The organism is Comamonas sp. A23 (assembly GCF_004522605.1).
Taxonomy (GTDB): domain Bacteria; phylum Pseudomonadota; class Gammaproteobacteria; order Burkholderiales; family Burkholderiaceae_C; genus Comamonas; species Comamonas thiooxydans.
This window is the reverse complement of sequence record NZ_RSDT01000010.1, coordinates 114,372-169,607: the sequence shown is the minus strand read 5'-3', so window position 1 is coordinate 169,607 and position 55,236 is coordinate 114,372. Positions and strand designations below refer to the sequence as shown.

General features: G+C 63.4%; 55 protein-coding genes (2 of these 55 running past the window's edge). 16 read left to right on the top strand and 39 right to left on the bottom strand.

Annotation, left to right across the window (positions count from 1 at the left end; all coding sequences use genetic code 11):
* The 12 genes from EIC84_RS20365 to EIC84_RS20305 all read right to left on the bottom strand — a co-directional run.
* A protein-coding gene (locus EIC84_RS20365) for a VOC family protein (protein ID WP_004340338.1) crosses the window boundary here: on the bottom strand, window positions 1–941 show its 5' portion. It extends 22 nt beyond the left edge of the window; the window shows 941 of its 963 coding nt (coding positions 1–941); its start codon is at window positions 939–941; its stop codon lies beyond the left edge, outside the window.
* A 9-nt stretch (window positions 942–950) separates the two neighbouring features.
* Window positions 951–2,426, bottom strand: a complete 1,476-nt coding sequence (locus EIC84_RS20360; protein ID WP_004340336.1) for an aldehyde dehydrogenase — start codon at window positions 2,424–2,426, stop codon at window positions 951–953.
* 11 nt (window positions 2,427–2,437) lie between these two features.
* On the bottom strand, window positions 2,438–4,132 hold the full coding sequence (locus EIC84_RS20355) for a thiamine pyrophosphate-binding protein (RefSeq protein ID WP_004340335.1): 1,695 nt from the start codon (window positions 4,130–4,132) through the stop codon (window positions 2,438–2,440).
* Window positions 4,125–4,925 carry an SDR family oxidoreductase gene (locus EIC84_RS20350; RefSeq protein ID WP_004340333.1) on the bottom strand — a complete coding sequence of 267 codons (801 nt, stop codon included), beginning with the start codon at window positions 4,923–4,925 and terminating at the stop codon, window positions 4,125–4,127. The genes EIC84_RS20355 and EIC84_RS20350 overlap by 8 nt, the downstream gene beginning before the upstream one ends.
* Window positions 4,918–5,793 (bottom strand): IclR family transcriptional regulator, encoded by an 876-nt coding sequence (locus tag EIC84_RS20345; protein WP_004340331.1) that lies wholly within the window; start codon window positions 5,791–5,793, stop codon window positions 4,918–4,920. The genes EIC84_RS20350 and EIC84_RS20345 overlap by 8 nt, the downstream gene beginning before the upstream one ends.
* Before the next feature lie 140 nt (window positions 5,794–5,933).
* On the bottom strand, window positions 5,934–6,710 hold the full coding sequence (locus EIC84_RS20335; RefSeq protein ID WP_004340329.1) for an SDR family oxidoreductase: 777 nt from the start codon (window positions 6,708–6,710) through the stop codon (window positions 5,934–5,936).
* Window positions 6,711–7,025: 315 nt separating this feature from the next.
* Window positions 7,026–7,784, bottom strand: coding sequence for a 5'-methylthioadenosine/adenosylhomocysteine nucleosidase (locus EIC84_RS20330; protein ID WP_004340328.1), 759 nt, complete (start codon window positions 7,782–7,784; stop codon window positions 7,026–7,028).
* Between the two features lie 119 nt (window positions 7,785–7,903).
* Entirely contained in the window at window positions 7,904–8,902 is a 999-nt protein-coding gene (locus EIC84_RS20325) for a tripartite tricarboxylate transporter substrate binding protein (protein ID WP_004340325.1), read from the bottom strand.
* 206 nt (window positions 8,903–9,108) lie between these two features.
* Entirely contained in the window at window positions 9,109–9,909 is an 801-nt protein-coding gene (locus tag EIC84_RS20320; protein WP_004340323.1) for an aspartate dehydrogenase, read from the bottom strand.
* Between the two features lie 42 nt (window positions 9,910–9,951).
* Window positions 9,952–10,758 carry an IclR family transcriptional regulator gene (locus EIC84_RS20315; RefSeq protein WP_004340321.1) on the bottom strand — a complete coding sequence of 269 codons (807 nt, stop codon included), beginning with the start codon at window positions 10,756–10,758 and terminating at the stop codon, window positions 9,952–9,954.
* 5 nt (window positions 10,759–10,763) lie between these two features.
* Entirely contained in the window at window positions 10,764–11,642 is an 879-nt protein-coding gene (locus EIC84_RS20310) for an alpha/beta fold hydrolase (protein WP_004340319.1), read from the bottom strand.
* An 8-nt stretch (window positions 11,643–11,650) separates the two neighbouring features.
* Window positions 11,651–12,184: a cupin domain-containing protein gene (locus EIC84_RS20305; RefSeq protein WP_003072476.1), complete on the bottom strand. Its 534-nt coding sequence runs from the start codon at window positions 12,182–12,184 to the stop codon at window positions 11,651–11,653.
* A gap of 21 nt (window positions 12,185–12,205) precedes the next feature.
* Between EIC84_RS20305 and EIC84_RS20300 the strand changes: the two genes are divergently transcribed.
* Window positions 12,206–12,424, top strand: coding sequence for a hypothetical protein (locus EIC84_RS20300; protein ID WP_131361298.1), 219 nt, complete (start codon window positions 12,206–12,208; stop codon window positions 12,422–12,424).
* 19 nt (window positions 12,425–12,443) lie between these two features.
* On the opposite strand, the gene EIC84_RS20295 is transcribed toward EIC84_RS20300, so the two are convergent.
* From EIC84_RS20295 to EIC84_RS20280, 4 genes are all read right to left on the bottom strand, one after another.
* Window positions 12,444–14,120 (bottom strand): long-chain-fatty-acid--CoA ligase, encoded by a 1,677-nt coding sequence (locus EIC84_RS20295; protein ID WP_004340316.1) that lies wholly within the window; start codon window positions 14,118–14,120, stop codon window positions 12,444–12,446.
* 213 nt (window positions 14,121–14,333) lie between these two features.
* Window positions 14,334–15,398 carry a class II fructose-bisphosphate aldolase gene (fba, locus tag EIC84_RS20290; protein ID WP_004340312.1) on the bottom strand — a complete coding sequence of 355 codons (1,065 nt, stop codon included), beginning with the start codon at window positions 15,396–15,398 and terminating at the stop codon, window positions 14,334–14,336.
* Window positions 15,399–15,528: 130 nt separating this feature from the next.
* The gene (locus EIC84_RS20285) at window positions 15,529–16,878 is read right to left on the bottom strand and encodes a two-component sensor histidine kinase (protein WP_004340309.1); all 1,350 of its coding nucleotides are present in this window, start codon (window positions 16,876–16,878) and stop codon (window positions 15,529–15,531) included.
* A 5-nt stretch (window positions 16,879–16,883) separates the two neighbouring features.
* Window positions 16,884–17,579, bottom strand: coding sequence for a response regulator transcription factor (locus tag EIC84_RS20280; protein ID WP_004340295.1), 696 nt, complete (start codon window positions 17,577–17,579; stop codon window positions 16,884–16,886).
* 155 nt (window positions 17,580–17,734) lie between these two features.
* Between EIC84_RS20280 and EIC84_RS20275 the strand changes: the two genes are divergently transcribed.
* From EIC84_RS20275 to EIC84_RS20265, 3 genes are read left to right on the top strand one after another with little or no spacing between them, the layout of a single operon-like run.
* Window positions 17,735–18,325 carry a phosphatase PAP2 family protein gene (locus EIC84_RS20275; protein WP_004340293.1) on the top strand — a complete coding sequence of 197 codons (591 nt, stop codon included), beginning with the start codon at window positions 17,735–17,737 and terminating at the stop codon, window positions 18,323–18,325.
* Window positions 18,326–18,372: 47 nt separating this feature from the next.
* Complete coding sequence (locus EIC84_RS20270) at window positions 18,373–19,128, top strand: phosphatase PAP2 family protein (RefSeq protein ID WP_004340291.1); 756 nt, start codon at window positions 18,373–18,375, stop codon at window positions 19,126–19,128.
* 26 nt (window positions 19,129–19,154) lie between these two features.
* Window positions 19,155–19,730, top strand: a complete 576-nt coding sequence (locus EIC84_RS20265; RefSeq protein ID WP_004340289.1) for a phosphatase PAP2 family protein — start codon at window positions 19,155–19,157, stop codon at window positions 19,728–19,730.
* Window positions 19,731–19,888: 158 nt separating this feature from the next.
* Here EIC84_RS20265 and pyk read toward each other — a convergent pair whose 3' ends face one another.
* The 6 genes from pyk to EIC84_RS20235 form a co-directional block, all read right to left on the bottom strand.
* Window positions 19,889–21,325 carry a pyruvate kinase gene (gene pyk / locus EIC84_RS20260; protein WP_004340286.1) on the bottom strand — a complete coding sequence of 479 codons (1,437 nt, stop codon included), beginning with the start codon at window positions 21,323–21,325 and terminating at the stop codon, window positions 19,889–19,891.
* 310 nt (window positions 21,326–21,635) lie between these two features.
* On the bottom strand, window positions 21,636–22,415 hold the full coding sequence (locus tag EIC84_RS20255; RefSeq protein ID WP_004340283.1) for a CPBP family intramembrane metalloprotease: 780 nt from the start codon (window positions 22,413–22,415) through the stop codon (window positions 21,636–21,638).
* Window positions 22,416–22,437: 22 nt separating this feature from the next.
* A complete protein-coding gene (locus EIC84_RS20250) occupies window positions 22,438–23,847 on the bottom strand; it encodes an aminopeptidase P N-terminal domain-containing protein (protein WP_004340280.1) in 1,410 nt (469 codons plus the stop codon).
* Between the two features lie 31 nt (window positions 23,848–23,878).
* Window positions 23,879–24,706, bottom strand: coding sequence for a sulfite exporter TauE/SafE family protein (locus EIC84_RS20245; RefSeq protein WP_004340277.1), 828 nt, complete (start codon window positions 24,704–24,706; stop codon window positions 23,879–23,881).
* A 172-nt stretch (window positions 24,707–24,878) separates the two neighbouring features.
* Window positions 24,879–25,907, bottom strand: coding sequence for a hypothetical protein (locus EIC84_RS20240; protein WP_004340272.1), 1,029 nt, complete (start codon window positions 25,905–25,907; stop codon window positions 24,879–24,881).
* A 3-nt stretch (window positions 25,908–25,910) separates the two neighbouring features.
* On the bottom strand, window positions 25,911–26,678 hold the full coding sequence (locus tag EIC84_RS20235; protein ID WP_004340268.1) for a nucleotidyltransferase family protein: 768 nt from the start codon (window positions 26,676–26,678) through the stop codon (window positions 25,911–25,913).
* A gap of 153 nt (window positions 26,679–26,831) precedes the next feature.
* On the opposite strand from EIC84_RS20235, the gene tkt reads away from it, so the two are divergent.
* The 3 genes from tkt to EIC84_RS20220 all read left to right on the top strand — a co-directional run bounded on the left by tkt (window position 26,832) and on the right by EIC84_RS20220 (window position 31,744).
* On the top strand, window positions 26,832–28,892 hold the full coding sequence (gene tkt, locus EIC84_RS20230) for a transketolase (RefSeq protein ID WP_004340265.1): 2,061 nt from the start codon (window positions 26,832–26,834) through the stop codon (window positions 28,890–28,892).
* A gap of 141 nt (window positions 28,893–29,033) precedes the next feature.
* Window positions 29,034–30,032 carry a type I glyceraldehyde-3-phosphate dehydrogenase gene (gene gap, locus EIC84_RS20225; RefSeq protein WP_003060372.1) on the top strand — a complete coding sequence of 333 codons (999 nt, stop codon included), beginning with the start codon at window positions 29,034–29,036 and terminating at the stop codon, window positions 30,030–30,032.
* 209 nt (window positions 30,033–30,241) lie between these two features.
* The gene (locus EIC84_RS20220) at window positions 30,242–31,744 is read left to right on the top strand and encodes a rhomboid family intramembrane serine protease (RefSeq protein ID WP_004340262.1); all 1,503 of its coding nucleotides are present in this window, start codon (window positions 30,242–30,244) and stop codon (window positions 31,742–31,744) included.
* A gap of 17 nt (window positions 31,745–31,761) precedes the next feature.
* On the opposite strand, the gene EIC84_RS20215 is transcribed toward EIC84_RS20220, so the two are convergent.
* Window positions 31,762–32,724, bottom strand: coding sequence for a hypothetical protein (locus EIC84_RS20215; RefSeq protein ID WP_240701979.1), 963 nt, complete (start codon window positions 32,722–32,724; stop codon window positions 31,762–31,764).
* Window positions 32,725–33,385: 661 nt separating this feature from the next.
* Between EIC84_RS20215 and EIC84_RS20210 the strand changes: the two genes are divergently transcribed.
* Window positions 33,386–33,802 carry an OsmC family protein gene (locus EIC84_RS20210; RefSeq protein ID WP_003072435.1) on the top strand — a complete coding sequence of 139 codons (417 nt, stop codon included), beginning with the start codon at window positions 33,386–33,388 and terminating at the stop codon, window positions 33,800–33,802.
* A 134-nt stretch (window positions 33,803–33,936) separates the two neighbouring features.
* Here EIC84_RS20210 and EIC84_RS20205 read toward each other — a convergent pair whose 3' ends face one another.
* Window positions 33,937–34,218 carry a hypothetical protein gene (locus EIC84_RS20205; RefSeq protein WP_003072434.1) on the bottom strand — a complete coding sequence of 94 codons (282 nt, stop codon included), beginning with the start codon at window positions 34,216–34,218 and terminating at the stop codon, window positions 33,937–33,939.
* Between the two features lie 233 nt (window positions 34,219–34,451).
* On the opposite strand from EIC84_RS20205, the gene EIC84_RS20200 reads away from it, so the two are divergent.
* Entirely contained in the window at window positions 34,452–35,384 is a 933-nt protein-coding gene (locus EIC84_RS20200) for a pirin family protein (RefSeq protein ID WP_034361245.1), read from the top strand.
* Window positions 35,385–35,671: 287 nt separating this feature from the next.
* The gene (locus tag EIC84_RS20195; RefSeq protein WP_003061583.1) at window positions 35,672–37,072 is read left to right on the top strand and encodes an aspartate ammonia-lyase; all 1,401 of its coding nucleotides are present in this window, start codon (window positions 35,672–35,674) and stop codon (window positions 37,070–37,072) included.
* A gap of 124 nt (window positions 37,073–37,196) precedes the next feature.
* Here EIC84_RS20195 and EIC84_RS20190 read toward each other — a convergent pair whose 3' ends face one another.
* The 5 genes from EIC84_RS20190 to EIC84_RS20170 form a co-directional block, all read right to left on the bottom strand.
* Window positions 37,197–37,574, bottom strand: coding sequence for an HPF/RaiA family ribosome-associated protein (locus tag EIC84_RS20190; RefSeq protein ID WP_003060358.1), 378 nt, complete (start codon window positions 37,572–37,574; stop codon window positions 37,197–37,199).
* 279 nt (window positions 37,575–37,853) lie between these two features.
* On the bottom strand, window positions 37,854–38,297 hold the full coding sequence (locus EIC84_RS20185) for a biopolymer transporter ExbD (RefSeq protein WP_003061580.1): 444 nt from the start codon (window positions 38,295–38,297) through the stop codon (window positions 37,854–37,856).
* An 11-nt stretch (window positions 38,298–38,308) separates the two neighbouring features.
* A complete protein-coding gene (locus EIC84_RS20180) occupies window positions 38,309–38,968 on the bottom strand; it encodes a MotA/TolQ/ExbB proton channel family protein (protein WP_034361243.1) in 660 nt (219 codons plus the stop codon).
* 60 nt (window positions 38,969–39,028) lie between these two features.
* Complete coding sequence (gene dapB / locus EIC84_RS20175) at window positions 39,029–39,862, bottom strand: 4-hydroxy-tetrahydrodipicolinate reductase (RefSeq protein ID WP_003061575.1); 834 nt, start codon at window positions 39,860–39,862, stop codon at window positions 39,029–39,031.
* Window positions 39,863–39,968: 106 nt separating this feature from the next.
* A complete protein-coding gene (locus EIC84_RS20170; RefSeq protein WP_003061572.1) occupies window positions 39,969–40,514 on the bottom strand; it encodes an outer membrane protein assembly factor BamE in 546 nt (181 codons plus the stop codon).
* A 146-nt stretch (window positions 40,515–40,660) separates the two neighbouring features.
* Between EIC84_RS20170 and fur the strand changes: the two genes are divergently transcribed.
* From fur to EIC84_RS20155, 3 genes are all read left to right on the top strand, one after another.
* The gene (gene fur, locus EIC84_RS20165; protein ID WP_003060349.1) at window positions 40,661–41,086 is read left to right on the top strand and encodes a ferric iron uptake transcriptional regulator; all 426 of its coding nucleotides are present in this window, start codon (window positions 40,661–40,663) and stop codon (window positions 41,084–41,086) included.
* Between the two features lie 162 nt (window positions 41,087–41,248).
* Window positions 41,249–42,844: a DUF1800 domain-containing protein gene (locus EIC84_RS20160; protein ID WP_003061566.1), complete on the top strand. Its 1,596-nt coding sequence runs from the start codon at window positions 41,249–41,251 to the stop codon at window positions 42,842–42,844.
* An 11-nt stretch (window positions 42,845–42,855) separates the two neighbouring features.
* A complete protein-coding gene (locus EIC84_RS20155; RefSeq protein ID WP_003061563.1) occupies window positions 42,856–44,076 on the top strand; it encodes a DUF1501 domain-containing protein in 1,221 nt (406 codons plus the stop codon).
* Here EIC84_RS20155 and hprK read toward each other — a convergent pair.
* From hprK to hpf, 3 genes are all read right to left on the bottom strand, one after another.
* A complete protein-coding gene (hprK, locus tag EIC84_RS20150) occupies window positions 44,073–45,032 on the bottom strand; it encodes an HPr(Ser) kinase/phosphatase (RefSeq protein ID WP_003060345.1) in 960 nt (319 codons plus the stop codon). The genes EIC84_RS20155 and hprK overlap by 4 nt on opposite strands.
* Before the next feature lie 36 nt (window positions 45,033–45,068).
* A complete protein-coding gene (locus tag EIC84_RS20145; protein ID WP_034347954.1) occupies window positions 45,069–45,542 on the bottom strand; it encodes a PTS sugar transporter subunit IIA in 474 nt (157 codons plus the stop codon).
* A 156-nt stretch (window positions 45,543–45,698) separates the two neighbouring features.
* Window positions 45,699–46,058, bottom strand: coding sequence for a ribosome hibernation-promoting factor, HPF/YfiA family (gene hpf, locus EIC84_RS20140; protein ID WP_003067012.1), 360 nt, complete (start codon window positions 46,056–46,058; stop codon window positions 45,699–45,701).
* Window positions 46,059–46,499: 441 nt separating this feature from the next.
* Here hpf and EIC84_RS20135 point away from each other — a divergent pair, with 441 nt between their 5' ends.
* Window positions 46,500–47,417, top strand: a complete 918-nt coding sequence (locus EIC84_RS20135; protein ID WP_003067010.1) for a phosphoribosylaminoimidazolesuccinocarboxamide synthase — start codon at window positions 46,500–46,502, stop codon at window positions 47,415–47,417.
* Between the two features lie 146 nt (window positions 47,418–47,563).
* On the opposite strand, the gene EIC84_RS20130 is transcribed toward EIC84_RS20135, so the two are convergent.
* The 4 genes from EIC84_RS20130 to EIC84_RS20115 all read right to left on the bottom strand — a co-directional run bounded on the left by EIC84_RS20130 (window position 47,564) and on the right by EIC84_RS20115 (window position 50,929).
* Window positions 47,564–48,049 (bottom strand): peptidylprolyl isomerase, encoded by a 486-nt coding sequence (locus EIC84_RS20130; RefSeq protein WP_003067008.1) that lies wholly within the window; start codon window positions 48,047–48,049, stop codon window positions 47,564–47,566.
* A 77-nt stretch (window positions 48,050–48,126) separates the two neighbouring features.
* Entirely contained in the window at window positions 48,127–49,110 is a 984-nt protein-coding gene (locus EIC84_RS20125) for a tripartite tricarboxylate transporter substrate binding protein (RefSeq protein WP_003067006.1), read from the bottom strand.
* Between the two features lie 67 nt (window positions 49,111–49,177).
* Window positions 49,178–49,552, bottom strand: coding sequence for a hypothetical protein (locus tag EIC84_RS20120; protein WP_003067005.1), 375 nt, complete (start codon window positions 49,550–49,552; stop codon window positions 49,178–49,180).
* Window positions 49,553–49,567: 15 nt separating this feature from the next.
* The gene (locus EIC84_RS20115; protein WP_003067003.1) at window positions 49,568–50,929 is read right to left on the bottom strand and encodes an acyclic terpene utilization AtuA family protein; all 1,362 of its coding nucleotides are present in this window, start codon (window positions 50,927–50,929) and stop codon (window positions 49,568–49,570) included.
* 126 nt (window positions 50,930–51,055) lie between these two features.
* Here EIC84_RS20115 and EIC84_RS20110 point away from each other — a divergent pair, with 126 nt between their 5' ends.
* Entirely contained in the window at window positions 51,056–51,943 is an 888-nt protein-coding gene (locus tag EIC84_RS20110; protein ID WP_003067001.1) for a LysR family transcriptional regulator, read from the top strand.
* A 186-nt stretch (window positions 51,944–52,129) separates the two neighbouring features.
* Here the strand turns inward: EIC84_RS20110 and EIC84_RS20105 are convergent, their stop codons facing one another.
* The 3 genes from EIC84_RS20105 to EIC84_RS20095 form a co-directional block, all read right to left on the bottom strand.
* Complete coding sequence (locus EIC84_RS20105; RefSeq protein WP_003067000.1) at window positions 52,130–53,176, bottom strand: pirin family protein; 1,047 nt, start codon at window positions 53,174–53,176, stop codon at window positions 52,130–52,132.
* Between the two features lie 147 nt (window positions 53,177–53,323).
* Complete coding sequence (locus EIC84_RS20100) at window positions 53,324–54,040, bottom strand: glutathione S-transferase N-terminal domain-containing protein (RefSeq protein WP_003066998.1); 717 nt, start codon at window positions 54,038–54,040, stop codon at window positions 53,324–53,326.
* A 50-nt stretch (window positions 54,041–54,090) separates the two neighbouring features.
* Window positions 54,091–54,975 (bottom strand): LysR family transcriptional regulator, encoded by an 885-nt coding sequence (locus EIC84_RS20095; RefSeq protein ID WP_003066996.1) that lies wholly within the window; start codon window positions 54,973–54,975, stop codon window positions 54,091–54,093.
* Window positions 54,976–55,138: 163 nt separating this feature from the next.
* Here EIC84_RS20095 and EIC84_RS20090 point away from each other — a divergent pair, with 163 nt between their 5' ends.
* On the top strand, window positions 55,139–55,236 hold the 5' end (the start) of the coding sequence (locus EIC84_RS20090) for a substrate-binding domain-containing protein (RefSeq protein WP_003066994.1). Its footprint extends 712 nt past the window's final position; only the first 98 of its 810 coding nucleotides appear in the window; the start codon lies at window positions 55,139–55,141; the stop codon falls past the right edge of the window.

The window sequence follows — 55,236 nt, the reverse complement described above, 5'->3', positions numbered from 1 at the left end:
AACTTGCCGTCGGCGGCGCCCGCGCCCTTCTGGCGTCGGGTGTTGCCGTCAATGCCGCCGTCGATGGCCCATTCGGCAAACACCGTCGGACCGGGCTCGAACTCGCGCGGCTGCCAGTCGGCAGTCAGTTGGTCCTCGTCGGCGTAGTACTCGACCAGGGCGCCGGCCGGATTCTTGAAGTACCAGAAATAGGCCGAGGACACGGGATGGCGACCCGGGCCGAGCTGAGTGTCCCAGCCGCAGCGCGAGATATGCATCCCGCCGCCGAAGACTTCGTGGATGTCGCGCACGGTGAAGGCCACATGGTTCAGGCCCGCATGCTTGTCGGGGCGCTGCAGCAAAAAGATGTCGTGGTGGCCGCCATCGGGCGCGGTGCGCAGAAAAGCGCCACGCTCGGGATAGCGGTCCGAGGCCGCAAAGCCGAAGTTCTCCACATAGAAGCGCTCGCAGGCCTGCACGTCCTTGACGAAGAACACCACATGGCCGACCTCGATGGGCTGGGCGCGCTCATAGGCCGGGCTGGCCTGGTTGATGCGACCCTTGCGGTCCCAGGTGTTGTACTCGGCACTTTGCATCTGCACATCGCGCTTTTGCGTGAGCTGCAGGCGCACGGCCAGGCCGTTGGGGTCGGTGCAGCCGATGCGGCCATTGCCCTGGACGAAGCCTGGAAGCGCGCGGATGCGATCTGCATACAAAGCCAGGTCTGCTTCACTTTCCACTCCCCAGACCACTTCGCGCAGCGTGGGGCCGGCTTCGATGGCGGGCGGCAGATCGGGGTGGTTGGTGGCAGCCACGATCACGCGGCAGCCGTTGAGTGTCTCGAACACCAGCCGGTCGGCCTGCTCGTCGACCAGGCTCAGGCCCCAGTCGAGGAAGAACTGGCGGCAGGCCGCCAGGTCGTCGGCGCCGTAGCTGATTTCGTCAATGCCCAGTACGCTCATGATCGCTCCTTAATTTGCCCAGGCCAGCGGGTGTTCGTTCAAGCCCCAGTACATGCTTTTCTGCTCCATGTACTGCTGTATGCCCAGACGGCCTTTTTCACGGCCCAGGCCGCTGTCGCGCCAGCCACCGAAGGGCGTGGAGATGGAGAACTGCTTGTAGGTGTTGATCCACACGGTGCCGGCCTGCACCGCGCGGCCTATGCGCCACGCGGCCTTGTAGTCGCGCGTCCAGATGCCGGCGGCCAGCGCGTAGACGCTGTCGTTGGCCTGCTCGAGCAAGGCCTCTTCGTCATCGAAGGGCATGGCCACGAGCACGGGGCCGAAGATCTCCTGCTGGCAGATCTGGTCGTTGTTGGTCACGCCTTCGAGGATGGTCGGGCGGTAGTAGTAGCCGCGCTCGTACAGCGCTCCCTCGGGGCGATGGCCGCCGGTGCGCAACTGACCGCCTTCGGACAGGCCAAGCTGCACATAGCTCTCGATGGATTCGCGGTGCTTGGCGGTGATCAGCGGGCCCATCTGGGTGCGTTCGTCGGCCGGGTCGCCCACGCGAAGCGCGGCGGCCTTGGCGGTCAAGCGCTCCATGAAGTCGCCATAGAGCTTGCGCGCCACGAACAGGCGCGAGCCCGCTATGCAGGATTCGCCCGAGGAGCTGAAGATGCCGTAGAGCACGCCGTTGACGGCGTGGTCAAGGTCGGCGTCTTCCAGCACCATGGTGGCCGACTTGCCGCCCAGCTCCAGAGAGACGGGCATCATCTTGTCGGCCGCGATGCGGGCGATGTGCTTGCCGGTGGAGGTACCGCCGGTGAACGATACGCGCTTGACCAGCGGGTGCTTGGTGATGGCATCGCCGATCACCGAGCCGCGGCCGGGCAGTACGCTGACGATGCCCTTCGGAACACCCGCTTCCTCGCAGATCTTCGCCAGCTCCAGCGCCAGCAGCGGCGTGGCTTCGGCAGGCTTGACGACCACCGCGTTGCCGGCCGCCAGCGCGGGGGCGAGCTTTTGCGCCTCGCTGGCGATGGGCGAGTTCCACGGCGTGATGGCCGCGACCACGCCCATGGGCTCGTAGACGCTCATGGTCATGAAGTCGCCACGCGAGGGCGTGATGGTCTCTTCCATGGTCTCGCAGGCCGCCGCGAAGAACTGGAAGGTGCCGGCGGCGCTGGCCACCAGAGCGCGCGTCTCGCTGATGGGCTTGCCGTTATCGAGGCGCTGCAGCTGGGCCAAGGGCTCAGCGCGTTCGCGGATCAGCTGGGCCACGCGGTGCAACACAGCGGCGCGCTCATGGGGCTTCTTCTGGGCCCAGCCGCTGGTGCGGAAGGCGTGATCGGCCTTCTCTATGGCCTCTTGCACATCGGCCAGGCTGGGCGCGCGCAGGCGGCCCACCACTTCGCCGGTCGCGGGGTAGAGCGTGGCGGATTCGTCGCCGCCGCCAAGACGCCATTCGCCGGCGATATTGATGGGTAGCAGTTCTAGCTTGGACATGGTGAAACTCCTCACTGAGCCTTGGTGGTGGCCGGGATCTGGTCCAGCTTGTTCACCGGAGGGCCCGAGAACGTGGTCTTGAAGCTGCCGATGGCGCGCATGTCGATCTCGAGCAGGAAGGGCCCCTTCTTGCCCCAGGCACCTTCCAGCACCGCGGGCAGCTCGTCGAGATGGCTCACGCGGGCATGGGGCAGCTTGATGGAGGCGCACAGCTGTGCGTAGTCGGGCGTGTGCAGCTCCACGTAGCAGCGGCGGCCGCCGTAGGAGGCGTCCTGGATGTTCTGGATCACGCCATAGCGCTGGTCGTTCATCAGCACGATCATGGTGTCGCACTCTTCCTGCACCAGGGTGGCGAGCTCGCCGAGGTTCAGGATGAAGCCGCCGTCGCCGGCCAGGCCCAGGGTCTTGCGGCCCGAGCCGCTTTCGGCCGCGCCGATGGCCGCACCGATGGCCATCGGCATGCCCATGCCGATGCCGCCGCCCGTGGCGTGCACGCCGGCATTGGACTCGAAGAAGCGCAGTTCGCGGTTGCCCCAGGTGCTGTTGGAGACGGTCACGTCGCGCACCCAGTTGAAGTTGCGGCCCACGGCCTTCTGCAGCTGCTGCACCAGGGCGCTGTACGGACCCAGGCCGTCGCGCATGGTGGCCACGACTTCGTCGTGCACCTGGCGCAGGTCGGCCAGCAGCTCGGGATCAGCCTTGTAACCGCGCGCTTCCAGGCGGTCGGCCAGGCCGTTCAGGGCCAGGGCCGAGTCGCCGCAGACAAAGCCGTCATCCATATAGCAGCGGCCTTGCTGGGCGGCGTCCACATCGATGCGCAGCAGCGGGCGCGGCAGCTTGAGTTCGTACTTCAGCGTCTCGTTGCTGCGCAGCCGCGTTCCCACGGCCAGCATGGCATCACAGCGCTGGTAGAAGGCCTCGACGGGCTTCTGGATGTTGTAGGCGCCCAGCGATGCGGGATCGTCCTCGGGCACGATGCCGCGGCCCTGGCCGGTGCTCACGATACCGAAGCCCAGGGCCTTCAGGCGCTGCACCGCAGCGCCGGCATGGCGGGCGCCGCCGCCCAGCCACAGCAGCGGGCGCCTGGCCTTGGCCAGTTGCTCGGCCAGTGCGTCGAGCGCGGTCTCGCTGGGTGCCAGCACAGCCACCGGCAGCGGCGACAGGTCGGCGGGCATGTCTATCAGCGCCTGCTGGATGTCGATAGGAATCTCCACGCTGACCGGGCCCGTGGGGGCGGTCATCGCGGTCTGCACCGCGGCCTTGAGCGTGGACAGACAGGTCTCGGCGCTCAGCACGCGGAAGGCAGCCTTGGAGACGGACTTCAGCATGGTCAGCTGGTCCGGCGCTTCGTGGATGTACGACAGCTTCTTGTCCAGATACTGGGTCTCGATCTGGCCCGTGATGTGCAAGAGCGGCGTGCCGGCCGTATAGGCTTCCACCAGGCTGCCGGCGATATTGCCCGACGCCGGGCCGGTGCTGGTGATGCACACGCCCAGGCTGGAGGTGGAGCGCGCGCAGGCATCGGCCATATTGCCGGCGCCGGCCTCGCCGCGCGCCATCACGAAGCGCACCTTGCCGCGCGCAAACATCGCGTCGAGGATGGGCATGTTGTGAATGGAGATCACCCCGAAGGCAGCCTTCACGTCGCAATGCTCGAGGAACTCGGCAATGACGGCGCCGACGGTGATTTGATTTTGCTTAGGCATGACGAGAATGGCCTCCGGAAACGTCGATGTGGCTGCCAGTCGTGTATGACGACAGTGGCGTAGCAAGAAAGAAAATGGCGCGGGCCGCTTCGGCGGGCTTGCCAAGGCGCCCCATGGGGATGTGCTTTGTGCTTGCGAGCGCGCCGCTCCACTGCTCCCAGGTCTGGCTCTTGTCCTCGCGGGCCTCGAAGCGGCGGCGCCACTGGCCGGACTCGATCAGGCCGACCAGGATGCCGTTGACGCGCACGCCCTTGGGGGCGAACTCGGTGGCCATGGAACGCACCAGGTTCTTGAGGCCGGCGCGCGCGGCCGAGGTGGCGACCATGTGCGGCTCCGGCTGGGAGGCCAGCAGCGAGTTCACGCAGACAATGGCCGAGCCTTCGCCGCGCTCGAGCTGGGGCAGAAAGGCGCGCGTGGGATGCAGCACCGAGAAAAACTTCAGATGCAGCTCCTCGGTCCAGGCTTCATCGCTGGTGTTCTCGAAGGTCGAGACACGGCCCTGACCGGCGTTGTTGATGAGGATGGAAGCCGGGCCCAGCGCCGCTTCGCTGGCGCGCGCAAACTGCTGCACCTGCTCGGCATCAAGCACGTCGCAAGCCTGGGCGAACAGGCGCGCGCCGGCCTCGGGGTGGCGCTCCAGCAGCTGCTTGACGGCCTGCTCCAGACGCTCGGGGTTGCGGCCGCACAGGGCCACGCGGGCTCCCTGGGCCAGCAGCAGCTCCACGGTGGCCAGGCCTATGCCCGAAGAGCCGCCGGTGACGACGGCCGTGGCGTCGAGTTTGAAATCATGCATGGCCGCCTCCTGCGCGCCTTGAAGTGATGGACAGAACCTGCGCGCTGGACTGCGGCCGGTAGTTGAGCAGCTCCGACAGTTCGGTGGCCGCCGCACAGACACGCGGCACCAGCTCCGTCTGGCGCTCGAGGTCGATCTGGGCCGAGGCCAGGGTCACCCCAAGGGCTGCGATGACTCGGCCGCTGTGATCGCGCACGGGCGCCGCGATGGTGGAGATCGAGCTTTCGTAGAAACCCGCACCGGCCACATGGCCACGCTCGCGATCGGACTGAACCAGGTCGAAGAGCTCGATCACGGTCCCGGGCGTATTGGGCGAATGGCCTTCCAGTTGCTCTTCGGGATAGAGGTCGCGCAGCTCCGGCAGCGACAGGTCGGCCAGCAGGATGCGACCCAGCAGCGTGGCATGGGCGGGCAGCCGCGTGCCCACGCGCACCGAGCTGGTCAGCGGTGTCGGCGGCGTGACCTTGGCCACATAGACGATGGAGCGCCCGTCGCGCACCACGATGTTGCAGGGGAAGCGGATTTCCTCGCACAGCCGCGCGATCACGGGCTGGCCCAGCTCGGTCAGGTCCATGGAGGACAGGAACTCGAAGCCCAGACGCAGCACGGACAGGCCCAGCCGGTAGTCGTTGCCGCCCTCGGCGCGCTGCAGAAAGCCCATGCTCTCCAGCGTGTTGAGCATGCGGAACACCGTGGCGCGCGGCAGCTGCAGGCGGCGCGCCAGCTCAGGCGCGCCCAGCGTGGCATTGCCGCGGCCGAACTCCTGCAGCAGGCGCAGACCGCGCTCCAGCGCAGGCACCATGTACTTTTCGGAGCCTCCGTCGACGACGCTGTCGATCGCGCTCTCGGATGGGGAAGAACCTGACATCTCCAACTCCTCAATTCGTTGCAGGCGTGGCCAGAAGCCGGGGACGCCGAGGAAGGGCCGCCCCGCACCGAGGGTGTCGTCCCCCTTTGGGGGGCGCCGTGCAACGGGAAGGCGCGAAGCGACTCAGGGGGTAATCCATATCAGTTCATGACGAAGCCGCCGTTGACGGGCAGAACCTGGCCCGTCACAAAGCGCGCACCGTCCGACAGCAGATAGGACACGGCACCCGAGACATCCTCGGGACCTTGCTCGCGCTGCAGCGCGCGCTGGTCGATGTAGAGGCGGTGGCGATGCTCGGGCACGTACTCGGTGGCCTCGACCAGCACCAGACCCGGAGCCACGGCATTGATGGTGATGGCATCCGCGCCCAGCTCGCGCGCCATGGAGCGCGTCATGGCCATCACGGCGCCCTTGCTCGCCACATAGGCCATCAGATTGGGAGCGCCCCACATGGCAGTGTCGGAAGCCAGATTGACGATGGCACCGCGACCGCTGTCCTTGAGAGCTGCGCGGCAGGCACGGGTCATCAACCAGACGCCGCGCACATTGACGTTCATCACCTGGTCCCATTTGTCCAGGGCGATGTCGTCCATGCCCTTGCCGCCGGAGTCCGTCACGGCCGCGTTGTTGACCAGGCCGTCGAGGCCGCCGAGGGTCTTCACGGCCTGTTGTGCGCACTGTTCTATGGAAGCCGGGTTGCTGGCATCAAAGGCGACGCCGTGAGCCTCGAAGCCCATGGCGCGCAGCTTGGCAACGGCTTCGCTCAGCAATTCGGCACGCAGATCGGCCATCACGAGCTGCGCCCCCTGCTGGCACAGCGTCTGCGCAAAAGCAAAACCCAGGCCGCGCGCAGCGCCGGTCACAAGGATCCGGCGCCCAGCGAGCTGACCGGTGGAAGGCATGGTGTTGAGGGTCATCTTAAACCTTGATTGTTTCAAATATGAAATGACAATTTTTTCTTGAAACAAGTCTGCAGTTTAGTGAGCCTTCTTTTGAGTCAATACCCGGAGAAACCCGTAGTCCCCACCCCGCAGCGACACACGGGCGTAAAAAAACCGCGACAAGCGCGGTTGAAAGGAAAACGGGGCAACAGAAGGTATCCAGTCTGCAGTTGTCGGCAGGCTGGATCGAAGTCATCAATATCAATAGCTTATAGCGACCATCAATGAATAATTCCAGGCTTAAAACACTTTAAAAATAATATTTATCAATCGTTTACAGCTATCAAAAGATTAGCTAACAGCCTGCTTCTTCGCGGGCGTCAGGCGCAGAAAATCCAGCACCACGCGTTGCGCGTAGCGGCTTGCCACGGTGCGCACGAAATCCGAAAAATCCACATGGGCGCTGTCGTCCGCCCGGTCCGAGATGGTGCGCATTGCGGTAAACGGCGTGCCGTAATCCAGGCAGGTCTGGGCCACGGCAGCGCCCTCCATCTCCACGGCCAGCACGGCATGGCCGGCGGCCTCCAGATCGGCTCTGAGCTGTGCGCTGGCCTGGCGCGAGCTGACAAACTGATCGCCGCTGGCAATCAGGCCCTCATGGACGCGGGCCGAAGCATACGAGGCCACGATGCCCGAGCGCAGCGCCGAGTCGGCGGCCTGCACCAGTCGATCCGTCGCCGCCTCGTCGCAGGCCAGGGTGCTGCAGCCGTAGCCGGGCAACTGCCAGCGCGGAAAGATCGGCGAGGCATCCATGTCATGCTGTAAAAAACTCCGCGCGATCACCACATCGCCCACGTTCACGTCCGCGCCGATGCCGCCGGCCACTCCGGTGAACAGAATGCCGCGCACGCCAAAGCGCTCGATCAGCGCGGCGGTGGTGGTGGCGGCGGCCACCTTGCCTATGCCCGACAGCGCACACACCACCTCGTGCCCGTGCAGCCGGCCCAGCCAGAAGTCGCGCCCGGCATGGCGCAGGCACTGCATGTCCTGCATGGCGTCGACCAGGCCGTGTTGTTCTTCGGCAAGAGCGCTGAGAATGGCAAGCGTCATGGATGGGGATACTCCGAACATGGGCCTCTAGGCCCTGGTGAAAGCACAAAAGAAAGCACAAAAGCGGCACTGGGCCGCTTTTGTGGGAAGCGCAAGAGGCGCGATTAGAGCATGACGGTTTACTGCGCCACGATATTGTGGCTCTTGACCACGGGCGCCCACAGCGCGGTCTCCTTGCGGATCAGCTCGCCAAAGGCATCGCCCTTGACCACCCAGGGGGTCATGCCCTGGGCCTTGAGCTGGTTCTGCGCGGCCTGGGTCTTCATGACCTTGTCGATGTCCTCGGCCAGCTGCTTGACCACTTCGGGCGGTGTGTTCTTCGGAGCCAGCACGCCATACCAGGACGAAACGGCAATACCCGGAACACCGGCCTCGGCCAGTGTCGGCACATTGGGCAGGAAGCTCGAGCGCGTGGCATCGGTCACGGCCAGGGCGCGCAGCTTGCCCGACTGCACATGGGGCAGCACGGTGGGCATGTTGGCGATCAGCATGGGGATGGTACCGCCCAGGGCATCGTTCAGGCCCTGCCCCGAGCCCTTGTAGGCCACGTGCATGATGTCGGCACCCGACTTGTCCTTGAACAACTCGCCGGCCAGGTGCAGGCTGGAGCCCACGCCGGGCGAGGCATAGCTGATGGAGTTGGGCTTGGCCTTGGACAGTGCCACCAGCTCCTGGATGGTCTTGGCCGGAACCTGGGGATTGACGACGATGACATTGGCCGCACGCCCCATGGAGGCCACGGGCACGAAGTCGCCGAACACGTTGTAGGGCAGCTTGGGCATCAGCGTGGGATTGATGGTCAGATTGCCCTGAGGCACGACCAGCAAGGTATGGCCATCGGGCTTGGCGCGCTTGACCATGTCGATGCCGATATTGCCGTTGGCACCGGGGCGGTTGTCGACGATGGAGGCCTGCTTGTACTCCTCAGTCAGGCCCGTGGCCAGGATGCGGGACAGGATATCCACCGCGCCGCCGGCGGGGAACGGCGCAATGATGGTGAACTGACCGCTGGACAGCTGTTCGGCGGCACTGGCAGCGAAGGCCGGGGACATGGCGGCGGGGAGCGCAGCGGTGCAGGCCAGCGCCAGGCAGGACTTGAGGAAGGCGGAACGTTGCATGGTCTTGTCTCCTGGGAGAACGGAAATTTCAAAAAGGCTAAAGGCCGACGCGCCTCAGGCTTGATGCAGCGCAAAGACCGGCGGGCAAAGACATGACACCATGAATGCCATGCTCAGATGGGCGGTGCTTGCGCGCACTTTTGCAAACACGCAAGCAAGACCGATGCCACCGGCACGGCACATGGCTGGGACGGGTCAGTACCGGGTTAGATGGCCAGGGAAGCCACGTTGTTGAGCACGGCGCGCACCACGCTGTACACGGTCAGCGCCGAGGTCTTGGGATTGGCCGCCAGAGGCTTGCCGCGCATGGTCAGTTCCATGGCGCCGAAAGCACCCCGCGCCTCGACCTGGTGCACGTTCTCCTGAACGGCAGGATCGGCAAACAGACGCACCATGGTCTTGTCCAGGCCCAGGCCCGCCAGCGACAGCGTGGCCGCCACATTGGCATTCTTGGGATAGAGCTGGGCCGCCTCGCGGGCCGTGCCTTCAAAGATGCAAAAGGCTTCGGTCAAGGCCTCCAGATCGCAGACCTGCTCGGCCGGGGTGCCGCTCCAGGCCTTGGGCGGTTTGCGGCCCGTATAGAGCACCGTCTCCAGGCCGCCGACACGCGCCGCAGCCAGGGCATCAATGCCACCGATGGCGCCCGACAATAGCTGGGCCTGCGTCTTGCCGGCCTCGGCCGCAGCCTGTACGCGATCGGCCATGCCCGGTGCGCTCAAGGCACCTATGGATGCGATGACCGCAGGAATGCCACGCGCAAGCGCCGGCAGCACATGCTCCTCGATGGCTGCATGACCCGCGCATTCCACGAGAAGATCCGGCACCGCATCGCCGGGCAGGGCCTGCAGCAGTTGCGCCTGTGGCGCCAGGCGGGCAGCCGTCTCGCGCACGGCTGGCGTGATCTCGGGAACCAGTACCCAGCCCACCTGCAACCGGGTATCTCCGCTCAAAAGCTCCAGCACACTGGAGCCAATCGCGCCGCAGCCAATCAAAGCAATATTTTTCATCTCTAGCCTCCTGAAAAATGCGCTGGCCCGGCGTGATCGGGGTCAGCGCAAATGGTCCGGGTGCTGCTGGCGCAAATGAGCGGACAGAGTCTCTGCCGCCTGCTGCACCTTCTGCACCCAGAGCTGGGTTTTTTCGGGCCCCAGCTCGGTAAACGGAATGGCCATGGCCAGCCCCGCAACCACCCGCCCGTCTGCGGCGCGCACCGGCGCTGCAATACTCGAAACGCCAGGCTCGTAAAAGCCCTCGCCCATGGCATAACCACGCTCGCGATCCTCAGCCAGCAGGCGCAGCAGCTCGTCGATATTGCGCGGCGTGCTCTCGGAGAACTGGGGCAGTTCCTCGCCGCCAAACACCGAGCGCAGCTGCGCGCCGTCCATGTCATGCAACAGGGCTCGTCCCAGCACCGTCGCATGCGCCGGCAGACGCGAACCCACGCGCACAGCGCCCTGGAATGCTCCGGACGGGGTGACGCGTGCCACATAGACCACGGAAGTGCCGTCGCGCAATGCAAGATTGCTGGTCATGCCCAGCTCATCGCACAAGGCCTGCAGCACAGGCTCGGCCAGTTGCGCCAGCGGCTGAGTGGACAGGTAGTCATAGCCCAGGCGCAGCACGGCCAGACCGAGCCGGTATTCGGTGCCGCTGCGCTGCAGATACCCCGAGTTTTCAAGCGTGGTCAACATGCGAAACACCGTGGAGCGCGGCAGCTCGAGGCTGCGCGCCAGCTCGGGTGCGCTCCAGACCGGTTGCGCCGGGCCAAAGCAGGCCAGCAGGCGCAGTCCTCGGTCCAGAGCGGGCACGGTGTAACGGTCTTGTTCGTTGGTTGAAATCTCGGAGGTTTCGCTCATAGCAATCAGCTGGTATTGGGGCAATAGCTTTGGTTCAACAAAGATGCCAGCCTATGCGCGACCTCCATTGGTTGTTCCACGGGTGAAGCATGACCGGCAGCCGCAAGCGTACCGTAGTGCGCGCCCAGCAGTTCGGACCAGGACTTGCAAGCTGCAGGTGTAGTCACCACATCGTGCTCGCCGACCCAAACCTCGACCGGCATGCCAAGCCTGCCCCGTGCCTGTGCCAGATCGCTGCCGCAAAGCAGCTCGACCGCCTGCGCATAGCCCTGCGGCTGCATGCGCGCCGTATTCCAGCGCACCCATGCACGCACGGCTTCAGGAGCCTCGGAGGACACCAGGCGCTGATCGATGACGGCCGCCAGACCGGCGACGCCCTTCTCGGCCAGAGCCGCCAGGCGGCCCTCGCGTACCTTGGCCTGCTGCTCGGCCTTGGCTGGGGCGCCGTAGCCGCCCGCCGGGCTGATGAGCACCAGTTGCTCGACCAGCCCGGGGGCCGCCGTGACTGCCAGCCTGGCCGCCATCAGGGCGCCCAGCGAGTGCCCGACCAGGATGCAGCGGCGCACGCCCAGCACAAGCAGCGACTGAGCCAGCGCCTGTGCATAGTCGGCATCGGCAGGCGCGGCTGACGCCAGCGGCGTCGACACACCATAGCCGGGAGCATCCCAGGCCAGAACGCGCACTCTGTCAGCCAGCTGCAGCGCCACATCCAACCAGGATGCTGCCCCGGAGCTGATGCCATGCAGCAGCACCACCGCAAAGTCGGAGCTGGCATCGCCAGCCTCGCGCCAGGCGATCTGGGCCTTCTGCGGAAGCTTCACCAGCCGCTCGGGAAAACCGGTCTGCAGCAGCTGTTGTTTCAGCGACAGCAAATCCTCGTGCATGACAAAGCTCAGCGCTTGATCTTGGCCAGAGGGTGCTCGGGCGGATAGGTCGGGGTGACAGGCTTTTTGGCGCCCAGCATCACGCACATCAGCGCATCTTCATCACCGACATTGATCTCTTCGCGGTACACGCCGGGCGGCACCGAAACCACATCGCGATCGGTCAGGATGGTCTCGAAACGCTCGCCGTCCTTTTCCAGCACCAGCTTGAGCTTGCCGCGCATCACGAAGAACACTTCTTCCACATCGGTGTGCAGATGCGAAGGGCCTTCATGGCCGGCGGGAATCACCATGGTGGAGAAGGTGAAGTTTTCCGACGGAATGGTGTTGCTGTCGGAGGCCACGCCCGTGCCGCCCGTGCCGATGTAACGCATCTGGCCGCGGCGGTATTTGGGATCAAAGTCGGCCTGGAACTTCAGGGCATCGAAGTCGTACTTGCGCGTGGCAAAGCGCGCAATGCGTGTGCTCATCCAGTCTTCAAAGCTGGAGCCTTCGGGGCGATCCCAAGTACGGGCGCTGTTGTCTTGTGCGATCTCGCTCATATGTCTCTCCTGAAACCGTTGGTGAACACAAAAAGCGACCTGCTTTTTGTTTTACTAATAAAACCAGGTTCATTTGGCGAAACAATTATAAGAAGACTTGCCCGATATCAACAAGCACATTTCCTTGTTGCTGCGGTGGAGACAGGTATCGGTGTGGCGTTTTTCCCCGCCCACACAGGCACGGGCCTGAAAACAGGCATAAAAAAAGGAGCGCCAAGCGCTCCTGTGAACTCGCCTTGAAGGACAAGATGAAAAACTCTCAGGCGTCGCGCAGCTCCCTGCGCAGGATCTTGCCCACGGGAGTCTTTGGCAGATCGGTGCGAAAGACGATGTGGCGCGGACGCTTGTAGCCGGTCAGATTGGCATGGCAGTAGTCGCGGATGGCCTGCTCCGTCAATGCCGGATCTTTTTTGACGACGACGAGCTTGATGGCCTCGCCGGACTTTTCGTCGGGTACGCCGACCACCGCGCACTCCAGCACGCCGGGGCAGTTGGAGACCACGTCCTCGACCTCGTTGGGGTAGACATTGAAGCCGCTGACGATGACCATGTCTTTCTTGCGATCCACGATCTTCACAAAGCCGCGCTCGTCCATGGTGCCGATGTCGCCGGTGAGGAAGTAGCCATCGGCCGTCATGACCTTGGCGGTCTCGTCGGGGCGCTGCCAGTAACCGGCCATGACCTGCGGGCCCAGCACGGCGACTTCACCGGGCAGACCCGGCTCGCTCACGTCCTGGCCGTCGCTGCCGACCAGCTTCACATAGGTGCTGGGCAGGGGCACACCTATGGTGCCCGAGTAAGCCGTGGCCGTGACCGGATTGCAGGTCACCGAGGGGCTGGTCTCCGAGAGGCCGTAACCCTCGCAGATGGGGCAGCCGGTCTTCTTGAGCCACAGCTCGGCCACGGCACTCTGCACGGCCATGCCGCCGCCCACCGAGACCTTGAGATGGCTCCAATCCACGGTGCCGAAGTCGGGGTGGTTGGCCAGTCCGTTGAACAAGGTGTTCACGGCCGGAAAGCTGTGGAAACGGTGCCTGGACAGCTCCTTGAGCGTGGCCTTGAGATCGCGCGGATTGGGGATCAGCACGGTCTTGCCGCCGGTACGCATGGCCAGCATCATGTTCACCGTGAACGCGAAGATGTGATAGAGCGGCAGCGCGCAGATGCTGGTGGGCTGCTCACCTGCCGGCACCTTCTTCATGGCCGGCTCGTTCCAGGCTTCGGACTGCAGCACGTTGGCAATGATGTTCCTGTGCAGCAGCACGGCCCCCTTGCTCACGCCCGTGGTGCCGCCCGTGTATTGCAGCAGTGCCATGTCGTCTGCCTTGAGCACCGGTGCGTTCAAGGTCGCACCACGCCCCTTGGCCAGCGCGTCCTTGAAGCGCACGGCACCGGGCAGACTGAAGGGCGGCACCAGCTTCTTGACGGAGCGCACCACGTAATTGACCAGCATGCCCTTCAAAAGGCCCAGCTCGTCGCCCATGGCACAGAGCACGATGTGCTGCACGGCGCTGCCATGCATGCCGTCCTGCAGCGTCTTGGCGAAGTTCTCGATGATGACGATGGCCTTGGCGCCCGAGTCCTTGAGCTGATGCTCGAGCTCACGCGCCGTGTAGAGCGGATTGACGTTGACCAGTACATAGCCGGCACGCAGCACCCCGGCCACGGCCACCGGATACTGGGGAATATTGGGCATCATCAGCGCCACGCGGTCGCCGCGCTGCAGCCCCAGGCTTTGCAGATAGGCGGCAAAGAGCTTGCTCTGCGCATCGACCTGGGCGAAGGTCAGCTCCTTGCCCATGAAGGAATAGGCCACCTTGTCGGCATGCTTGGCAAATGCCTCTTCCATCAAGGCCACCAGCGATGGATACTGCGACGCATCGATGTCCGCAGGAACTCCCTCTGGATATGCATTCAGCCAAGGACGGTCACTCATTCTTCTGTCTCCGTGTCTTATCGTCTGATCCGGCCATTGTGATAAAAAGCACGGTCGTTCGATACTGTAGTAACCCTAGGAAACAAGCCGGGTCACCTTGGTAACAGAAGTCAAAACCCATGAAAAAAGCCCGCAGGCACCAGGCCGCGGGCTTTGAGTGTTTCCAGCCTCCAGCGCTTACTGGTAAAGCGCTGACAGCTATCAAACCTGAGTTTACTTGACCAGCTGGGCCAGATCGCCGGCGGCGTACTTCTTGGCCATTTGCTCCAGGCTATAGCCCTTGATCTTGGCGCCCTGGCCTTCGCAGCCGAACTCGATGTAGCGGGCCTTGCAGACTTGCTTGGCCGCTTCGCGGGCAGGCTTGAGCCATTCGCGGGCGTCGAACTTGTCGGGATTCTCGGCCAGGAACTTGCGCACGGCGCCGGTCATCGCCAGACGGATGTCGGTGTCGATATTGATCTTGCGCACGCCGTACTTGATGGCTTCCTGGATCTCTTCCACGGGCACGCCATAGGTTTCCTTCATCTTGCCGCCGTACTGGTTGATGATGGCCAGCAGCTCCTGGGGCACGGAGGAGGAACCATGCATCACCAGATGGGTGTTGGGAATGCGGGCGTGGATTTCCTTGACGCGCGAGATCGCCAGGATGTCGCCTGTGGGCTTGCGGCTGAACTTGTAGGCGCCGTGGCTGGTGCCGATGGCGATCGCCAGTGCGTCCAGCTGGGTGGCCTTGACGAACACGGCGGCTTCTTCGGGGTCGGTCAGCATCTGGCTGTGGTCCAGCTTGCCCTCGGCACCGATGCCGTCTTCTTCGCCGGCTTCGCCGGTTTCCAGGTTGCCCAGGCAGCCCAGCTCGCCTTCCACGGTGGCGCCGATCTGGTGGGCCATGGCCACCACCTTCTGAGTCACGTCCACGTTGTAGTCGAAGGACGAAGGGGTCTTGCCGTCGCTCATCAGCGAGCCGTCCATCATCACCGAGCCGAAGCCCAGGTTCAGCGCGCCCTGGCAGACTTCAGGCGTGGTGCCGTGGTCCTGGTGCATCACCAGGGGGATGTGGGGATACATCTCGGCAGCCGCCTGGATCAGGTGCTTGATGAAGGGCTCACCGGCGTACTTGCGGGCACCGGCGCTGGCCTGCAGGATCACGGGCGCGCCGACTTCGTCAGCCGCCGACATCACGGCCTGGACCTGCTCCAGGTTGTTCACGTTGAAGGCGGGGATGCCATAGCCGTTTTCAGCAGCATGGTCCAGCATTTCGCGCATCGAGATCAAAGGCATGGTGGGTTCCGTTCAAAGTTTTGAGAGGCAACGCCCCCGGCGATGAATCACTGCAGTGCGCCGCACGACAGCTGTGGCCCGGGGAAAGACCAGCGGCCACGCTTCGGTAACCGCTTAGTAACCGGGTATTTTAACCGGCTAGCGGTAATTCCATGCGATAGCAGGTGGTGAAGCCTTGCGGCGCCTCGGCCACCATGAAGCGCCCGCCATGGGCCTGCATGACACGGCTGACGATTTCATGGCCCAGATGCAGGCTGTCCACGGGCGGCACATGGTCCGGTGCGGCATCACGTCGGCCGTCATCGCAGACCTGCACCCAGGCCCGTTCCTGGACGCTGTCAAGGCCGGCCTGCACCTCGATCTGCGTGCCTGTCGGCGTGTGACGCACGGCGTTTTCCACCAGATTGCGCAGTGCCGAATCGAGCAGCAGCGCATTGCCGCGCACTGGCAGCTCCTGCGGGGCCTCCACGGAGATCATGTCTTCACACTGCCAGGCATGCTGGGCCTGCGCCGCCGCCACATTGCGCACCACATCGGCCCAGTTCACGGTCTGCAAAGGGGCATCCAGCATGCCGCGTCCAGCCCGGGCCAGGGTCAGCAACTGATCGAGCACATGGCCGGCATGCAGGGCGTCCCGGCCGATGCGCTGCAGCGCGGCCTGCATGACAGCGGTATCGGTCTGCCCCTCCGACTTCAGCGCCTGGGCCTGCAAAGCGATGGAGGCCAGCGGCGTGCGCAGCTCATGGGCCACTTCATTGGCCAGATTGCGCTCGCGCTCCAATGCCTCCTGCTGGCGGTCGAGCAAGGTGTTGATCGAGCTGACCATGGGCGAGAGCTCGCGCGGCACATGGGCATCGGAGAGGCGCTGGTCACGACCCAGATCCAGCGCCTCCACGCGTTGCGTGAGCTGATTGAGAGGACGCATGCCTCGGCGCATGGCCACACCCAGCGCAATCACGATCACCGGCAGCAGCCAGAAACCCGGCTCTATCATCTGCATGGCGATGTCGTCGGCCAGACTGTCGCGCTCGGCCAGGTCGATCATCACCGTGACCTTGGCGGTTTTGTCGTGGCTCCACTGGGTATAACTGCGCCAGGCCTTGCGTTCATCCGCACCAATCGTGGCAAAGCCCTGCTCGATGTCGAAATCCGGCAAAGGCGCCTGTCCGGTGCGCGAGATCAGCAGTCCTTGCGCATTCCAGAGCACCACGCTCAGCGACTCCTGATAGTCGTGGGCGTGCAGGCCTGCAGGCGGCTGGACAGCCGTGGTCTGTCCGACCGGCACATCGTCCTGCACATGCCAGTTCAAGGTCAGCGCAGCCACTCCTGCCAAGTGTCCGTCGGTCAGTTCATCGGCCTCGTGCACTCCGGTCTGGTAGCCCCAGATGACGAAGCTGCCCCAGACCAGCGCCAGCGCGCCCAACATCCAGGCCAGCAGATTCAGCTGTAGCGAGCTGCGGCGCATGCCGGTTTGCGGCATGGCCTTCACTCCTGCTCCTGCGGCATGAAGTAGCCCACGCCGCGCATGGTCACAATGATCTTCTGGCCCAGCTTCTTGCGAAGATGGTGGACATAAACCTCCACAGCATTGCTCTCCACCGTATCGCCCCAGCTGTAGAGATGCTCCTCGATTTGCGGGCGCGACAGCACCCGCCCGCGCGCCAGCAACAAGGCCCAGAGCACGGCAAATTCGCGCGGCGAAACCTCCACCTTCTGCCCCGCCTGCCGGATGGTGCGGGCAGCCGGGTCCACCTCCAGATCCGCATGGCGGATCACCGGCGATGCCTGACCGGCCGCGCGGCGCATCATGGCGCGCAAGCGGGCCTCGAGCTCGTCCATGTCAAAGGGTTTGACCAGATAGTCATCGGCCCCCAGATTGAGCCCCGCGACCCGGTCCTGCACCTGATCGCGTGCCGTGAGGATCAGCACCGGCGTGGCCGGATCGGGCAGTTGCGGCACACCGGGCCGTCCTGTCTGCAGGCGCAGGCGGCGCACGACCTCGCTGCCATCACCGTCGGGCAGACCCAGGTCCAGCAACACGGCATCGAAGCGCTCGGCACTCAGGGCATGCCAGGCCTCGGCCACGCTGGCGCACACGTCCACCGCATAGCCGCGCTGCATGAGATTGGTTCGCAGCCCTGCTGCAATGCCTTCGTTGTCTTCGACCACCAGAATTCGCATGCACGCATTGTGCGCGGCAATTCGCCATCCGCTCAACTGGCTGGTCAACGCCGACACCCACCTCCCCTGATCGCGCATGGGCTTGACATCCGCAAGCCAGCATTTCGCTTTAACATCGGCCACCTTTTATTGCCGCAATCTGCCGCAGCGCCTTCATGTTCTTCTTCGATCCATTTCTGTTTGCGCTGTTCAATGCCGATGCCCAGACGCACTGGTTCAGCATCCAGCTGGCACGTGCACTCTCGGCCTGGTTGCCCAATCTCAGCGGCATTCTTGTCCTCATCGCCCTGGTGTTCGGCTCACCGGCAACACGCCGCACCATGTTGATGCTGCTGCTGTCCATGGCCACGGCCTGGCTGATCGCCAGACTCATACGCTGGGGCTTCCCGGCTCCGCGCCCGTTCCAGCTCAATCTGGGCACGCTATGGATTCAGCATGGCGGACGTGCCGGCTTTCCCAGCCTGCATGCCAGCGGAGCCTTTGCCCTGGCGATGGCCCTCAGCCTGGGCGCAACCCGCCACCGCAAACCGCTGGTCTGGCTGGCCTGGATAGCCGCCATCGGCATCGCCTGGAGCCGCGTCCATTTGGGGGTGCACTTTGCGTCCGATCTGATGGCCGGCGCGCTGGTAGGCATCAGCGGCGCACTCATCGTCTGGCATATTGCCTTCCAGCTGCGCCGTCGCCGTCATCTGCGCGTCGTGCCGCATCTCAAGCGCCTGCGCAGCGCATGGGCGGCCCAGGGCTGAGCCTGCTCTTAAGCGCTTGTTAAGAAGCGCTTTCTATTGTGGCGGCCATGAAGTCGTCCGCCCCCTCGCTCCCCCTCCCGCCTCTTCGCCAAGCCTCCGCTCCAGCCCTGCTGAGCTGGACTGTCATTGCCCTGAGCTGCGTGCTGGCCTGGGACATGAGCAGCCTGGACATGCCCATGGCACACTGGTTTGGCAGCAGCCAGGGCTTTGCCCTGCAGAACGACTGGTTCATGGTCAACATTGCCCATGAAGGTGCGCGCAAACTGGCCTGGGCCATCGTCATGGGGCTGAGCCTGATGATCTGGTGGCCTATCGGCTGGATGCGAAAAGTGTCTTACCCACGCCGGATACAACTGGTGGTGGGCGCACTGGTCTCGCTCATCATCATGGCGCTGATGAAACGCATCAGCGTGACCAGTTGCCCCTGGGACCTCGCCGACTTCGGCGGTGTAGGCCACTATGTCTCGCACTGGGCCTGGGGTGTCATAGATGGCGGCGGCGGCCACTGCTTTCCGGCCGGTCACGCCTCGGCGGGCTTTGCCTTCATCAGCGGCTACTTCGCGCTGCGCCACGACCTGCCGCGCGCAGCGCGCCTGTGGCTTGCCGCGGCTCTGCTTGCGGGTTTTGCCCTGGGCCTGGCGCAGCAGATGCGCGGTGCCCACTTCATGAGCCACACGCTGTGGACCGCCTGGCTGTGCTGGACGGCAAGCTGGTTTTGCGATCTGCTGACCACCCGCCGCCTGGCGCACCAGGTACCGGCGGATGCAGCCCTTTCTCCCGACGAGCTGCTTGCCCAGGACTGAGCCCAGCACACACGCAAAGGTCATTCATGCTGCTTTTCGATGCCCCCGTATTTCACTTTCTGAATGCCAACACCCAGAGCCCGCTGTGGTGGATTCAGGCCTCGCGCTTCGCCTCCAACTGGTTGCCCGGACTGTGCGCCCTGCCCGTGATTGCCGCCATGCTGGCGCTTGGCAAGGGCTGGCGGCGCAGCCTGCAACTGGCCTTGCTGTCCATGGCATGTGCCTGGGTGACCTGCCGTCTGATTCGCTGGGGCTTTCCCATGCCCAGGCCGGCGCAACTGGGCATGGGCATGCAGTGGATATCACATGGTGCCAGCGCCAGCTTTCCCAGCATGCACGCCGCCGGCGCCTTTGCCCTGGCTCAGGGCGTCAACCTGGGCGTGGGCAGACATCAGCGCTGGCTGGTTGTTGTCGCATGGCTTCTCGCCACCAGCGTGGCACTGAGCCGCGTGGTGCTGGGCGTGCATTTCCCGTCGGACGTTCTGGCCGGCATGCTGGTCGGTACCGCCAGCGCCGTGCTGGTCTGGCGCAGCGCCCTGCAGATTAAACAAGCCCGTCGTCACCAACAGCTCAAGCGCCGCCTGCAACCCCAGCTCGGCTGATTCACGCCATCAAAAAAGAAAGCTGCCAGCGCTTATGCATAAAGCGCTGGCAGCTTTTTTGATGAGGCATGCTTCAAGTCAGAGGCATCGAGCAAGAGCCGCCTCGCAGCGAAGATGCCGTCCCCCCTCGGGGGGACGCGGCATAGCCGCCCAGGGGCTCACTCCACCCTGCAGATCTTGAGCATATTGGTACCACCGGGCTGGCCCATGGGCTCGCCGCAGGTGATGGCGTAGACATCGCCGGACTGCACGATGCCGCGGGCCAGCAAATGGCCCTTGGCCTGATCCAGCGCCATGTCGCGCTCGGCGCTGGTGTCCATCAGCAGAGGGCGCACGTTGCGGTACAGCGCCATCTTGCGCTGCGTGGCCAGCTTGGGTGTCAGAGCGTAGATGGGAATATGGATGCGATGACGGCTCATCCACAGCGCGGTCGAGCCGGAGTCCGTCAGCGCCACGATGGCCTTGGCACCCAGATGATGAGCGGTGAACAGCGCGCCGATGGCGATGGCCTGGTCGGTACGCTTGAACTGGCTGTTGCTGAAGTCGGCATCCTTGACGCGGTCTTCGGCCGCTTCCGCTGCGGCGCAGATGGCTGCCATTTCACGCACTGTTTCCAGCGGGTACTTGCCGGCAGCGGTTTCGGCGCTCAGCATCACGGCATCGGTGCCATCCAGCACGGCATTGGCCACGTCGCTCACTTCGGCACGGGTGGGCACGGGGTTGGTGATCATGGACTCCATCATCTGGGTCGCGGTGATCACCACCTTGTCCATGTCGCGCGCCATGCGGATCATCTTCTTTTGCAGCGCGGGCACGGCGGCATTGCCCACTTCCACGGCCAGATCGCCACGGGCAACCATGATGCCGTCGGAGACCTTGAGAATCTCTTCCAGGCGCGGAATGGCCTCGGCACGCTCGATCTTGGCGATCAGGCCGGGCTTGTGGCCGTACTGGGCAGCGGCCACATTGCACAGCTGGCGCGCCATTTCCATGTCGGTGGCGTTCTTGGGGAAGCTCACGGCCACGTAGTCGGCCTGGAAGGACATCGCGGTCTTGATGTCTTCCATGTCCTTGGCGGTCAGTGCGGGAGCCGTCAGGCCGCCACCTTGCTTGTTGATGCCCTTGTTGTTGGACAGCTCGCCACCCAGCTTGACGACGGTGTGTACCTCTTCACCGCGCACCGCGTCCACGGTCAGCACGATCAGGCCGTCGTTGAGCAGCAGCACATCGCCGGCCTTCACGTCACGGGGCAGCTCCTTGTAATCAAGGCCCACGCCGTTGATGTCGCCCAGTTCGGTGCGCGATGCATCGAGCACGAAGCGCTCGCCGGGCTCGAGCATGACCTTGCCCTCGGCAAACTTGCCGACGCGGATCTTGGGACCCTGCAGGTCGGCCATGATGGCCACTTCGCGGCCTGCACGCTGGGCAGCCTCGCGCACCATGGTGGCACGGTCGATATGGTCCTGCGCCTTGCCATGGCTGAAGTTCAGGCGCACGACGTTCACGCCTTCGCGCACCATTTGTTCAAGCAGTTGCGGATCGCTGGAAGCGGGGCCCAGTGTGGCGACGATCTTGGTAGCACGACTCACTTGCATGAAATGTCTCTCTCGCGATGGAATGTAATCGGGTTTCAATTCTGGCACGAATGCGGTTACATGACTGCATCTTGCACGCTGCTGCCGCACCCGACAAGCCAGCCAAAGGGCCGCAAAAACAGTAGCTGTCTACGCATGTCAATTAACGAACTCAGGTCATATCAAGCATGAAATGTTTATATTTCAATCGCTTGCAGCTACTGATTCAGAAGCATAAGAGCGAAACTCGCGCCCGAATCGGCGCGCCTGCTGCAGCGCATCAAAGACCGCGTCGAAACAGTTTTGCCCGGCAGGTTCAAATGTGCAGGCCTCAGATCAGCCCGTGCGAGAGCAGATAGGTCACCACATGCGTGAGCATGGCGGCCTCGAGTCCGTAGCGCCAGAACATGATGCCCGCCAGCAACCCATAGACGCTTTCACACACCAACAGCTGCAGTACGACCGGCACCGGCAACTCGCCGACCACGGTCCAGCCCAGAAATACCGGAATGCAGCCGGACAGCAAGGCAGCCAATGCAATCGCCGCCCAGCCCAGCCGCCAGTCCGGGCGCTGCCTGGGGCTGCCGAAGGCCTTCCACAACATCCACATCACGCCGGTCAGCATGCCAAGACGCAATAGCAACTCTTCGGTAATCGCGCCGTAGAGCAGCTTGGGCCATAGCGGCAGGCCGTAGGCCGGGTCCACAAAAGACATGCTTTCGGGCCAGACCACGGCCAACGTCACCAGCCAGGCGGCACCGATCACGCCGCCCGCCACGCCGGGCAGGCTCAGCACGCGCACGCCGCGCCATGGCATGCGTCCCTCGGCCACGGCATGAATCAATGGTGCGCTCAAGCCCAGCCTCGGGCCCAGCCGGACCCCGAGGCCCACGCTCAGCGCCAGCAGGACGCTCAACCCCGCCGTCGCGGCCCAGCCGACCACAATGTCGGAGCCGCCACTGGCCAGAGCGGCCAGCCAGGCCGGCGGCGTCGTCCAGGCCAGCGCCACCACGCCTGGCAGACCCAGCAACCAAAGCAGCATGCCCATGCGCGCGGCAGACTGTGGCCTGGCCGCAGCGCGATGAGACAGGTGGGCAAAGGTCTGCGGCATGTTGAACCCTGGCTCAGGCCTCTCAGTCACGCATCAACGCTTCGATCTCGTCGGCCTTGACCGGCACGCCGCGGGTGATGAGCTCGCAGCCGGTCTCGGTGACGATGGCATCGTCCTCGATGCGGATACCGATGTTGTGGAACTGCTCGGGCACGCCGGGTGCAGGACGCACATAGATGCCCGGCTCTACCGTCGTGACCATGCCGGGGCGCAGGATGCGGCTGGGGCGATTGGCAATGGTTTCGCCCGAGATCGGGTCCTTGCGCTCGCTGATCACGCCCAGCTCGCTGGGTTCCACATAGCTGCCGCAGTCATGCACATCCATGCCCAGCCAGTGGCCGGTGCGGTGCATGTAGAACTGGAAGTAGGCACGCGACTCGATCACATCCTCGGCCGTACCGTACTTGGTACGGTCCAGCAGTCCCAGGTCCAGCATGCCCTGGGCCAGCACAGCGACGGTGGCATCATGCGGGTCGTTGAAGCGATTGCCGGCCCTGGTGACGGCGATCGCCGCTTCCTGGCTGGCCAGCACCAGGTCGTACAGCGCACGCTGCGCCCCGCTGAACTTGCCGTCGGCCGGGAAGGTGCGCGTGATGTCACTGGCATAACCATCCAGTTCACAGCCCGAATCGATCAGCACCAGCTCGCCCGCGCGCACCGGAGCCTTGTCGGCCTGATAGTGCAGCACGCAGGCATTGGCACCGGCTGCCACGATGGAGCCGTAGGCCACGTACTGCGAGCCATGCTGGCGGAATTCGTGCAGCAGCTCGGCGTCCAGATGGTATTCGCGCACCTCCTCGCCATTGCGGATCATGCGGGCCGAGCGCTGCATGGCACGCACATGGGCCTGGGCACTGATCTGCGCGGCGCGGCGCATGATGTCCTGCTCATGCAGGTCCTTGACCAGACGCATCTCGTCGAGCAGCGCACAGGCATCGCCCTGCTGTGTGGGGCAGAGCACGCCAAAACGCGAGCGGGCGCGCACCTGGCTGAGCCAGCCTTCGACCTGTTCGGCCAGGCCCTTGTGGGTGGCAAAGGGGAACCAGACGCGCTCACGGTTTTCCAGCAGGCGCGGCAGGCGGGAATTGATTTCATCGCTGGAGAAGGCCTGAGCCATGCCCAGCTTGGTCTTGGCCGCCTCGGGGCCCAGGCGATAGCCGGTCCAGACCTCGCGCTCCAGATCCTTGGGCTGACAGAACAGCACGCTCTTGCCGTCGCTGGTCAGCACCAGGCAGGCATTGGGCTCGGAAAAGCCCGTGAGGTAGTAGAAGTAGCTGTCGTGGCGATACAGATACTCGGTATCGCGGTTGCGATGCAGCTCGGGAGCCGTAGGGATGATGGCGACACCGCCGTCGCCCAACTGGGCGGCCAAGCGTGCGCGGCGTTGGGCATATACAGAAGTCATGGGCATATCGTAATGCTGGCCGGGCATCTGTACATCAGCTTACATCTGCGGATGTCAGCTATTGCGCTCCTGCCCTTATGTCGGTCTGAATCCCGGTGGCCAGCAGCGCCATCGCATCACCGGGCACCAGGGCCTCGGGCTGACTCGCGCGCCAGCCCGACCAGAGCAGGCTTGCCCCGGACAGAATCAGCAGGCCGCAGACCAGCCATTCCACCAGCCTTTTGGGCCAGGCGGGCGGATGTCTGGCACTCCACCAGGTCACGCCCGTGACGACAGGAAAGGCCAGTGCCGTCCAGCCCATGACCGCCCAGTTCAGTTGCCCCTCCACAGCCACCATGGCAGCGCGCAGCAAGGAGCAGGAGACAAACATGGCAAACAGGCAATGGCGCACCAGCATGCGATCCAGCGGCTGGCGGTAGAGGTGATAGACCATGGGCGGGCCGGGCGTGGCAAACAAACCGCCGAGCAGCCCCGACGACACGCCGGCCACCCACATCGAGACAGGGCCCGAGGGCTGGTCCAGCGCCTTCTTCTGCATCAGCAGCAACATGGCGCACAGCACGATCACCAGGCCCAGCAGCATGCGCAGGCCGTTGAGCGTATTGCCGCTGAGCCAGTGCAGCAGCAGCACCCCGCCGACCACGCCCAGCACGCTGCTGATGAGCATGGGCTTGAGCATGACCCAGTCCGGCTCGAAGCGGTAGGCGCGCATATAGCTGATGCCGTTGATGATGGACAGCAGACAGGCCACATTGGCCGCATCGGCAATATTCATCAGGCCCGTGGCCCCTGCCACGCCGACAAAGATCAGCCCGAACGCGAAGCCCGTGAGGTTCTGGCAGAACGCGGCCAGCCCCACCAGAGCCATGAAGAAAACGATTTGCATGCACTCACCCGATGACGGCCACAAGAGGAACTGTGGATTTGCATCCGGTTGCGCCAGTCAGAAAATTAAAAAGCATAGCAGACGCTTGCCATGACAAGCATTCGTGCAATCCACAGAGAAGCTCCTCAACTCATAGCTTCTAGCTCTTTGTTGCCATGGTTTTCAAGGTAATTCATGGGGTAAGTATTTTGATCTGCTGCGCCGACCACTCGATCAGCTCGCCACGCTGCGCATGCCAGCCTTGGGGCGCGAAATCCGGCCAGTGACAAAGCAGCTCGCGGGTTGGCACATCCCATAGCCAGCCCTGCCCTTCGCCCACCACCAGCAAGCGACCGCTCACGCAGTGCAGATGCCGGGCAGGCGGCAGGCCAGGCATGGGCCAGAGCTGGCCCGCATGGCCTTCCTCGGGCACAGGCGCATGGATATCGAAGATCACCACGCCCGGCGCATGCAGGCAGTCGCCAAAGCCATCGTCATCCCAGTTGCCGACGTTCCAGATCGCGACGCGCGAGTCATCCAGCCACACGCAGGGCTGGTCCCAGCCCTCGCCCTGCGCCAGCCGCTTGCGCGAGGGGCCGTCCTCGGATTCCCAGCGATTGCCATCCAGCCAGGCCGGCAGCGACCACACGGCGGGAATGCCCACGGGTGCCCAAACCCAGCCATCGTCCAGCAGCCATTGCTGCGAAGGGCTGGGCAGAAGACGGCCATGAAAATAATCCAGATAGTGCGGCTGCTCGAACGCCAGCCCATCGCGCTCGGTCAGGTTCTCGCCCGTCGCGCAATCCATGGCATCGAGCCGGTTCCACTGCGTGCGGTGAATCAGCACATCGCGGCCCTTGTGCTGGACAAATGCGATGGAAAAAGGCACGGTCCTGGGGTGGTAGTCGCCCCCAAAAAGTTGCACGACGCGCTCGCCCGTACGCAAATTCACCAGCACGCCAAATGTGCCTCCATCATCTGCAATCACCGCATAGTCGCCACTGAGCGCGCAATGCACCTTGAAGCCATGCGGCCAGTGCGGCGCAGGCGGTGTCGGCTCTGGCAAATCCAGCTGCGCCAGTTGCTGGCTCCGGCCGCTTGGCAGCTTCAACGCATGCAAGCCGCCGTCCTCGGTCAGCAGCAGCAACTGGCCCCAGCCAGCCTGCGCAGTGCAGGCGTGGACGATGTGCGGGCCTTGCCAGTCGATGCTGCGTGCGTTCATGTCTCAGCCCTGATTCAGCTCGGCCAGTCGCTCGGGCGTGCCCACATCGACCCAGCGACCGGTGTAGAGCGAGGCCCCCACGCGGCCGTCCTGCATGGCGCGGCGCAGCAGCGGGGCCAGCGGGGCGCGCAGGCCTTCGGGGTTTCCGGGCTGCACATCGAACCACGGTGCTGCAAACAGCTCGGCTTTCAAGAGCGCAATCGTGCTGTAGGTATAACGCGGGCGTTCGTCGTCGGCAGACAGATCCAGCGCCTTGCCGTCCTCGCTCAGACCAAAGTCGCCACGCGGATTGTGTGCAGGATTGGGCACCAGCCACAGATGGGCCAGTTCATCGCTGTGCGCAAACGCCTGGGCATCCTGCACCGCAAAGCAGAAATCCGGCGCATAGACATCGCCTGCGGCCAGCCAGAAAACCCGGCCCAACTGAGGCAGGGCGCGGCTGATGCCGCCAGCGGTTTCAAAGGCTTTCTCGGGTTCCTCCGAATAGGAAAGCCCTAGCTTCGCGGTCGCGCCCCCATCGGGTTGCGGCACGAATTCATCGCCGAAATACGCGGGAATCTGCGCCCCCAGCCAGCCGGTATTGATGACGGCCCGTGCCACGCCCGCAGCCTGCAGCGCCTGCAGGTGCAGCTGCAGCAGCGGAACGCCCTGCACCTTGAGCAACGGCTTGGGCGTGATATCGGTCAGAGGCCGCATGCGCTCGCCCCGGCCTGCGGCCAGCAGCATTGCAGGGGGTTGCACCAGGAGGGAAGCAGCATTTTCTACAGTCATTGCAATCAGCTTTTCAACACGGTTTGAGGTGCGCAAGACACCTGTTTCTGGGGTTGCACTGTAGAGCATTGACCCGCATCCCGCCTGCGAAAATTGGGCCTCCATTAAAATGATGGGCTTAGCAGAATTACCCCTCCTTTTCGGAGCGCCCTGATGGCCAACACTCAAAATATGGCGAATGCAATCCGTGCACTCGCAATGGATGCCGTTCAACAAGCCAATTCCGGCCACCCCGGTGCCCCCATGGGCATGGCCGACATGGCCGTAGCGCTGTGGAGCCGCCACCTCCAGCACAACCCCGTGAACCCTCACTGGGCCAATCGCGACCGCTTCATTCTGTCGAACGGTCACGGCTCCATGCTGATCTATGCGCTGCTGCACCTGAGCGGCTACGACCTGCCCATCGAAGAGCTGAAGAACTTCCGTCAGCTGCACAGCAAGACTGCCGGCCACCCCGAAGTGGGCATCACTGTCGGCGTGGAAACCACCACCGGCCCTCTGGGCCAGGGCATCACCAATGCCGTGGGCTTCGCACTGGCTGAAAAGCTGCTGGCTGCCGAGTTCAACAAGACGGACGGCAAGGTTCAGCACGAGATCGTGGACCATCACACCTACGTGTTCCTGGGCGACGGCTGCCTGATGGAAGGCATCTCGCACGAGGCTGCGGCCCTGGCGGGTGCCTGGAAGCTGAACAAGCTGATCGCCCTGTACGACGACAACGGCATCTCCATCGACGGCAAGGTCACCCCCTGGTTCATCGACAACACGCCCGAGCGCTTTGAAGCCTACGGCTGGAACGTGATCCGCGCCGTGGACGGCCACAACGTGGACGCCCTGGACAAGGCCATCGCCGCCGCCAAGAAGAGCGCCGACAAGCCCACGCTGATCTGCTGCAAGACCCATATCGGCAAGGGCTCGCCCAACCGTCAGGACACGGCCAAGGCCCACGGCGAACCTCTGGGCGCCGAAGAAATCGCACTGACCCGCGCTGCTCTGGGCTGGACTCATGGCCCCTTCGAGATCCCTGCCGAGGTCTACACCGACTGGAACGCCAAGGATCTGGGTACCAAGGCCGAAGCTGCCTGGAACGAAAAGTTCGCTGCCTACACCGCTGCCTTCCCCGAGCAAGCCGCCGAGTTCACGCGCCGCATGGCTGGCGATCTGCCTGCCAACTTCGGTGAAATCGCCGCCAAGATCGCCTCCGACGCCCATGACGCCGGTGCCACCGTGGCCAGCCGCAAGGCCAGCCAGCTGGCTCTGGAAGGCCTGACAGCCGCTCTGCCCGAGCTGCTGGGCGGCTCTGCCGACCTGACCGGCTCCAACCTGACCAACACCAAGTCCACCCCCTCTTTCCGCGTGGACGACAAGGGTGCCGTGGTCAAGACCGAAGAAGGCCAGATCGGCCGCCACATCAACTACGGTGTGCGCGAGTTCGGCATGGCCGCCATCATGAACGGTGTGGCGCTGCACGGCGGCTTCATCCCCTACGGCGGCACCTTCCTGACCTTCTCCGACTACAGCCGCAACGCCATCCGCATGGCCGCGCTGATGAAGCAGCGCGTGATCCACGTCTTCACGCACGACTCCATCGGCCTGGGCGAAGACGGCCCCACCCACCAGTCCATCGAGCACGCAGCCTCCCTGCGCCTGATCCCCGGTCTGGACGTGTGGCGCCCCGCCGACACCACGGAAACCGCCGTGGCCTGGACCGTGGCCCTGAGCCAGAAGAACAAGCCCACAGCCATGCTGCTGAGCCGCCAGAATCTGGCTTACTCGCCCAAGAGCGAAGACGCGCTGGACAACATCGCCTGCGGCGCCTATGTGCTCTCCGAGCCCAAGGATGTGGGCCTGAAGGGCAAGAAGGCCCAGGCCGTGATCATCGCCACCGGCTCCGAAGTGCAGCTGGCTCTGGCTGCCCAGAAGCAGCTGGCCGAACGCAAGATCGCCGTGCGCGTGGTCTCCATGCCCAGCACCACGACCTTCGACAAGCAGGATGTGAAGTACAAGAAGGCCGTGCTGCCCGCCGGCCTGCCCCGCATCGCCGTGGAAATGGGCGTGACCGACTTCTGGTGGAAGTACGGCTGCGCCGCCGTGGTCGGTATCGACACCTACGGCGAATCCGCTCCCGCAGGCGTGCTGTTCAAGCACTTCGGCTTCACCGCCGAGAATGTGGCCGACACCGTGCAGGTCGCCCTGCAGAACGCTGGCAAGTAAGCGCAAAAGGGGCCTCGTGCCCCTTTTTTCCGGCTGAAGTTTGCTCACCCGCAGTCCTCAGCCATCCGGACCAGGCCCAGGGTGCCGAGTCCGGGCACAATCCGCTCCGGTTTTTCATTACTCACTATCTACGAGGCAACTATGACGATCAAGGTTGGTATCAACGGCTTCGGCCGCATTGGCCGCAACGTGCTGCGCTCCGCAGTGCAAAACTTCTCCGACATCGAAATCGTCGGCATCAACGACCTGCTGGAGCCCGACTATCTGGCTTACATGCTGAAGTACGACAGCGTGCACGGTCGCTTCGACGGTGAAGTTTCTGTCGAAGGCAACACCCTGGTCGTCAACGGCAAGAAGATCCGCCTGACCCAAGAGCGCGATCCCGCCAACCTGAAGTGGAACGAAGTCGGCGCCGACATCGTGATCGAGTCCACCGGCCTGTTCCTGACCAAGGAAACCGCCCAGAAGCACATCGACGCAGGCGCCAAGAAGGTCATCCTGTCCGCTCCTTCCAAGGACGACACCCCCATGTTCGTGTTCGGCGTGAACCACGGCACTTACAAGGGCGAAGCCATCATCTCCAATGCTTCGTGCACCACCAACTGCCTGGCTCCCGTGGCCAAGGTGCTGAACGACAAGTGGGGCATCAAGCGCGGCCTGATGACCACCGTGCACGCAGCGACTGCCACACAAAAGACCGTGGACGGCCCTTCCAACAAGGACTGGCGCGGCGGCCGCGGCATTCTGGAAAACATCATTCCCTCCAGCACTGGCGCTGCCAAGGCCGTGGGCGTGGTGATCCCCGAGCTGAACAAGAAGCTGACCGGCATGTCCTTCCGCGTGCCCACTTCCGACGTGTCCGTGGTTGACCTGACCGTGGAGCTGAACAGCGAAGCCACCTACGAAGAAATCTGCGCCGAAATGAAGGCCCAGTCCCAAGGCGCTCTGAAGGGCGTGCTGGGTTACACCGAAGACAAGGTCGTCGCCACCGACTTCCGCGGCGAGACCTGCACCTCCGTGTTCGATGCCGAAGCCGGTATCGCCCTGGACAAGACCTTTGTGAAGGTCGTGTCCTGGTATGACAACGAGTGGGGCTATTCCAACAAGTGCCTGGAAATGGTGCGCGTGGTGGCCAAGTAATCTTCACGATTACATGCAAAAATAGGCTCAATCGCTTATCAGATAAGCGCTGACAGCTATCCAAAAGCCAGCATGGGACGCCATGCTGGCTTTTTTTCGTCCCGCAAGACCGGAGCCGGCCGGAGCATGTCTCGGATACATTTGTAACACGCAGCCGCCACCAACGCCCCAGAGCATGAAGCGCGGCCACTTCCTCGGACAAGGCCGCCATGTTTATTGCGATTCCTCTTGAGAACAAGCCTTCCTGGCGCTCACCGCCCTGGATGACGGTGCTGCTCATCATCATCAACTGCGTGATCTTCTGGGGCTGGCAGGCGCCCGAGGAAGATGCCGTGGAAAAAGCGGCCCAGCAATATGCCCAGACCGCTTTGCCAACGCTGGAGCTGCCACCGTTTCTGGCCTATCTGGAGGAGCAATCCGCCCAGGGCAGCAAGCGCTTTGACCAGCACACGCTGCAGGCCGTGCGAAAGCTCTATCAGCACAAGGCCTATGCCCAGCTCTATGCGCTGCTGTGGGAGGAGAAGAAATTCCGCCAGCGCCTGCTGGACGGCCAGGTCATCACCGCCAACCACCCACGCCATGCGCAGTGGCAGGCTGCACGTGCCGCCTTCGCGCCCCACGAGCCGCGCGGCAGCTTTACCGAGCGCTGGTCCATGAGCTATGAGAATGGCGCCGGCTGGCAGCCCCTGCAGGCCTTCACCTCCATCTTTTTGCATGGCAGCACCAGCCATCTGCTGGGCAATATGGTGTTTCTGTTTCTGTTCGGCTTCACCCTGGAGCTGGCTTTGGGTGCCTTCACCTATCTGGCCTTCTACGTGATCGGCGGCATCGGCGCCTCGCTGTTCGCGCTGATGTTCTATGCCAGCATGGGCGGTTACGGCCTGGGGGCATCGGGTGCGATTTCGGCCCTCATGGCCATGTATGCGGTGATGTACCGCATGCGCCGCATCCGCTTCTTCTACATGCTGCTGTTCTACTTCAACTACGCGCGCTGGCCGGCCCTGATCATGCTGCCGGTCTGGATGGGCGTGGAGCTGCTGCAGCATCTGCTGGGCGGCAAGCAGGTGGCCTATATGGCGCACTTTGGCGGTCTGCTGACGGGCGCCCTGCTGATGTGGAGCTATATGCGTCTGCAGACCGTCGCGGCGCCAGTCAACGAAGAAGAGCAGGCCCTCGCCGCCGCCCGGCCGCTGACTGAAGCCGTGGCCCGGGCCCAGCGCCATACCGATGCGCTGGAATTTGGCCGCGCCGCTCCGGCCTGGCGTGAAGCAGCACGCCTGGCCCCCTCGGACCCGGCCATTCTGCGGGCCTGGTTTGAAAGCTCGCGCCATCAACCCGCCAGCGAAGACTTTCATGCTGCGGCGCGACGCATCTTCAAGCTGCCGGCCACCACGGACGCCGAACGCCAGCTGCAGCTGGCCAGCTATCGCAGCTATCAGCAGCGCGCACAGCCAGGAATGCGCATGAGCGCCGACACCATGCATGGACTGGTGCGCAGCTTCGTGCGCCTGGGAGCCCTGCCCGAGGCCGAAAAGCTCTGCCGCGCCCTGCACAAGCTGGCGGACCATCCCCAATGGCCGGCAAGCTTGCTGCTGCTGGTCAACGGTATGGCCCAGGCCGGGCGTGTGCAGGATGCCAAAGCCTGGCTGCCTGCGCTGCAGCAATCGGCTCCTGAGGAAGCTCTCACACGCTGGCTGGCACAACAGCGCTAGCCAACGCGTTGCCGCGCTCAGGTCTTGGCTTCCAGCTCCTGCAGCTCATCACGCAGCACCCACTGCGCCTCCTTGGTGCTCTCGTGCTCGGGAAAGAGCTGCTTCATGCGCATGTAAACGGCCACCCCCTGCATAGGCTGCTCCACGCCCTGCTTGTAGGCGCGCACCACCAGCTCCAGCATGGGCGGGATCAGAGTGCTGCCGGCAAAGCGCTTCTCAAAATCCTTGGCCAGGATCAAAACATACCTGGGCTTGCCGGCCTTCCAGGCCTGCTGTGCCAACTCGTAACTGAGCTGGGCCGAGTCGGGCTTGAAGTCCGGCTTGCGCTTGACGCAGCTCACCCAGGCTTCCAGGGCCTCGCTGGCGCGCTGCTGGGCGAGCAACATGGGAATGAAACGCTGGCCCAGCTCCGCCAGGGCATCCGCGCGTTCGGTCAGCTTGAGCACCCGGAAGTAACGGCGGCAATCGGGCAGGCTCTCATAGTCCTCCCGCTGCCATTCGCGCGCCTGGTCCACAGCCTCGTCCATCTTGTTGTCCTGCACCAGCCTGGCCACCAGCGCATCGCGACGCTTGGCTTCCAGGGCCGCAGGGTCGATCTGCACGGTCGCAGGCCCCTCGGGTGCCTGTACGGGATCGATATCCAGAGCGGCATGATGCTGGTACATGACATAGCCGATCATGGCCGCCATCACCCAGCTGAAATAAATCATCACAAAGCTCACCAGGGGCAGCACCAATCCGGGCGCCGCAACCTTGAGCAGCATCGCCAGAACCATGGGCGAGCCCTGCTGCAGCAGAAACAGGAAAAAGCACAGCAGCAGATAGGACTTGCCGATACCGATAATCGTGGCCAGCAGCTCGAAGGGATTAACGGCCGAGCTCAGGCTATTGGTATTGATCAGCACCATCCAGGTGGCAGGAATCAGGAAGGCCACCAACAGATTGGCAATCACGCCCAAGGTCAGGCTGCGGGTCGCCATAAAGCCCACAAATATTCCGAAAACGACGAGTACCCCGAAGAATTTCCAGGGCAGCCATTTCCAGTCTTCATCGACCTGACTGGACCGGAAATCGGAGCTATGAGTAATTCCACGAGATGCAAGTGCCGAAACCTTGAATGCATAACGGCTGACTGCCAGCATCAAGCCCAGGCCCACAAACAAGACTCCAATCCACCCGAACATCAAGCCATAACTGCATGCCGACAACAGCAAGGCATAGAGCAAAGGCTCGGTCTGCAGAGGAAACAGAAAAAAGCTATTGAGCTTTTGCCAGAACGGAGGGATTTTCCACTCGGAAGAATCACCTTTTTGGTGAACACCACGTATCGAATTCAATGTCTGCTCTCCCACTCTCGGTTTGATGAATCATCTGCAAGTACGCTTGCAGTGACCTAATCCGCTCTGGTATTGCCCGATTTTTCTTTGAAATCGGGTCATTGCGGAATTCTGCGGTAGAAATTCGCCCTGAATCCAAATACCGATAAACAGCCGGCATATTGCTTTTTTCGCTTGCCAGAAACCCCGCAAACGCTTTTGCAGCCGTGCTGGCTGGCCAAACCGCCTTGAATCGATAACGAATATGACTGCAAGGATTGCAGGCAGCGCTTAAAGTGGCCCAGGTTTTATGGAGAAGCAGCGAATGATTCACAGCGCACACGCACAAAGCAGCCCCACCCCGTACCGCATCACTCTGACCGATGCCCAAGGCCATGTCTGGCATGCCGATGAACCCGTGAATGATGGCGGCGCCGACACTGCGCCCAATCCCATGCAGCTCATGCTCTCGGCTCTGGGAGCCTGCACGGCCATCACCCTGCATATGTACGCGGGTCGCAAGCAGTGGCCGCTAAGCCATGTCGATGTGGATCTGCAACTCAACCCCGATGGCAAGCCCGCGGATGCCAACCAGATCACGCGCAGCATCACCTTGCATGGCGAGCTGGACGACGAGCAGCGCCAGCGCCTGCTGCAGATTGCCAATGCCTGCCCCGTCCACAAGCTGCTGGAAGGCAAGGTTTCCATCCCAACCGCCTTGACCGAAGCCGCACAGGCATGAAAAAAGACACCTCACGCCCCACCGCGTGGTACTCGCCTCCTTAAGGAGGGCCGCCTCCATCTTGGGGACTGCCAGGCGATAAAAAAGCCCTGCAGTCACCGGCAGGGCTTTGGTCGCTGTTGTGTGTAACTTGATTACACCGTCACTTCCAGCGCACCCACTTCCACATAGTGTTCGAACTCGCGTTTGGCCAGAGATGCGGTTTCGGGCTGCTGGTCCTCTGGATCGACCCAGGACAGCACGTAGCTGGCGATGGCGGTATCGACCTTCATCTCTATGCCCATGGGAATCTGCTCGGACGGACCATCTCCGACACGATGCTCCACCTTGCCTGTGACGCGAGCGGCAAAGTGCTCGGGATACAGCTGGATCTCGACTGCCGAGATCTGGTTGCCTTGAGTGCTGTGTTCGTTCATGTTTATTCCTCCTGCAGTTGTTAGGTCGCTGCGCACGAATTGCGCAACGTGAAAGCCACTGCTAGCGGCCTACGCCTTTAACTTAGCCGACTCCTGGCGGAGCCCGTGTCAGCCTATTGGCTGAATCCTCACAGTGATGTAACTGCGTGCAAGGCGTTGCTGCATTCTGCCGTCTGATTGCGCGAATACCGCATATCCCTGACACTCGAATCCCCTCGCCGTCAGGATTTGTCATGAGTGAATCAAAGAACTTACAACGTCTGCCCACCCGTATAGCCGATGTCGGCGGCATCCCCATCCACCGAGCCATTCCTCAGGCCGCGCTGCGCAAAGTAGGGGCCTGGTGCTTCCTCGACCACGCCGACCCGGCCGCCCCCCCTCCTCCCGGCATGCAGGTCGGGCCCCATCCTCACATCGGCCTGCAGACTTTCACCTGGATGATCGAGGGAGAGGTACTGCACCGCGACAGCCTGGGCAGCGAGCAGATCATCCGCCCCGGCCAGGTCAATCTGATGACGGCCGGCCACGGCATTGCCCACTCCGAAGAAGCCCAGACACTGGGCGTGCATGCAGCCCAGTTGTGGATTGCCTTGCCCGACAGCCATCGCCATATCGCGCCCCGCTTCCAGCATTACCCCGACCTACCCAGGACCGAGATCGGCGACTTTGCCGTGACCGTGCTGGCCGGTGAAGCCCTCGGTCTGGCGGCCCCCGCAGAAGTCCACTCCCCGCTGATGGGCGTGGACCTTCTGGCCTGCGGCACGGCTGGCCAAGCGTGCGCCACCATGCCGCTGCGCGCCGACTTCGAGCATGCGGTGATGAGCCTGTCAGGCGAGGTGAAGGTTGAAGGCCAGGTGTTGCCCTCGCAGGAGCTGATCTACCTGCCCGTGGGCACGCAGGAAGTGCAGCTGGAATGCACGCCCGGCAGCCGCCTCATCATCATCGGAGGCGAACCCATGGATGAGGCCATCTTGCTGTGGTGGAACTTTGTGGCCCGCACCACCGAAGAGATGCAACAGGCCCAGCAGCAATGGGAGGCAGAGGCGGCCACCGATGCGGAGCTCGTCAACGGCCAGCCACGCCGTTTTGGCAAGCCCGTGGCTTCGCCTCTGAAGTCGTTGCACTCTCCCTCACTGGCTGGCGTCAGCCTGCGCGCCTCCAGATAATCCTGCCGGCGCTTATTCAATTCGCACCAATTTGGTGCGAATTGAATTTCTCAAAAAGAAAAATAAAAGCATCTTTGCAAGTTTTTGATGAATTTTGAAAGCTTTTAGAGGCAACGCACTCTCTTCAAGAGAAGGCAAGCCAGACGTTATGCATGAAACGTTTGGACTCATGCACACCAAGCTTTCATAATCGAGCCAACGCCCTGGCCACGAGAATGCGACCGCCGCTTTTCGTCCGGGGCGTTGCCACGTCCTGCCCAACTCAACTTTGCAAAGAAAGCCGATCAATGCGTCAAGAACATGACTTCATTGGCATCAAAACCATCCCTCCCGACGCGTATTGGGGTGTTCATTCCGCACGCGCAGTGGAGAACTTCCCCATCACCGGTCACTCGGTCGCGCACATGCCCGAGCTGATCCGCGCGTTTGCCTTTGTCAAAAAGGCAGCGGCCCAGGCCAATCTGCAGTTTGGCGCCATCAATCTCAAACAAGCCACCGCCATCTCCCAAGCCTGCGATGATCTGATTTCCGGCCAGCTGCACGAGCAGTTTGTAGTCGATGTGATCCAGGGCGGCGCCGGCACCTCCACGAATATGAACGCCAATGAGGTGATCGCCAACCGTGCACTTGAGCACCTGGGATTGCCCAAAGGCACTTACGATGTGATCCACCCCAATGATCATGTCAATGCTTCGCAGTCCACCAACGACTCCTACCCCACAGCCGTCAAGCTTGCCACCTACGCTGGCATCCAGAAGCTGCTGATCGCCCTGGCCGAGTTGCGCTCTGCTTTCGAAGCCAAGGCCGGCGAATTCGCCCATATCCTGAAAATCGGCCGCACACAATTACAAGATGCCGTGCCCATGACTTTGGGCCAGGAGTTTTCCGCTTTTGCTGCCATGATCGCCGACGATGAAAAGCGTCTGCGCGAATCCGCCTATCTGATGACCGAGGTGAACATGGGTGGCACGGCCATCGGCACCGGCATCAACGCTCCCGTAGGCTACGCCGGCGCCGTGACCAAGGCCTTGGCTGAAATTTCGGGCGTCCCCGTCGTCAAAGCCGGCGATCTGATCGCCGCCACGGGAGATACCGGCGCCTTTGCCGACATTTCCGGCATCTTGAAGCGTGTTGCAGTCAAGCTCTCCAAGATCAGCAATGACCTGCGCCTGCTCTCCTCGGGCCCTCAAGCAGGAGTGGCAGACATCAAGCTGCCGGCGCGCCAGGCCGGCTCATCCATCATGCCCGGCAAGGTGAATCCCGTGATTCCCGAGGTAATGAACCAGGTCTGCTTTGAAGTGATAGGCAACGATGCCGCCATCACCATGGCCGTGGAAGCCGGCCAATTGCAGCTCAACGCCTTCGAGCCGCTGATGGCCTGGGCTCTGCATAAAAGCCTCAGCCACCTGAGCAGCGCCTGCAAGACGCTGCAAGTCAACTGCGTGGAAGGCATTGTGGCCAATGAAGCGCTGCTGGATTCCCGCATTGCCGAGTCGGTGACGCTGGTGACGGCGCTGAACCCTCTGATCGGCTACGAAAAGGCCGCCAAAATTGCCAAGACCGCCATTGCCAACGGCAAGCAGATTGCCGTGGTGGCGGAAGAATTGGGCATCATGAGCCGGACCGAAATGAACAAGCTGCTGGTCGCCGACAAGCTGACCCAGGCCGGCGCATTGACCGCTGTATAAGCGCACTCTTTATCGACAATGCAAAAGGGCATGTTCGCCATGAACATGCCCTTTTTGGTTGATATGCTTTTAATAGCTTGGTATGCCTATATTCAAAGGGCAGGAAGCCAAAAACGCTTCATATTCAAGCCACTGCGGCATTCTCGTCACTGGGGTCATCCACGCCGCGCACGCTTTCACGCAGATTTTTGTCCTTGAGCTTGCCAAGATCGGTCTCCACCGCGCGTTTGAGCTTTTCAATCGCTGCGCTGAAGGCCTCCTTGACCTTTTCGGCTTCCGCATTCACTGCGATGGGGGGGCGACCTGTGGCCCGGGTTTCGAGCACACAGCGTTTGCCTGGGCCGCCCGTGGTCTTGAGGGCATCAACGCCCGTGAGGAAGACCTCCACACGCACCACATACTCCTTCAGGCGGGCCAGCTTGGCATTGATCTCCTCCTGCGCCCATTGAGCCAGAGACTCTCCACCCTGGATGGAATCGTCGGCATGAACCTGTACTTGCATGCAAATCCTCCTAGTCACCAAATGCCGCAACCGCTGCGGCGAAATCTGTAGGGGTGCCATAAAGGCAGGCGAAAACATCGTAACGCCAGAACCTTGTTCTGCCCATCGGGGCTTGTTACGCCAGCAAAGGACAGGGGCTTTGACCATTGTGGAGGCAGCTTCTCCCGGATTTGAAAGAGATAGCAACAAGGGTAGGTTCTATGAGCTTTGCCCTTGAGCCAAAGCAAAAAGTGCCGACCGGTAATTTGCAAAAAGTAAGCGTTTTTACGCCTCGGGCCGTCAGTTAATGCCAGCCTTCGATTCAGGCTCCGCGACAAAGCCGATGCGCGTCAGGCCTGCTGCGTGGGCCCAGCCCATGACCTGCACCACGCGACCATAGGGAACGCTGGTGTCGGCACGCAACTGCACCTCGGCCTGAGGATTGCGCCGCCCCAGCTCTTCCAGTTGCTGCTGCACTGCCGCATCGTCCGCCACGCCCCCCTGAATCCAGATTTCGCCGGTGGGGCTGACCTCCACCATCAAGGCATCGCTCTTGCTCACGGCAGTCTGCTGCACTACTGTTTGCGCCTTGGGCAGTTGCACGCGCAAGGTGGCAGCCAGCATGGGAGCAGCCAGAATGAAGATCACCACCAGCACCAGCATCACATCCACCAGCGGCGTGACATTGATGGTGTTGATCGGAGTTTCCGCCCCCTGACGGCGGCTCATGCGACCGAATGCCATGACGCCATCCTTTATGAAGCATCCACTCCGAACTGGGCATGCAGATCATGGGCAAACCCCTCCAGCACAGCCTCCAGCTGGCTGGCCGAACGCCCGAGCAGGTTATAGGCCAGCACAGCAGGCAAAGCGACAGCCAGACCGGCGGCCGTCATGACCAGGGCTTCACCCACAGGCCCGGCAAGCTGAGCGATATCGACCTGACCGCTGCCCGCCAGCGTTCCCAGTGCATGGTGAATGCCCCAGACCGTACCCAACAGGCCCACAAACGGTGCCGTTGCACCAATGGTGGCGAGCAAGGTCTGGCCCCATTGCAACTGGGTCGATGCCTGACCCAGAGCCTCACGCAGGCTGCGCAACAGCCGCTGCCCCTGCGCCGCGCTTTGTGCCAGAGAGCCTTGCGCTGCCGCTCCGCCCTGCGCCACGGCATCGGCCATGGCCTGCACCAGCCCCTGTCTATCCAGCGCCTTGACCTGCGCCATAGCCTGGACCAGATCGGGCATCTGCCAGAACGCAGCCACGGCCTGCGGCACGCGTCGGCGCGCTACGGCCATAAACCTGAGCTTGTAGAGGATGACCACCCAGCTGAGCACGGACATCAGCAGCATCAAGGCCGCCGTCGCCCATGTGACCGCATCGCCCTCTGCCAGCCATTGCCACATTCCTGCAGACATCGCTCACCTCGCTCCCAGAAATAGCAAGGGGCCGTCACGGCCCCTTTGCAAATTGCGCGGTCAGCGCAGATTCAGCACATCGTACATATCGTACTGGCCAGTCTTTTTGTCGGCCAGATAGGCCACGGCGCGCAGGCTGCCGTTGGCATAGCCGGCACGGCTGCTGGACTTGTGCGCGATCTCGATGCGCTCGCCGGTACCGGCAAACAGCACGGTGTGATCGCCCACGATATCGCCGCCGCGCACGGTGGCAAAGCCAATGGTGTCAGCCTTGCGCTCGCCGGTGTGGCCGAAGCGCTCATACACGGCGCGGTCGGCCAGCCTGGTGCCCTGGGCTTCGGCAATCACTTCGCCCATCTTCAGGGCCGTTCCAGAAGGTGCGTCGACCTTGTGCTTATGGTGAGCTTCGACGATCTCGATGTCGTAGCCGCCTTGCTGCAAGGCCTTGGCCGCCATCTCCAGCAGCTTGAAGGTCACGTTCACGCCCACGCTCATATTGGGGGCAAAAACGATGGAAGTCTTTTGGGCAAACTCGGCGATCTGCGTCTTTTGCTCATCCGAGAAGCCTGTGGTGCCGATGACCACGCCAACGCCCAGATCGGCCGCAACGGCCAGGTGCTCCATCGTGCCTTCGGGGCGCGTGAAGTCGATCAGGCAGTCGGCCTTCGACAGGGCTGCGCGCACATCGCTTTCGATCTTCAGCCCGCTGGGCTTACCCAGGAATGCAGAAGGATCGGTGCCGATGGCAGGGCTGTCGGCGCGGTCCAATGCCGCAGCCAGCACGCAGTCGCTGCTGTTCAGAATCGCTTCGATCAGCATATGGCCCATGCGGCCGGAGGCACCCGCCACAGCAACGCGCTGAGGGGTGGAGGAATGGGTGGTGGATGCGGTCATGGCGCTATCACTCGATCAAATGAAAGACGGCAGGATCACATCCACGCCGTCATAAAAAGAGAGCATCCACCGCTTTCTGCAAGCGGGGAACAACCTGTTCTGATGCTTAACGCGATTCCAGCGATGGATAGCTGGTGGCGGCGGGCGGCAGATTGGCCGCAGCCTGCTCGGCTTCGGTGTTATTGCGTGCGGGATATTTGGCCAGCTGGGCTTCGCTGGCTTCCAGCTGCGGAACCTTGGGCGTGCCCTTCATGCCTTTGAGGCTGGCCACGAAATCGGCCTCGGAAGGCATCTCGTCACCTTCGGCGCGCACAAAGGCGTCGCCATTGAAGAAGACGGTGAGCTTGCGGATCTGCGACTCCACACCGGGGCGATTGATGGTGAACACGTATTCCCAGCGATCGCCGTGGAACACGCTGGTCACGAGAGGTGTGCCCAGAATGTCGCGAATCTGCTGGCGGCTCATGCCGGGCTGCAAGGCCTCGACCTGTTCCTTGGACACGAAGTTGCCCTGCACGACATCGACCTTGTAAGGAGTGACGGCATTGGCGACACGGTGCGCGGCGCCATCGATACTGTTGCAGCCGGCCAGTGCCGCTGCGATTGCCAACGTCAGGGCCAGACCTGCGCGGCTACGGGCTTGAACATGCATGGGTAATGGCATAGGGATATGATCGGGTTCATTGTAGCGGCAGGCCCCGGAGACACTTGGAGATTCCCTTTATCTGCGTGTAAAGCTTCTCCTTAAACAAGTGAGTCCAGCCTTCCATGTGCCCGTAGTCCACCAAGAGAGCCGACATGAAAAATATTGATGAACTCAAAAGCACGGGCCTCAAAGCCACTTTGCCGCGTCTGAAGATCCTGGAAATCTTCCAGAAGGGCGCCCAGCGCCACATGACGGCGGAAGATGTTTTCCGCGTGCTGCTGGACGAGCGCTCGGACATCGGCCTGGCCACGGTTTACCGCGTGCTGACCCAGTTCGAGCAGGCCGGCATCCTGATCCGCAGCAACTTCGAAAGCGGCAAGGCCGTCTACGAGCTCAACGAAGGTCAGCACCACGACCACTTCGTCTGCACCAGCTGCGGCAAGGTCGAGGAGTTCTATGACGCCGAGATCGAGAAGCGCCAGAACCTGATCGCCAAGGAAAAAGGCTGGGTGATCCAGGATCACTCCATGGCGCTCTACGGCCAGTGCGCCGAATGCGCCACACGCGCCGCCAAGTAAGAACGCAAAACGCGACGGCGAGCCCAGGGGCAGGACATGCAGATGTCTTGCCCTTTTTACATTTGGTGAGGACTTCTTTACATAGCTCCATCAAGCCTCAAACCAAACGCGAGCCGGACTGCGTATGCTGCAGTCATTCCCGCGCTTGAGGAGACCCGGTTCATGCGGCTGCTACCGTTTTCACCTGTCCAGGGCCTGCTCTGTCTGGCAGCCCTCACATTGACCGCCTGCGCACCGCTGGCCCCCTCATCGGGCCGCCCCAGCCCCGAGGTGCTGCAGACGCTGAACAGCAGTGCCCTGCCCGACAAGCCCAGCGCGCTGCAAAGCCAGCAATGGCTGGACCGGGTCACCTGGGGCGCCACCGACCATGATGCGGCCCGGCTGCAGCGGCAAGGCCTCAAGCGCTGGCTGGCCGCTCAGTTCAGCCCCTCCTCCGCGCCCATGCCGCCCGAGGTGCAGCAGCACATCGACGCCCTGGGCATCAGCCAGAAGCCCATGGCGCAGATCCAGCGCGAAATTGCCGACCAGCGCCTGGCCATTCGCAACAGCCAGGATCCCGAGGAGGCCGCCAAACTGCGCAGCGAGCTGCAACGCCAGCTCAATCAGCTGGGCAGCGAAGCCCAGAAACGCCATATCTGGCGCGCGCTTTATTCGCCCCACCAGTTGCAGGAGCAAATGACCTGGTTCTGGATGAATCACTTCAACGTCAGCACCCGCAAGGGCGATGTGCGCATGTGGGTGGGCGACTACGAGGAGCAGGCCATTCGCCCCCATGCGCTGGGCAAATTCCGCGAGCTGCTGACGGCCAGCATGCGCCATCCGGCCATGCTGCTGTATCTGGACAATGCCAGCAATGCCGCCGGGCGCATCAATGAAAACTACGCGCGCGAACTGCTGGAGCTGCACACCATGGGCGTGGGCAGCGGCTACACCCAGGCCGATGTGCAGGCCATGGCCCATGTGCTGACCGGTGTGGGCTTCTCCACCCGCGAGGCCGACGCTCCGCCGCCCAAGCTGCGCCCCGAACGCCAGGGCGACTACGTTCGCCATGGCTTCTTCGAATTCAACCCCAATCGCCACGACTACACGCCCCAGGTCTTGCTCGGCAGGCCGCTGGAAAAAAGCGGACTGGCCCAGGTCAACGAGGCAGTAGACCGCATAGTGGCGTCGCCCGTCACTGCGCGCTTCATAGCACGCAAGCTCTGCGTCTATTTTCTTGGCGACAAGCCGCCCCAGCCCGTGGTCGAGCGCACGGCCCAGGCCTTCGAGCGCAGCCATGGCGATATTGCCGCCACGCTGGCGGCCATGCTGAGCGACCCGCAGGCTCAGCAGTTCGGCCAGGGCTTCAAGGACCCGGTCCACTATGTGCTGGGCGCCACACGCCTGGCCTACGACCAGCGCGTGGCCAGCGATGTGGGGCCGGTACAGAACTGGCTCAACCAGCTGGGCCAGCCGCTATACGGCCACGAAACACCCGACGGCTACCCCGTGACGCAGTCGGACTGGTCCAGCTCCGGCCAGATGAATGCCCGCTTCGAGGTGGCAAGGCAGATTGGCAGCCGCGGCGCGCTGCTGTTCCGCAGCAGCCCGCAGCAGCCGCTGGAGAAGCCGCCCTATCCCGACCTGGACAAGCGCAGCAGCGTCCAGGCTCGCGTGCCGGCATTGGGTGCCGCCACACGCGCCGCACTGGCCCAGGCCAGGAATCCGGCGGACTGGAACAGCTTTTTCCTCTCCGCCCCCGAAATGATGTACCGCTAAGGAGGGCAGCCATGCAAAGACGTCAATTTCTCAGCCTCGGCGCTGCCCTGCCGCTGTTCTGCCAGTTGGGCCAAGGTCTGGCCGCCCCCTTGCAAAGCGGCTCGCCCCGTTTTCTGCTGGTCTTCCTGCGCGGCGCCTACGACAGCAACAGCCTGCTGGTGCCAACCCATAGCGACTTCTACTATCAGGCCAGACCCAACATCGCCATTGCCCGCCCGGGATCGGCCGACGGGGCACTGGCCCTGAACCCTCAATGGGGACTGCATCCCACGCTGCAAAGCAGTCTGCTGCCGCTGTACGAACAGGGCCAGGCCTGTTTTGTGCCGTTCGCGGGCAGCAACGACCTCTCGCGCAGCCATTTCGAAACCCAGGACTCGATCGAGCTGGGCCAGCCCCAGGAAGGCGGGAAAAGCTATCAGAGCGGCTTTCTGAACCGGCTGACCCGGGTACTGCAGGCCGACAGCCAGAGCCGGCTCAGCCTTAGCCCCATGGCCTTCACCGCCCAGCTGCCGCTATGCCTGCGCGGCAGCGCCCAGGTGGCGAACATGGCGCTGGCCTCCGTGCGCAAGTCTGCGCTGGACGAGCAGCGCAGCCAGACCATTGCCTCCATGTACCAGGGCTCGGCACTGGAAGCTCCGGTGCGTGAAGGCTTTGCGGTACAGCGTGCCGTGCAGCGCAGCATGCAGGAGGAAATGGACCAGGCCGGGCGCAATGCCATCAGTGCCAAGGGCTTCAGCCTGGTAGCCCAGCGCATGGCGCATCTGATGCGCGAGCAATTCGACCTGGGCTTTGTCGATATCGGAGGCTGGGACACCCATGTCAACCAGGGCGCCGCCAGCGGCAATCTGGCCAACCGGCTCGGCGACCTGAGCCAGGGCCTGGCGACGTTCGCCGAATCCATGGGAGCCGAAACCTGGCGCCATACCGTGGTGGCAGTGATCAGCGAGTTCGGGCGCACCTTCCGCGAAAACGGCAACAAGGGCACGGACCACGGCCATGGCACGGCTTACTGGTTTCTCGGCGGCGGCCTCTCGGCCCAAGCCGGCGGCAAGGTGCTGGGCGAGCAGATCGAAGTCACCGAAAAAGTGCTGTTCCAGAACCGCGACTACCCCGTGCTCAACGAATATCGCTCCCTGCTCGGCGGCCTGTTTGCGCGCATGTACGGCTTGAACACAGCGCAGCTGCAGCAGATCTTTCCGACCTCCCAGCCAGGCAGGCTGCAGCTGGTCTAGAACGACTCGCCGCTTTCCATGGCGCGGCGGTGGCGCATCACGAATTCCTGGTAAGTGTCGATGCCGCGCAGCTGCAAAATGGCATTGCGCACTGCGGCTTCCACCAGCACGGCGATGTTTCGGCCCGCCACCACCTGAATCACCACCTTGCGCACAGGCACGCCCAGCACGTCCTGAGTCAGCGGCTCGGCGGGCAGGCGCTCGTATTCGCGCTCCATGGTTTCCTTGCGCACCAGGTGCACGATGAGCTTGAGCCGCATCTTGCGGCGCACTGCCGTCTCTCCAAAGATGGCGCGAATATCGAGCAGGCCGATGCCGCGCACTTCAAGCAGGTTCTGCAGCAGCTCGGGGCATTTGCCTTCGACCGTGGTCTGGTTGATGCGATACAGGTCCACGGCATCGTCGGCCACCAGACCGTTGCCGCGCGTGACCAGCTCCAGCCCCAGCTCGCTCTTGCCCAGGCCCGATTCGCCCGTGATCAGCACGCCCATGCCCAAAATATCCATGAACACGCCGTGCATGGTGATGCGATCGGCGAAATGCTTGGACAGATAGGCACGCAGCACGTCGATGACAAAGGCCGACTGCTCCTTGGTGGAGAACAGCGGGATATGCGCGCGCTCGCACATGGAGATCAGCTCGTCGGGAGCGTCCTGGCCGTCGGCCAGCACCAGCACCGGCGGCTCCAGCGTGACGATGCGGGCAATGCGGCGCAAGCAGTCTTGCGAGGTGGCATTGGTCAGATAGGCGATTTCACGCTCGCCCAGCACCTGCAGACGGTAGGGGTGGATGTAGTTGAGATAGCCCACCAGATCGGCACCCGAGCGGGCCGAGCGCACGGCCATCTCGTCAAAGCGGCGCTCGGAGGCGCCCAGCCCCGCTATCCACTGCCAGCGCAGGCTGGAGTTGCGAAATGCCTCGAACAGTACGTCGGCACTGATGGCGCTGGGTCTCATGGCAAGGCCCTGTCAGTCAAAAAGAAGGGCCAGAACTCATGCCTGGGAGGTGATGGAGGACTGCCAGCTGTCGATCATGCCGTGCAGCTGCTGCGCATCGGTGGACGACTTCAGGCGCTCGCGCAACTGGCTGTCGCTGAGCAGCTCGGCGATCTCGGAGAGGATTTCCAGGTGCTTTTGCGTCGCCGCCTCGGGCACCAGCAAAAAGATCAGCAGGCCGACCGGCTGCTCATCGGGCGCATCGAAACCGATGGGGTTGGCCAGCTGGAACACTGCCGCCATGGGAGCCGTCAGGCCCTTGATGCGGCCATGGGGAATGGCAACTCCATGCCCCAGACCGGTAGAGCCCAGGCGTTCGCGTGCGAACAGGCTATCGGTGATCAGGGCACGAGACAGACCATGCAAGCTCTCAAAGAGCAAACCCGCTTCCTCGAAAGCGCGTTTCTTGCTGGTGACATCAACGCTCACAAGCACTTGAGCGGCGGGAAGGATAGAAGCTAGGCGATTCATGGTGTGATCAACAATTATGCACCGCAGCGCTGAAAACCGTGGGGAAACCCTGATCACCATCAAAAACCGCCCCGTAGGGCGGCGCTTTTAGCGTTGTAACAAGGCGACAGCCCTGCAACAAACCGGCGCAAAAGCTAGGTTTGCGCCTCGCTTTCATCAAGCTGACACCTGCGCCAGCTGCAAGCCCCCGGAGTCCAGTCGCTTGGCTGTGGCACGCGGGCCTTGTTGACGAGTCTTGTAGCGCATCACCACACGGTCGAGTTTGTCGGCCAGGGCGTCCACGGCGGCATAGAGGTCGAAATGCTGCGTCTCCACGAACAAGTCTTGCCCTTTCACGCGCACCGTGCAACCGGCGCGCTGTCGTTTGTCTTTTTCCTTTTGCTTGTGGACTGTGAGCAGTACCTTCACGTCCACAACCTGATCGAAGTGCCTGAGAATGCGTTCCAGCTTGGCCATGACATAGCTGCGCAGCGAGGGAGTGACCTCCAGGTGATGCCCGCTAATCGTCAAATTCATAACAAAACACTCCTTAGCTCTCGGTGAAATCACTGCGGTTTCACAGCGCCTGATGGCTGTGCCGCAGCCTGGCAGTTCGGAATGCGCATTCGTCTTTGCTGTGAACCCACTATGCGCCCGCCCCACGCCAAAGGCAACGAAATGACCGTGATAGCGCAGGCTCGCCAGGGGCCTTGTTTGTCGGTTTGATGACAGGCGGTTTTGACGCCACAATGAGTGGCTTTGGCCCGCATGCAAGGGATACGCCGGCATGCCCCAGGGCCTCGATCGCAGCAGGCGCGCACTGGCAAAGACCGTGACCGTCCAAACCCCTGCCTGCGCCATTAAAATCGCGTTTTTACGCAGCCGCCTCTCGGGCCTGCGACGCTGGCAGCCCCTTGGGCTTTCAGGCGCCTGCTGACCGACTGCACGCCTGAATTGCCTGACAGCCCTATCTCGACCATGACCACCCAGCCCTCCGCCCTGCATACCTCCAACATTGCCTCGCTGCCCCTGCTCGCACGTGGCAAGGTCCGCGACAACTACGCCGTGGGCGACGACCGCATCCTGATGGTGGCCTCCGACCGCCTGTCCGCCTTTGACGTGATCATGGGCGAGCCCATCCCCGGCAAGGGCGTGCTGCTGACGCAGATGGCGCTGTTCTGGTTCGACAAGCTGGGCCATATCTGCCCCAACCACCTGACCGGCGAAGCGCCCGAGTCCGTGGTCAAGCCCGAGGAAGTCAAGCAAGTCGAAGGCCGCTCCATGCTGGTCAAGCGCCTCAAGCCCGTGCTGATCGAAGCCGTGGTGCGCGGCTATCTGGCCGGCAGCGGCTGGAAGGAATACCAGGAATCGCAATCGGTCTGCGGCGTGAAGCTGCCCGCCGGCCTGACCAACGCGGCCAAGCTGCCCGAGCCCATCTACACCCCCGCGGCCAAGGCCGAAATGGGTGACCACGACGAGAACATCACCTACGAGCGCACTGTGGAAATGGTGGGCGAGCAGCTCGCGGCCCAGATCCGCGATACCGCCATCCGCATCTACAAGGAAGCGGCCGAGATCGCGCTGACCAAGGGCATGATCATTGCCGACACCAAGTTCGAGTTCGGCCTGACCGAAGACGGCACCCTGGTTCTGATGGACGAGGTGCTGACCCCCGACAGCTCGCGCTACTGGCCCGTGGAAGGCTACGAGGACGCACTGGCCAAGGGCGAGAACCCTCCCAGCTACGACAAGCAGTTCGTGCGCGACTGGCTGGAGCAGGCCCAGGTCAACGGCAAGGCCTGGGACAAGAAGGCTCCCGCGCCCCGCCTGCCCAAGGAAGTGATCGACAGGACGGCGGCCAAGTACCGCGAAGCGCTGGATCGCCTGACCGCCTGAGCGATCGGTGCCAAGCAGACAAAAGGCCCCCGGAACAGAAATCCGGGGGCCTTTTTATTTTGATAGCAGCTTGCGCTTTCAGAAAGAGGATTTCAGCCTGAAATAATTATGAAATCCTTTATGAGCATGTGCTGACAGCTATATTTTTAGTGGTGATGGCCGTGACCACCGTGCACATGCTTGTGGGCGATTTCTTCTTCGGAGGCCGCACGCACCTCGTTGACCACCGCGCTGAAGCGCAGCGCAAACCCGGCCAGAGGGTGGTTGCCGTCGAGCAGCACCACGGGGCCCTTGATCTTCACCACGTTGTAGATCTGGGGCAGGCCCTGGTCGTTGGTGCCGCGCAGCTGGCCGCCCACCTTCACGCCTGCAGGGAACTCGCCCTTGGGAATGGTGCGCTTGAGGCTTTCGTCGCGCTCGCCGAAGGCGTCCGCCACGGCCAGGTCCACAGTCACGACATCGCCTTTTTGCTTGCCGTCCAGAGCAGCTTCGACCTTGGCGAAGATGTTGTCATAGCCGCCGTGCAGATAGGCCACATCGCCCTTGTCCAGCAGTTTGACGGCCACGCCGCCCGCGAGCAGCTCGTGAATCTTGTAGTTGATGGTGACGGCAGTGTCTTTGGTGATGTTCATGACAATGGATTTCGAGTGGGGCGGTGCCTGAACCCGAGTCAGGCATCGCGCAAAGCTGCCATTGTCGGCGACTCGGGCTATTCCAGTGTCACGCCCGTGGCCTTAACCACGCCGCGCCATTTGTCCACGTCGGCACGGATCTGCTGCGCGAAGACCTCGGGCCTGCTGGCCACGGGCTCGGCGCCCAGGCTGCGCAGCTGCCGCGCCACCTCCGGGTCGCGCACGGCCTGGGCAACGGCGGTCTGCAGCGTATCCAGCACCGCCTTGGGCGTTCCCGCCGGAGCCAGCAGGCCGAACCAGCCCGAGACCTCGTAGCCGGGCACGCTTTCGGCGACGGTGGGAATGTCTGCCGCCCCGGGCCAGCGCTGTGCCGTGGTCACGGCCAGCGCCCGCAGCTTGCCGCTGCGCACAAAGGCGATGGTGGAGGGCAGATTGTCGAAGCCGGCCTGTATCTGCCCGCCCATGAGATCGGTGAGCATGGGCGATGCGCCCTTGTAAGGCACATGGGTCATGTCCACGCCCGCCATCATCTTGAGCAGCTCGGCGCTCATGTGCGGAGAGCCGCCTGGACTGGTCGAGCCGAAGTTGATCTGTCCGGGCCTGGCCTTGGCCAGCGCCAGCAACTCGCCCAGGGTGCGCGCGGGGACGCTGGGATGGACCACGATGATGTTCGGCGTGCTCGCCACAACGGTGACGGGCGCGAAGTCCTTGACGGCGTCATAGGGCAGGTTCTTCTGCAGCGCCGAATTGATGCCGTGCGAGCTGGCCGTTCCCATGACCAGGGTGTAGCCGTCGGCTGCGGCCTGGGCCACGGCAACCGAGCCTATGGCACCGCTGGCGCCAGCCCGATTCTCGACGACGAAGGGCTGGCGCAGCCGCTCGGACAGCTGGGCCGCCGCCAGCCGCGCGATGATGTCCGTGGTGCCTCCTGCCGGATAGGGCACGACGATGCGCACGGGCTTGGCGGGATAGGCCGGGGCCTGCGCGAAGGCGACGGCCGTGCAGGCCGCCATGGCCAGCGCGGCGGCGGCAGCCAGGGCGCGAAACAGATGCGAGGTCATTGCGGTGTCTCCTGGTGGTGTTTTATGGAATATGCGGCGGATGCCCGTACTGGATGTCGGTGCCAGTTCAGCCCGGTGCACGGCGGCGTAGCAGCGGCGCCAGCGCAGCGGGGACGAGCAGCTCGAAGCCCAGGATCGCCGCCGACAACGCCTTGCCGTAGTTGTCCACCGACAGGCTGCGCGAGACGCCGCCGCCCAGTGCACCGTGCGCCACGAAGTTCAGCGCGTGCAGGTTATCGGCCTCGTAGCGCAGCACCTCGCCGGTGATGGCCCGGCCATGAAAGGCCTTGAAGCGTTCGGCGCTCAGCTGCTGCTTGAGCAGCGCATAGAGCTCGGGCTCGTAGGCAAACACGGCGATGTTGGAGGTATTGCCCTTGTCGCCCGAGCGCGTATGCGCCACCTGCTCCAGCGGCACCCGGATGTCCTGGTTCATGTCCTGCATGCTTTGCTCCCCTGTTCAGCTCGTGAAGTAGTCGATATGCGCCGTCACCTGCTCGCGCGGCACCAGCGAGGACCACACGCCTATCACCTCGCGCGTGCGTTCCTGGTGCGGCACGCGCTTGCCGGTGTGGGCAATCCCCGAGACCGCCATGCCGTCCACTTCGCGCCCCACCTTGACCGCCTCCTCGCGCGACCGGGTGCGTGCCGCCACGCGCACGGCCACTTCATAGGGCTCGGGCGCATTCGCCGGCGTGGCAGCGCCATGCACGGCATTCAGGCCCAGGAAGTCGATGCGTACCTCCTCGGCATCGAGCTTCACGATGCGCAGGCGCTCCTCCAGGATGCGCTTGGCAAGTTGGGCGCGGCGCAGTGCGCCGGGGCCGGCATAGAAGAACATGTCCTCGCCGATGAAGCCCTCGGTGCACCCCATGGAAACCTTCAGCGTGGGTGTGCGCGGCTTGCCCGTGAGCCCCGTCACGCGCACGCGGTCCGGCGCCAGCTGCTCGATGCGGGCCTGCGTGAAGTCGACCACCACATCGGGCGTGATGTAGTTCGCCGGGTCGTGCACCTCGTAGAGCATCTGCTCCTTGACAGTCTGCAGGCTGATCATGCCGCCCGTGCCTTCCACCTTGGACAGGGTCACGCCGCCTTCGGCATCGACCTCGGCGATGGGAAAGGCCAGGTTCCAGGGCTCGGGCACGTCCTTGAGGCCCGGGTCTGCAAAATATCCCCCGGTGACCTGGGCCCCGCACTCCATCAGATGGCCTATCGCGCTGCCAGCACCTACGCGCTCGTGGTCCAGCAGGTCCCAGCCGAACTCATGCACCATGGGAGCCAGGAACAGCGAAGGGTCGGCGACGCGGCCCGTGACCACGATCTGCGCACCTTCCGCCAGAGCGTCAACGATGGGAGCGGCCCCGAGATAGGCTTCGGCCGAGATCAGCGAGTGGGCAATGCTCTGCGTGGGGGCTCCGGTCTCCAGGATGGTGGGGGCCAGCGACAGCACGCGGTCGGTGATCAGGCTGCCGCCCACGGCCGCCACCTTGACGCCGGTGATACCCAGCTCACGCAGCAACTCGACGATGCGCCGTGCCGCGCCCTGCGGGTTGATCCACCCCTGGTTGGAGATGATGCGCGTGCCCTGGCGCATGCAGGCAGGCAGCACGGCGCGCATGCGGTCGTCGAGATAGGTGTCGTAGCCCGGGAAGGACGGGTCGCGCCGGGCCCTGACCTGCGCGGCCGAGACCGTGGCCTCGGCCATGGTCTCGAAGCACAGGTAGTCGAGCCGACCATGCTCGGCATTGAGGGCGGCGGGCTCGATCCGGTCGCCCCACCACGCGGCTCCCGCGCCTATGCGCAGGATCTTGCTGTCATTCATTACGCTTGTCTCCGTTGTTCCCCCAGACCGGGGGCTGAAACCATTCTGTACAGTCGTTTTTCAAGAGACAACGCATGCGCGCGCACAGCGCATGTGAATCAATTTCACAGGAGGCGAAGACCTTAGATGGACCAGTTCGGCGAGATGACGGTATTCCTGCGTGTGATCGAGGAAGGCAGTTTTTCCGGTGCCGGCAGAAGGCTTGAGCTGTCGCCTTCGGCGGTGAGCAAGCTCATCGCGCGCATGGAGGCACGCCTTGGTGTGCGGCTGTTCGAGCGGATTGCCGGAGCCATACGCCTGACCCAGGAAGGCGAGCACTTTCGCATCGCCAGCCAGCGCGTGGTGCAGGCCATGGAGCAGGCCGAGGCCTGTGTGCGCGTGGCCGATGCCGAAATCTCGGGCACGGTACGCATCCATACGGCGCTGACCACGGCCAAGTACCTGGTGGCGCCGCGCCTGCACCTGCTGCTGGACCGGCACCCGCGCCTGCACCTGGACTTCGTCCTTGGCACGGAGCGCGGCGACTTCGTGCGCCAGGGCATAGACGTCGCCATCCACAGCGGCCGGCCTACGGAGCAGACGCTGATCGGTCGCCCGTTGATGCTCAGGCCCTGGGTGATAGCCGCAGCGCCACAGTACCTCCAGCGCTTCGGCCATCCCGAGCAGCCCGAGGATCTGCTGCAGCACCGCTGCCTGAACTTCACCATACGCACGCAGTGGAACCGCTGGACCTTCCACGAGGAAGGCGGGCTCAAGACCATAGACATTCCCAGCCACATCGGCGCCAACCAGGGCGAGCTGTTGCGCAGCCTGGCGCTGCTGGGCCACGGCGTGGTGCGGCTGGCGCACTTCCATATCGCCGCCGACCTGGAGCGCGGAACCCTGGTGCCGCTGCTGCCGCAGTTCCAGGAACGCAGCGAGGACGACCGCTTCTACCTGCTGTATCCGCGCGGCAGATCCCTGGCACCGCGCGTGCGTGCCGTGTTGGATTTCCTCGCAGGGGAGTTCGGCTAAGCGGATGCCCCCAGGCATTGCCGCACACATTCAAGCAGGCTGCGCCCCCTTGGATCTGGGCACCGCCCGCAGGGACGCAGTCCATGCCCGCGAACACGAACACGAACACGAGCAATACCGGCATGGCCGGTGCTCAGGGAGCTGGGCTGCACGCCGGAGGCTGCCAGCTTCAGGCCCTGAGCCGTATCAGGCCCTGGGAGGCTGCTCGTCGACGTCGGCCCCTGGGTAGCGCGCAAAGCGGCGGTTCTCGGTGCCATGCACCGGATCACTGTCCTTCCAGGGCCAGCCGCCGAACTGGGTGCGGCGGTAGTCCTGCATGGCCTGCATGATCTCCTCCTGCGTGTTCATCACAAAGGGGCCATATTGCGCCACCTTCTCGCCAATCGGCTTGCCCTGCAGCAGCACCAGCTCTGCACTGACATCGCCGGTGTTGACCAGCTCCAGCTCGCGCTGAGCGTCGACATGCATGGCCAGATGGCCGTTCACGGCTTCGCCCCCCACGGTCATGCTCTTGCCCACAAAGAAGTAGAGCATGCGATGGGTATCCTGGCCTGCAGCCCTAGGCATGGTCCAGCGGGCGCCGGGCTCCAGCTCCAGCGTCCAGAGGGCCACATCGCTGTCGGCCTGGGAGGCCCAGGACTCGGGCGGCGGCGGCAGGGCCTTGTCCGCGCCGTCCAGGGCTCCGGCCACCACGGTGACGGTGGTTTTCCTGCCCGCCGCATCGCTGAAGTTCAGGCGCGGGATCTGCTCGTTCCAGAACATGGTGAAGTGGGGCTCCACCATCTTGTTCCTTGCAGGCAGGTTTAGCCAGATCTGGAACAGCTCCAGCGGATTGGGCTGGTCGCTGTTCAGCAGCGGAAACATCTCCGAGTGCTGGATGCCCTTGCCGGCAGTGAGCCACTGCACATCGCCGCCGCCGAAGCGCGCGGCTGCGCCCAGCGAGTCCGCATGGTCGATGCGGCCCTTGCGCACCAGGGTCACGGTCTCGAAGCCGCGATGCGGGTGGCCCGGGAAGCCCGGAATCGGCTCGCCGTGGTACATCGAGAAACCGTCCCTGGCGCTGAAATCGCTGCCCATTTCGCGTCCCTCGAACTCCACGGCCTGCACGCCCATCTTGCCGTTGCTGGCCGGATAGCTGTCATCGTGGTGAGCGCAGAACAGAAAGGGGTCCAGGCAGGGCCAGCGCGGCCCCAGGGGGGCGCTTTCCAGAATGGGTTGGCGATTCGTGGTCATGGAGTTCTCCTCTTGAGAGGCCACTGCCAGTTGCAGGGCCCTAAGTCTCGAAGATAAGGCCAGCCCACGGGTTTGAAAGACATCACCGCTGGGACAGTACTTGCCGCTTTTGCAACAGCGGCAAGCCCATACTGCCCTGGTCGGCGCTCAGCCGCGCGGCGGAATGTTCAGACCTTTTTGCGTCGCCGGGCGGGCCATGAAGGCCTTGAGCACGCGCTGCAGCTCCGGAAACCCGTTCCAGCCCACCAGCTCGGCGGCGTTGTAGCCGTTCTCGTCGACCATATTGCGCACCCAGGGCCAGATGGCGATGTCGGCAATCGTGATCTGCGCGCCCATGATCCACTCGCGGCCCTGCATGCGCTGCTCCAGCACGCCCAGCAGGCGTTTGGACTCGTTGATATAGCGGTCGCGCGGGCGCTTGTCCTCGAAGTCCTTGCCCGCGAACTTGTGGAAGAAGCCGACTTGGCCGAACATGGGTCCCACGCCGCCCATCTGGAACATCAGCCACTGCAGCGTCTCGTAGCGCGCTGCAGGGTCTGCGGGCAGCAGCGGGCTGCCGCTCTTCTCGGCCAGATAGATCAGGATGGCCGCCGACTCGAACAGCGCCAGCGGCTTTCCACCCGGGCCTTGCGGGTCGATGATGGCGGGAATCTTGTTGTTTGGGAAGGTGCCGACAAACTCCGGCGTGAGCTGGTCATTGGTCTGGAAGCTGACCAGATGCGCCTCGTAGGGCAGCTGCATTTCCTCCAGCGCAATCGATACCTTCACGCCGTTGGGGGTGGGCAGCGAGTACAGCTGGATGCGCTCGGGGTGCTGCGCGGGCCATTTGCGGGTCACGGAAAAATCGGCAAGGGTGCGGGTCATGCGGCAGGCTCCTGAAAAAGGGTTTGCCGCATCGTAACGGCAGAGGCCGCTCAGCGCAGCAACTGCCAGAACATCTGCACGCAGGGTGACGGCGCCTGCTGCATGCTGACCAACGCGATGCGCGAATGGCGCGCGGCGTCGGCCAGCGGCTGCAGCACCACGCCGGGCGGGCAGATGCGCTCATAGACGCTGGGCACGATGGACAGACCCAGGCCTGCGGCCACCAGCGCCAGCATGGTCGAGGTCTCGCGTGCCGGCTGGGCGATGCGCGGCACAAAGCCGGCCTCGCTGCACAGCGCCAGAATATGTTCGTGCAGACCACCGCCGAGCACGGCCGGGTGCAGCACAAAAGGCTGGTCGGCCAGGCTGCTCAGTGCCAGTGCTTCGCCCGCAGCCGCCTTGGCATGTGCCACCGGCAGGGCCAGCTTCAGCTCATCGCGCCACAGCGTCTGCTCCCTAATCGGCACGGGGATGCGAAACGTCGGCGAGGGGCGCATGAAGCCGATGTCGATCTGCCCCGCCGTCAATGCCGCGATCTGCTCGCCCGTGGTCATATGCTGCAGATCCAGCTCCACCTGCGGGTGACGGCTGCGAAAGTCGCGCAACATGGTGGAGAACTCGTCAAACAGCGGCACCGATGCCGTGAAGGCGATGCGCAAACGCCCCGCCAGGCCATGGGCTGCCATGCGCACCAGCTCGCCCGCCTGCTGGTGCAGTTCCACGATCTGCCGCGCCTTGTCCTGCAGCAGCAGGCCTGCCGGCGTCAGCGCAACGGCGCGGCGCGAGCGCTCGAACAACTGCGCCCCCATCTCCTGCTCCAGCAGACGGATCTGCTGGCTCAGCGGGGGCTGGCTCATATGCAAGCGCTGGGCCGCACGGCTGAAATTCAGCTCCTCGGCCACAGCCAGAAAACAGGTCAGACGGCGCAAATCCATAGGACGATTTTCGTATCAAGTCCAGACGCAAACGGTATTGGACGCAATAGCCGCAGCTTTTCACAATCCGGTCAGCCGCAGCAGCCATGACAAAAGTAGCTGCCTGCGTTGATTCCAAAAGGGTTCAAGGCCTATCCCGCCCGCCCAATACAGAGAGACATTGATGAAGCCGTTTCCCCTTTTCACCGTTCGCCGAGCCCTGCTGATCAGCGCTGTGGCGCTGGCTGCAGGCTGCGCCCAGCAGCCAAGCAGCACGCCCAA

Coding starts and splice junctions, on each gene's coding strand:
- EIC84_RS20280 (WP_004340295.1), bottom strand. CDS start 17,579: ATGCGAATTCTGGTGGTCGAAGACAACGAAGGCATTGCAGCAGGGCTG.
- EIC84_RS20335 (WP_004340329.1), bottom strand. CDS start 6,710: ATGACCCTCAACACCATGCCTTCCACCGGTCAGCTCGCTGGGCGCCGG.
- fur (WP_003060349.1), top strand. CDS start 40,661: ATGAAAAATATTGATGAACTCAAAAGCACGGGCCTCAAAGCCACTTTG.
- EIC84_RS20210 (WP_003072435.1), top strand. CDS start 33,386: ATGATTCACAGCGCACACGCACAAAGCAGCCCCACCCCGTACCGCATC.
- EIC84_RS20215 (WP_240701979.1), bottom strand. CDS start 32,724: ATGGCGACCCGCAGCCTGACCTTGGGCGTGATTGCCAATCTGTTGGTG.
- EIC84_RS20130 (WP_003067008.1), bottom strand. CDS start 48,049: ATGAACATCACCAAAGACACTGCCGTCACCATCAACTACAAGATTCAC.
- EIC84_RS20170 (WP_003061572.1), bottom strand. CDS start 40,514: ATGCATGTTCAAGCCCGTAGCCGCGCAGGTCTGGCCCTGACGTTGGCA.
- EIC84_RS20185 (WP_003061580.1), bottom strand. CDS start 38,297: ATGGCATTCGGTCGCATGAGCCGCCGTCAGGGGGCGGAAACTCCGATC.
- EIC84_RS20350 (WP_004340333.1), bottom strand. CDS start 4,925: ATGCATGATTTCAAACTCGACGCCACGGCCGTCGTCACCGGCGGCTCT.
- EIC84_RS20180 (WP_034361243.1), bottom strand. CDS start 38,968: ATGTCTGCAGGAATGTGGCAATGGCTGGCAGAGGGCGATGCGGTCACA.
- EIC84_RS20160 (WP_003061566.1), top strand. CDS start 41,249: ATGCGGCTGCTACCGTTTTCACCTGTCCAGGGCCTGCTCTGTCTGGCA.
- EIC84_RS20195 (WP_003061583.1), top strand. CDS start 35,672: ATGCGTCAAGAACATGACTTCATTGGCATCAAAACCATCCCTCCCGAC.
- EIC84_RS20145 (WP_034347954.1), bottom strand. CDS start 45,542: ATGAATCGCCTAGCTTCTATCCTTCCCGCCGCTCAAGTGCTTGTGAGC.
- EIC84_RS20320 (WP_004340323.1), bottom strand. CDS start 9,909: ATGAAAAATATTGCTTTGATTGGCTGCGGCGCGATTGGCTCCAGTGTG.
- EIC84_RS20190 (WP_003060358.1), bottom strand. CDS start 37,574: ATGCAAGTACAGGTTCATGCCGACGATTCCATCCAGGGTGGAGAGTCT.
- dapB (WP_003061575.1), bottom strand. CDS start 39,862: ATGACCGCATCCACCACCCATTCCTCCACCCCTCAGCGCGTTGCTGTG.
- EIC84_RS20155 (WP_003061563.1), top strand. CDS start 42,856: ATGCAAAGACGTCAATTTCTCAGCCTCGGCGCTGCCCTGCCGCTGTTC.
- EIC84_RS20285 (WP_004340309.1), bottom strand. CDS start 16,878: ATGCCGCAAACCGGCATGCGCCGCAGCTCGCTACAGCTGAATCTGCTG.
- EIC84_RS20235 (WP_004340268.1), bottom strand. CDS start 26,678: ATGACTGTAGAAAATGCTGCTTCCCTCCTGGTGCAACCCCCTGCAATG.
- EIC84_RS20275 (WP_004340293.1), top strand. CDS start 17,735: ATGTTCTTCTTCGATCCATTTCTGTTTGCGCTGTTCAATGCCGATGCC.
- EIC84_RS20115 (WP_003067003.1), bottom strand. CDS start 50,929: ATGAATGACAGCAAGATCCTGCGCATAGGCGCGGGAGCCGCGTGGTGG.
- EIC84_RS20355 (WP_004340335.1), bottom strand. CDS start 4,132: ATGCCTAAGCAAAATCAAATCACCGTCGGCGCCGTCATTGCCGAGTTC.
- EIC84_RS20110 (WP_003067001.1), top strand. CDS start 51,056: ATGGACCAGTTCGGCGAGATGACGGTATTCCTGCGTGTGATCGAGGAA.
- EIC84_RS20095 (WP_003066996.1), bottom strand. CDS start 54,975: ATGGATTTGCGCCGTCTGACCTGTTTTCTGGCTGTGGCCGAGGAGCTG.
- EIC84_RS20135 (WP_003067010.1), top strand. CDS start 46,500: ATGACCACCCAGCCCTCCGCCCTGCATACCTCCAACATTGCCTCGCTG.
- EIC84_RS20220 (WP_004340262.1), top strand. CDS start 30,242: ATGTTTATTGCGATTCCTCTTGAGAACAAGCCTTCCTGGCGCTCACCG.
- EIC84_RS20295 (WP_004340316.1), bottom strand. CDS start 14,120: ATGAGTGACCGTCCTTGGCTGAATGCATATCCAGAGGGAGTTCCTGCG.
- EIC84_RS20250 (WP_004340280.1), bottom strand. CDS start 23,847: ATGCCCGGCCAGCATTACGATATGCCCATGACTTCTGTATATGCCCAA.
- EIC84_RS20200 (WP_034361245.1), top strand. CDS start 34,452: ATGAGTGAATCAAAGAACTTACAACGTCTGCCCACCCGTATAGCCGAT.
- fba (WP_004340312.1), bottom strand. CDS start 15,398: ATGCCTTTGATCTCGATGCGCGAAATGCTGGACCATGCTGCTGAAAAC.
- EIC84_RS20305 (WP_003072476.1), bottom strand. CDS start 12,184: ATGAGCGAGATCGCACAAGACAACAGCGCCCGTACTTGGGATCGCCCC.
- gap (WP_003060372.1), top strand. CDS start 29,034: ATGACGATCAAGGTTGGTATCAACGGCTTCGGCCGCATTGGCCGCAAC.
- hpf (WP_003067012.1), bottom strand. CDS start 46,058: ATGAATTTGACGATTAGCGGGCATCACCTGGAGGTCACTCCCTCGCTG.
- EIC84_RS20270 (WP_004340291.1), top strand. CDS start 18,373: ATGAAGTCGTCCGCCCCCTCGCTCCCCCTCCCGCCTCTTCGCCAAGCC.
- EIC84_RS20315 (WP_004340321.1), bottom strand. CDS start 10,758: ATGAGCGAAACCTCCGAGATTTCAACCAACGAACAAGACCGTTACACC.
- EIC84_RS20325 (WP_004340325.1), bottom strand. CDS start 8,902: ATGCAACGTTCCGCCTTCCTCAAGTCCTGCCTGGCGCTGGCCTGCACC.
- pyk (WP_004340286.1), bottom strand. CDS start 21,325: ATGCAAGTGAGTCGTGCTACCAAGATCGTCGCCACACTGGGCCCCGCT.
- tkt (WP_004340265.1), top strand. CDS start 26,832: ATGGCCAACACTCAAAATATGGCGAATGCAATCCGTGCACTCGCAATG.
- EIC84_RS20100 (WP_003066998.1), bottom strand. CDS start 54,040: ATGACCCGCACCCTTGCCGATTTTTCCGTGACCCGCAAATGGCCCGCG.
- EIC84_RS20125 (WP_003067006.1), bottom strand. CDS start 49,110: ATGACCTCGCATCTGTTTCGCGCCCTGGCTGCCGCCGCCGCGCTGGCC.
- EIC84_RS20345 (WP_004340331.1), bottom strand. CDS start 5,793: ATGTCAGGTTCTTCCCCATCCGAGAGCGCGATCGACAGCGTCGTCGAC.
- EIC84_RS20105 (WP_003067000.1), bottom strand. CDS start 53,176: ATGACCACGAATCGCCAACCCATTCTGGAAAGCGCCCCCCTGGGGCCG.
- hprK (WP_003060345.1), bottom strand. CDS start 45,032: ATGAGACCCAGCGCCATCAGTGCCGACGTACTGTTCGAGGCATTTCGC.
- EIC84_RS20265 (WP_004340289.1), top strand. CDS start 19,155: ATGCTGCTTTTCGATGCCCCCGTATTTCACTTTCTGAATGCCAACACC.
- EIC84_RS20120 (WP_003067005.1), bottom strand. CDS start 49,552: ATGCAGGACATGAACCAGGACATCCGGGTGCCGCTGGAGCAGGTGGCG.
- EIC84_RS20245 (WP_004340277.1), bottom strand. CDS start 24,706: ATGCAAATCGTTTTCTTCATGGCTCTGGTGGGGCTGGCCGCGTTCTGC.
- EIC84_RS20205 (WP_003072434.1), bottom strand. CDS start 34,218: ATGAACGAACACAGCACTCAAGGCAACCAGATCTCGGCAGTCGAGATC.
- EIC84_RS20360 (WP_004340336.1), bottom strand. CDS start 2,426: ATGTCCAAGCTAGAACTGCTACCCATCAATATCGCCGGCGAATGGCGT.
- EIC84_RS20240 (WP_004340272.1), bottom strand. CDS start 25,907: ATGAACGCACGCAGCATCGACTGGCAAGGCCCGCACATCGTCCACGCC.
- EIC84_RS20310 (WP_004340319.1), bottom strand. CDS start 11,642: ATGCACGAGGATTTGCTGTCGCTGAAACAACAGCTGCTGCAGACCGGT.
- EIC84_RS20330 (WP_004340328.1), bottom strand. CDS start 7,784: ATGACGCTTGCCATTCTCAGCGCTCTTGCCGAAGAACAACACGGCCTG.
- EIC84_RS20255 (WP_004340283.1), bottom strand. CDS start 22,415: ATGCCGCAGACCTTTGCCCACCTGTCTCATCGCGCTGCGGCCAGGCCA.